Raw genomic sequence first — 57,452 nt, 5'->3', positions numbered from 1 at the left:
ATCAACGTCCTGCCGGAACTGCAAAAAGGTGGCCACGGGTCGAGGCTCTTCAGCCGGCAAATACAGGCGCTCACCACTTCTGGTGTCACTGGCGTCCATCTGGGGATCAATCCGCGCAACGAGGGGGTCGTGGCATTCTATCGGAGGTTCGGGCTTCTCGAGATTGGTCGGACGCCCTCGATCATAATGGCGATGCGCCTCAACCACACTCCCGCCTGTCGATAGCTCCAAACGCCAGGAGGACGCCCTGTAGATTGCGTCCTTTCTGGCCAGATGTTGTTTCCGATGTCCCGAGTTTGACCGCCGGCGCGCGGGATCGCTGGAATTACGGGCCAAAGACAGCCACCGCGTCGATCTCTACGAGATAGCCATAGTGCAGTTCAGGGACGGGAACGACCGTGCGGGCGGGGCGCGCCTCCCCGAGTCTTTGGGCATAGACCGCGTTGAAGCGCGGCCAGTTCCCGACGCCGACAATATAGGCCGTCACACGGACGAGATCGGCCGGTTGCCCGCGGACAGCCTTGAGGATCGCCAGCATGTTGTCGATGGCCTGGGCTGCCTGCGTCTCGAAACCGTCGTCGGGCAGGGGCGCCCCGTCCGCCCGGATCGGCAGCTGCCCGGAGATGTAAAGATGATTGCCCGCGCGCTTCGCCTGGACATAATGTCCGGCCGGGCGCGGCGCTTCGTCCGTGCTGATGTCCAGCAATGTCGTCATCACCAGCCTCCAAAACGCGGCCAAACGGCTTCCACATCAAGCGAAGCCCCGCGCACGACATGATAGGCGCCGTGCTGTGCTGCGGTCGCGCAGGCGTGGTTGGGAAGGATGCGGACCCGGTCGCCGACGGCCAGTTCGGGAAGCCGGCCGTTGGAGCCTGGCCGGACAGCAATAATGCCATGCTCCTGGCTCACATCGGCAACAATCACATTGTTGAAAACGTTGCCATTGACGTCGCAGACCAGACCGAAGCCCATGTCGACGGGCTGCTTGCTGGTGCCGCGGTCACGCGAGAGCGACATCCAGCCGCTATCGGTGATGATCCAGCCCTTCTCGCGCTGGTGGCCGATGACGGTGGCGAGAACGCTGAGCGCAATATCGTCGACCCGGCAGATGCCGATCCCGGCCATGACCAGATCGAAGAAGACGAAAACACCGGCGCGGACTTCGGTCACGCCCGTCAGATCCTTTGCGTGATGCGCTGTTGGAGTCGAGCCGACACTGACCACAGGGCATGGCAGGCCGGCGCCGCGCAGAACCTGCGCGGCGTCGACAACAGCCTTGCGCTCTGCCTCCGCAAAGCGTTCCTGAGCCTCCGGGCCGCCGCCACGATAGCTGTCGCCGGCATGGGTCAGCACGCCGCGCAATTCGGCGCCGGCGGCCAGTACTTGGCCGATCTGAAGAAGGCGGGCGTGGTCCTGCGGCGGAACGCCGGAGCGATGGCCGTCGCAATCGATTTCGATCAGGGCCGGAATGCGCGAACCCGCCACCTTCGACGCGGCCGCAATCGACTCAGCCTGCTCGACATTGTCCGCAACGACCATGAGATCGATGCCGCGGGCCCGCATTTCAGCGACACGGGCGAGCTTGTCGGGGGCGATGCCGACGGCGTAAATCATGTCGCGCACGCCCGCTGCGGCGAACTGCTCGGCCTCCTTCAAGGTCGATACGGTGGCGGGGCCTTGCTGCGTGGTCATGACCTTGCGGGCGGCCTCAACCGACTTGGCCGTCTTCAGATGCGGGCGCAGCGAAACGCCCAGAGCGTCAAGGCGCGTCCTGAGCCGCGTGATATTTCTCTCCATCCGCTCCGCATCCACCACAAGGCAGGGCGTTTCCAGTGTTTCGAGCGTGTTGGCAAAATTGGCATTCATCAGTCGGTCTCCGGTTTGAACCGAATTTGCCGACAATCCATAAAGGCCGCAATTAACGCCTGCTGAATGTTGGATTTAGTTTGCCATTAATGCCACTGCGCGCAAACCAGCTTTGAGCCGGCGTTTCTCCGAACTGTTGCCTGTTCTGCGCGTCCTGCTTAGCCGTGGTCGGGAGGCTGGATGGCCTTGTCGGAGACCCCGATCAACTTGCTCATGCCATCGATCTGGTCGGTCTGCCTGCGGAAATCATCGAGCGAGCTGCCGGACAGGACCGTACCCGCGGGCAACGGGTTGGCGGTCGGGTCGAGATAGCGGTCGTTCTTGCGCAGTTCGTAATAGAGATGCGGTCCGGTCGAAAGGCCGGTCGAGCCGACATAGGCGATGACCTGACCCTGCGTGACCCGCTGGCCGACCGCCAGACCCTTTGCCGCCTTGCCGATATGGGCATAGGTGGTCAAATAGCCCTGGTCGTGGCGCAGGCGCACATAACGTCCATAACCCGGCTGCCAGGAAATCAGCTCCACCGTTCCATCGCCCGCCGCAAGGATTGGCGAGCCCATGGGGCCGGCATAGTCCACGCCATCGTGATGCTTGCGCACGCGCAGGATAGGATGAATGCGCCATGCAAAACCGTCCCCGAGCCGGCCGCCCGGCACGGGATTGGCGAGCAGGAATTTCGATACCGAGCGGCCCTCCGCGTCGAAGAACTCCGCCGGCGTCGTCCTGTTGGGCTTGAAGCGGTAGAATTTCCGCGCGCCGTCCTTCGTGTTGAAGGCGACGGAAATCAGTTCGCGCTTGCCACGCCCTTCGCGGAAGACGAGGTTCACCTTCTTCGTCACATCGTCGCGGCCGGCGCTGATGCCATTCTTGCGGGCGAGGTCGATCACCTCGGCGACGATCTTTGGCGGGACATGGCAATCCAGCATCTTCCTGACGAGAAGGGGTGCGAAGGCCGTTTCTTCCTTCAGGTCCGGGGTCGCGTCAGCATCGACCGTTGCCGCATTCTCCTGCTCGCCAGCTGTCGCCTCGCGCTTCAGCCGCTCGTAGAGCGCAGGTTTTGTGATGCGCTCGAAACTCTGATCCTCGACACGGGCGAGAATGACATCCTCACCGGCGGCCTTCTGCAGGCGGGCCATGACGATGTGCTTGCCATCATCCTGCTGGGCAAGAATGACCTCGAACGCATCGCCGAAATGCAGGACCGTTGTCGCAAGCGCTGCGGTGAGGCGCTTCGCCTCGGAAAGCGGAACATCGAGGCCGGCGAGCGCTTCTTCCAGCACCTCATCACCTTTGGGCATCAGCGCCACCCGCGAAACCGGCTCGGCCTTTTGCTTGACCGAAAGGCTGACATTGAGCGGTTTGCCAAGCGGGGAGCCGGCGCTGAAATCGGCATAGGCCAGCGGCATGCCGACAATTCGGCTGGAGCGAACGGGCTTGACGTCGCGCAGAACCGCGGCGAAGGCATCATCCGGCCCTCCGCGTGTGACTTTTTCTCCATATGCCAGCTCGGGCGTTCTCTCCGGTTTCTTTTCCGGAACGGGCACGGCGGTCGACAGGTCGATATCGGTGCGGAAATAGGTGTATTCGGCGAACGATCCGTCCATTCGCGCTTCCAGCATGTCGACGCGGGCAAGATCCGATGTGGTCGCGGGAGGCAGCGGAAGCCGCGCCTGCTTCGGGCTTGCGGCGGGGCCGAGGCTTTCTGGTGCAAGGATCGTCGGCGTCGGCGGTGCAATCGCCGCGGCGACCCTCGGCACGTCCCTTGGGGCCGTCGTCTTCAGGCAGACCCAGCCCGAAACGCCACCCGCCATGCCCAGGAGGACGATGGCGCCCAGCAGCCGGCTATGGGTGTGCAGGGAAAAGGGAATCGTGCCCCGGCGGAAATGCAGTCTGCCCAAAATTCTGTCGTCCCCTGCGGAAAACACTCTTTTTTCAAAGAGATAGACGAGTTGAGGGCAATGGTGCCAGGACGCATTTGCCGTTGGCCGCTATACGCAGGCCGCTTCGGTGCGACAAGTTAAAACTCTGTTAGGTTATTTTGTGGCGGGGCGCGCGAAGGCCCGCCCTGTGGATATGTCGGACAAGGCGATGATCCGTTCACGACGACATAATTTCTCCGCATGGACGCGATCGGCCTTCTCGCCCCCGGGCGGCACTGCATCGAGTGCCACGCACGCGATCCATTGAACGATGGCGATATTCGATGTGCTGTCAGCAATTTTTGAGCAAATTATGCGGCCTTGAGGCTTTATCATCGGCTCGCTGTCCTGCACTGTTGCAGCAGACCGAATGAATGCTCTTCGAGGAATTGAGCGGTGGCTGAGAGCGCGATGCCGAGCGACAAACTCCAGATAGACGCCTTTGCCATGCAGATCGGCGACGTCGCCGATGCCGACCTGGAGCAGCTTCACGCGCTTTCCATTTCCGTCGGATGGCCGCATCGCGGACAGGACTGGCAATTCTTGCGCGAAGTTGGCAAGGGCGTCGTTGCAACCGACGAGATCGGCCGCATCATGAGTTCGGCGATGTGGTTTCGTCACTCGCCGGAGCTTGCGACGATCGGCATGGTGATCACGTCGCCACGTCTGCAGACGCAAGGGACGGGCCTGTGGCTGATGGAATATGCGCTGAAGGATCTCGGGGGCGTCAATCTGCGGCTCAATGCCACCCGCGCGGCTCAGCGGCTCTACCTGTCGATTGGCTTCAAGCCGGAAAAGACTGTCTATCAGTGTCAGGGTCTGGTGACGAATGCGCCGGCGGTTGAGACTGTGCCGGGCGAGTTGCGTCTGCTGACGGCAGACGATCTCGCAGCGGCGATTGCGCTCGACGCGGCAGCCTTCGGCGTGCCCCGCGCGGGTCTCATGGAAAAACTGTTCCGGCATTCGCGCGGCTACGGGCTGTTCCGTGATGGCGCTCTCGTCGCCTTCGCGCTTTGCCGCCGCTTCGGACGCGGACATGTGGTCGGACCGATCGTTGCCTGCGGCGATGAGGATGCGATTGCCGTTGCCTCACCCCATATCCGCGATCATGACGGCACGTTCCTGCGTCTCGACACCCATTTCGAGGCGGGGGATTTCGCCCTGTTCGTGGTGCGCAGCGGGCTCGCCATTTTTGACACGGTGCTGACGATGTCCCTCGGCAGGACGCTCCAGGATTTCGCAACCGGGGGCGAAAATCCGCCGGTCACCTATGCGCTTGTCAGCCAGACGCTGGGCTGACCCCAATCCTAAGTCAGGATACGCGCCGCCTTGCCGTTCTTGCGATCCCCGTCGTTGTAATAGCTGGCGGCTTGCGCCAGCGAACGGTGCTGCGACTGCTGCATGGCCTGTTGCAGCGGCACGCCCATATTGGCCGCTTCGGTCAGATATCCCGCACGCAGGCCGTGGGCGGAAAATTTAGCTGGGTCAAGACCCGCCTTTTCGCAACGCGATTTCAGGATCAGGTTGACAGCCTGGGGTGTGAGCGCCCTGCGGTCGACATTGCCCCACTGGTCGATACGGCGGAAGACCGGTCCCGTTTCGATGCGGCCCGCCGCAAGCCAGGATTTTAGCGCGGCGACCGGGCGGCCGACCATGACCGCGCGCGCATTGTCGTCCGCTGCGGTCGTCTTGGTGCGGCCGAGGCGAAGGATGAGGCAAGGCAACTGCCGCGAATTCGGGTCTGCCGGGTTTTCACGCACGGGTTCCTCATCAATGAGGTCCTCGACGCAGAGCCGCGCCAGCTCGGAACGACGGCGTCCGCCGGACGCAAAGGCCGTGAGCAGAAGAGCGCGGTCGCGAATGTCAGCCAGCCGATCCGTGGAACAGGTGGCGAGAAGCTGTGAGAGCACGTCGCCCGTGACGGCAGACTGGCTCTTGTGGGCGCGGGGCCGTGCATGCGCGCGGACGGCAAGCCGTAAGGCGGACCTGACCGAGGTTGCGGCAAAGTCTCCCTCCAGCCCACGCCATTTTGTCAGCACGGACCAGGATGTGAGCCGTCGCTTCACTGTGGCAGGGGCGTGCGGGCCGCTTGCGCGGAGCAAACCCACGCTCCGCAAACGCGCGTCGACATCGGCCGGCATGCCATGGGCGGGGTCCGTTTCTCGCCGTGCGGGATCCCACAGATGATGGGCGATGAACTTCAGGATGAGTCCCTGCGGTGCGGGCCACGGCAGCGGACCTTCGGTTGCCGCCTGGCACCATGCTTCGAGATAGCCCAGATCGGAGGCAAAGGCCCGCAGCGTGTTTTCGCCCATGCCCTCGCCGGCCAGATGCTTGAGCGTCGCCACATCCTCATCCGTCAGCAGCATGGCGAGCTGGTCGCGCCGGTCGAAAGGCAGGATCGCGTCCAGCGCATCCAGCTGTTCGGCGCGCGCCAGAACCGGGCCGGAAAGGGGAGTGCTCATGTCTGTGCCACCTTGTTGCTTGCCTGCTCGCCTCCGCTCACCGCCGGCGACGGGCCACGGTTGCTCCGGAGAATCACCCCGAAAGGTTATCCGAGTTGGGCCGCGAGCGGCAAGTTTCGGCAAGGTGTGCCACGACTGCTGGCGCTCGACATCTTCACGCATGATCGCAAGATCGAAAAGCAGGCGCTTCGAAATACGATATCGGGCAATGTCGTGAGCCGCCGAACAGCTCTGCCCATCAGGTTTCCGGGATGATCAGCTTCTCCAGGATGCCGTCGAACAGCAGGTCGACCTGCCGGAAAAGCATGTCGCGGGGGATGCGATCCTCCTCGATCACCAGTTCACCGACGATGTATGCGAATTCGACGATGATGCGGACGCGCATCCACTCGCCTCGTGGTCCGTGCCTGTTTCAGTGCTTTCTATAATGATGTCCCGCGTGCTGTACCACCTTATATCAAGGACCATTGATCAGCCTATGCTTTCGCCGTCAGGTTCGCCTGGCGGCGAGCGACATATTTGAGTGTTACCTTTTCCAGGTTTTCATCCAGCCACCGGGCCATGTCGATTTCCTCGTCGAGGCTCTTGCGCAGCGCCTCGACGGCGGATGAAAAGCCGCCATGGGCGGCGACCGCGATCAGCGACCGATAGGCTGCAATCTCGTAATTCTCGAAAGCGAAGTTGGCGAAGCTGTTCTTCAGGATCTCATCATCCGCGATCGCATGTCCAAGCGCCGCGAGACTGCCCGTGATCGACAGGGCAGCATCCTTCAGCGTTGAATTGCCTTCGCCGAAGCTGTCGAGAATGGTCGCGAGCCTGTCGCGCTGGCCTTCAGTCTCACGGATATGAATCTCGAGACGCTGGGCGACCTCCGGATAATTCTCGATCCGCGAATGCTGCGCTTTCATGATGGACAGCGCCTGGTTTTCCATCGCGTGGGCATTCTTCAGCCCGGCCACGAAGATATCGCGGATTTGCGAATTCTGAGCCATGGGATTGTTTCCTTCCGTTCGAGCCGGCGCATCTAACTCGAAGTGCGGGCGTCTGTTCCGGCGGGAAGGAGAAAGGGGTGCCCCACCCTCGGCAAAGGAAGAGGGTGGGGCGGGGCCGACCGGCTTTGGGGGGCTCCGGTCGGTTTCTGGTTACGGCGCGTCGGTCTGGTTCGCCGGCGGGGCCGAATGGTGGAGGGTGACGGTGTCGAGATCGGGCCGCTTCGTGCGGAAGACCCGGAGCACGAAGACGAAGAAGGCGGGCACGAAGACGACGGCCAGAAGCGTCGCCGAGATCATGCCGCCGAGAACCGTGATGCCGATGGCGTTCTGGCTGGCGGCGCTGGCACCGGTGGCAATCGCGAGCGGCACGACGCCAAGCGTGAAGGCCAGCGACGTCATGACGATCGGACGGAAGCGCAGACGGGCAGCCTCGATCGCGGAATCGAGCAGGGACATGCCTTCGGCATAGTGATCTCTGGCGAATTCGATGATCAGGATGGCGTTCTTGGACGACAGGCCGATGATCGCGATGAGGCCGACCTTGAAGTAGATGTCGTTCGGCATGTGCAGTCCGGTGACGGCCAGTACCGAGCCGATAAGGCCGAGCGGCACGACGAGCATCACCGACAACGGGATCGACCAGCTTTCATAGAGCCCCGCCAGCAACAGGAAGACAAAGAGAAGGCTGATGCCGAACAGGAAGGTAGCCTGCGAGCCGGACTTGATTTCTTCCAGCGTCTGACCGGTCCATTCATAGCCGATCCCGGTCGGCAGGCCTTGGGCAATCTTCTCCATCTCCGCAATGGCTGCACCCGACGAGACGCCCGCTGCCGGTTCGCCCGAAATGCGAACGGTCGGATAGCCGTTATAGCCGACGATCTGCGGCGAACCCTTCTGCCATTGCGCAATGGCAAAGGAGGAGAGCGGCACCATGCCGCCACTGGCGTTGCGCACGTTCAGCTTCAACAGGTCCTCGACCTGAAGACGGCTGTTGTCGCGCGCCTGCACGATCACGCGCTGCATGCGCCCGGCATTCGGGAAGTCGTTGATATAGGACGAACCGAGGTTTGCCGTGATCGTGTTGTTGATGTCGGAAAAGCTCACGCCGAATGTATTGGCTTTCTCGCGGTCGATGACCAGGAGAACCTGTGCTGCGTCTGACAGGCCCTCGATGCGCATGTTCTTCAGGAGCTTGCTGGTGCCCGCCTTCTGCATCAGTTCCGCGGAGGCTGCCGACAGCGCCGCCTGGCCAAGACCACTGCGGTCCTGCAGCCGGAACGAGAAGCCGCCGGTTGCGCCGAAGCCTTCGATGGCGGGCGGCGGCAATGCGAAGCTCGTGGCGTCCTTGAGACCGAAGAGCTTCATGTTGACCCGATTGGCGATGTCCTGTGCCCCGTTGTCGGCGCCACGCTCGCTCCAGTCCTTCAGCGTCACGAACATGAGCGCCGCATTGGGGCCGGTTCCCGAGAAGCTGAAGCCCTGGATGGCGATGACATCCCGCACGGCCGGTTCGGCCTTCAGGATCTTTTCGACCTGCTCAACCGTCACCTTGGTGCGGTTGGCGCTCGCTTCCGATGGCCCCTCAATGTTGACCAGCAGGCTGCCCTGGTCTTCCGCCGGAACGAAGCCGGAGGGGAGTTGGACATAGAGATAGCCAAGACCGGCAACGAGGGCGAGATAGATGATCATCATCCGGCCCGCGCGGCGTGTCAGGCTGTGGGTTCCACGGACGTAAGTTCGTGTCAGACCGCTAAAGCCGCGATTGAACCAGCCCGCGAGCCCCTTCTTCTCGTGATGACCCTTGGCGACGGGCTTCAGGAAGGTCGCGCAGAGAGCCGGCGTGAGAGAGAGGGCGAGGAAGGCCGAGAAAAGGATCGAGACGACCATGGTCAGCGAAAACTGACGGTAGATGATGCCGGTCGAACCCGGGAAGAAGGCCATGGGGACAAAGACGCAGGTGAGAACCAGCGTGATGCCGAGGATGGCGCCGGTGATCTGCGACATCGCCTTGCGCGTCGCCTCCTTGGGCGAAAGCCCTTCTTCGGCCATGATGCGCTCGACGTTCTCCACAACGACGATGGCGTCATCGACCAGGATGCCGATGGCCAGAACCATGGCGAACATGGTCAGCACGTTGATGGAGAACCCGGTCGCATACATGATCGACAAGGTTCCAAGGAGCGCGACAGGGACGACGATGGTCGGGATCAGCGTGTAGCGGAAATTCTGCAGGAAGATCAGCATCACCACGAAGACCAGCGCGACGGCTTCGATCAGCGTGTCGAGCACCTTCTCGATGGAAGCCTTCACGAAGGGGCTTGTGTCATAGGGTATGGAATAGGTGACCCCCTGGGGGAAGAACTTGGACAGCTGGTCCAGCTTCGCCTTGACGGCGGCCGAGGTTGCCACCGCATTGCCGGTGGAAGACAGCTGCACGGCAAGCGCAGCACTCGGCTGGCCGTTGACGCGGCTCGAGAAGTTGTAGGTCTCGGCGCCCAGTTCGATGCGCGCGACATCCTTCAGACGCACGGTGCTGCCGTCGGAATTGGCCCGCAGGATGATGTTGCCGAAGGCCGCCGGATCGGTGAGCTGGCCCGCGACGATCACGGAGGCCGTCAGGTCCTGCGTGACAGGGTTCGGCGCTGCGCCGATCTGGCCGGCGGCGACCTGGGCGTTCTGCGCCCGGATGGCGTTGCCGATATCGGCGGCCGTCAGGTTGAGACCCACCATCTTGTCCGGATCGATCCAGATACGCAGCGCCCTTTGCGATGCGAAAAGCTGAGCGCGGCCGACGCCCGGAATGCGCCGGATTTCGCCGAGAACGTTGCGGTTCAGGTAGTCGCCCAGCGCGACCTCATCCATGCTGCCGTCAGAGGAGGACAGCGTTGCCACCATCAGGAAGCCTGAAGAGGACTGTTCGACCGTGATGCCCTGTGAGACGACGGCTGCAGGCAGGCGGGATTCGACGCGGCGGATGGCGTTCTGCACATCGACCGCAGCCTGGTTGATATTCGTGCCGGCCTTGAACGTCGTCGTGATGGAAATCTGGCCCGCCGTGTCCGAGGTGGACTCGAAATACATGATCCCCTGAACACCGTTCAGTTCCTCCTCGATCTGGCGCGTCACGCCCTGATAGATTTCCTGCGGCGAGGCACCGGGATAGCTTGTCGAGATCGACAGCTGCGGCGGTGCGACGTCCGGATATTGCGCGATCGGCAGGAAGGGCAGGGAGATCAGGCCCGCAATCGAAATGAAAAGGGCGAAGACCCAGGCCAGAACCGGCCTGTTGATGAAGAGCTGTGCCATGATCCTCTGTCCTACTTTGCCGGGGCCGCTGCGGGCTTGTCGTCAGGCTTGGCGGCCGCCTTGTCAGGCGTCTTCGCACCATCGGCCCGCGGTTGCGCGTCCGGGCTCCACGGCTGCGGAACGACCTTGGTGTCGGGGCGCACCTTCTGCACGCCGTCGACGATGAGCTTCTCGCCTTCCTTCAGGCCGCTCTCAACGACCCAGTCCTGTTCGATGGACTGGCCAAGCTTGATGTCGCGCAGCCTGGCCGTGCCATCCGCTTCCACGACATAGACCTGGGGCCGGCCGGCCTGCGTTCTCAGCACTGCACGTTGCGGAACGGTAATCGCGCCCTGTTGCACCGCCTGCTCGATGCGGATGCGGACATACATGCCCGGCAGGAGTTCTGTGCGCGGATTGGGGAATTCGGCGCGCAGCGTCACCTGGCCGGTGGTCGGATCGACGCTGGCGCTGGAGAAGAGCAGCTTGCCCTTCTCGGGATATGCATCGCCACCGTCGAACAGAAGCGTGACGCTTGCCTGACCCGGCTTCGGGCTTTCGAGCTTGCCTTCGCTGACGGCGCGTCGCAGTGCGATCAGGTCCTGCGCTGACTCGGTGAAGTCGACATAGACGGGATCGATCTGCTGGATGAGCGCGAGATTGGTCCCACCGTCGGCGGTCACCAGCGCGCCTTCTGTCGCCAGTGCGCCGCCGATAATGCCGCTGATCGGAGCGCGGACTTCGGTGTAGTCGAGGTTGATCTTGGCCTCGTCGAGGGCCGCCTGTGCCAGTGCCACATCGGCCTCGGACTGCGCCAGCGCAACGGACGCGTTGTCGAAATCGATGCCGCTTGCCACATTGCGTTCGCGCAGCGTCTTCTGCCGCTCGAACTGGGCCTTGGCGTTGTCCCGCGTCGCCTCTGCGCGGCGAAGCGAAGCCTCGGCGCTTTCGACGCGGACGCGGAAGAGGCGCGGATCAATCCGGTAGAGCACATCGCCCTGCTTGACGAGCGTTCCCTGCTGGAACACGCGCTCCTGCAGGATGCCGGACACACGGGCGCGCACCTCCGAAGTCCGCGTTGCGGCGACGCGTCCGGGCAGTTCGCTGATGACTGGAACGGCATGCGCTTTCAGGTTCAGGACGCCTACGGCCGGCGGCGGCATTTGCGGCGCATCCTGCGCCTGCAGGCCCGTTGCCGAAATGGCGATGACGGCGGCGGCAAAAATGCACGCCTTCAGGCGCCGCAGGTTCTGACCGTGGTACATGACGGTATTCCTTCAAATTGCGGATCGGCCTTGCTCGGCCTCGATGCTATGTCTCGGGATAGGTGGCGTACATGGTCCGGATGTTCTCAAGAATCCGGGCCTGTTCTTCGGGTGCCCACTGATGAAATCCGAAGAAGAAATTGCATTGAAAGCCCATCAGGGCGAGATAGGCGAGCAGGGCGGCATCGGGTTTCGGACCGGCGGCCATGGCCGCCAGATCGGCTTTGGTCCAGTCCCGCATCTGCTGTTGCAAGGCTTCCTCGTGGGAGACGGATGCGCTGATCGCCATGGCGACTGCGCGATCGACGTCGTCGATTTCCCTTTCGGCGGCCTTGATCCGTCCGAAGAGTTCCGGATGCGGCGTGTCCTTCGATTCCAGGATGGACTGTTCCTGACGTTCCTGCTCGGCGGTGAGCCGGCGGTCGATCAGGGCGCAAAGAAGCGCACCTTTCGACTTGTGATCGTAAACCACCGTCGATTTGCTGACGCCTGCCTCCTGCGCCACGGCGTCGATGGAGAGCCCGGTCGCACCCAGTTTCATCACCACGCGTTCCGCGGCGTCCAGAATGTCGTCCTTTGTGATCCTGCGGTTCCGGCCCACGGCGCTCTCCAGCTTTCCTGGCTCGTATTTACGAACGGTCGTATTTTTTTGCAAGCATAAAAAAACGATCGTTCGAGAAAAAATTGTGCAATGCGAATTCCGCATGCCCGAGGTGCGGCGCTGTTTCGGCCTGTCCCTTGTCAATGCTCAGGGTGAATGCCACTTAGTTTGTCTTGTGAATCATTTTCTCTGGCGAAATCTTTTATGCCATGAAGATTTTGCGGTGGAGGGCTGGGGTTTGGCTGATAAGGCGACTGTGGGCCTGCGGCAGCGGCAAAAGCAGCAGCGGCGCGAAGCGATCATGCAAAGCGCCCGGTCGCTTTTCGAGCGCGTGGGCATCGAGGAATGTTCCATGGCGATGATTGCCGCGGATGCCGGCGTTTCAACACCCACGGTCTTCAACTATTTCGGCAGCCGCGATGAGTTGCTGCTCGCGCTCATCTTCGACGGGCACCAGGCCGCGGTCGACCATTATCGCGCGGAGATGCAGCACCGCACCGACAGTCTCGCCGACGACGTCTGCACGCTGCTGGCCGACTTGACCCGGCGTTCCGCCGAGATGTTCAGCAAGGCGGTCTGGCGCTATGCCGAATCCACCGCCATTCGCCACCCGCAATCCGAGTTCGTACAGCGGTTCGGCCAGATCGATCAGGTTCTGGCCAGGACGATCGGCGAGGTTCTGGCTGACCATGGCTGCAGAACGCGGCGACCCGGCGGTTACGATGTCGATGTGCTTGCCTCGATCATCTATAGCCACTGGTTCAGCCATTACCTCGCCTGCATCAAGGACGAAGAGATGTCGCTGGAGACGCAGCTGGCGCGCATGCTTCCGGAGATCAGGCATCTGCTGGACCTGATCTTCGAAGATGCGTGAGCGGACGCCGGGCGTCGCTTACCCGGCGTAGCCGATGACGCCCTTGATCTCGAGGAAGTCGTCGAGGCCGAACTCGCCATATTCGCGGCCGTTGCCGGACTGCTTCATGCCGCCGAAAGGCGCATAGGTATCCCAGTCGGGATAGTTGATATGGACATTGCCGGCGCGCAGGCGCCGGGCCACCCGGCGCGCCCGGTCCAGATCGGACGACGAGACATAGGCGGCAAGGCCATAGACCGTGTCGTTGGCAATGCGGATGGCATCCTCCTCATTCTCGTAGCCGACGATCGACAGGACGGGTCCGAAGATTTCCTCGCGCTCGATGCGCATGCCCGGCTTCACATCGGCAAAGACGGTCGGACGAACGAAGTAACCGCGATTGAGGCCTTCCGGTCGCCCGAGCCCGCCGGCCGCCAGTGTCGCGCCCTCGGATATGCCGGACCCGATGAGGTCCTGGATCTTGTCATATTGCATCTGGCTGACGACCGGACCGAGGCGGACACCATCGCGGTCGGCCGGACCGACTGTCACGGACCCGGCCGCTTCGGCGGCAACCGAGGCGGCGAGATCCATGCGCTCGTGCGGCACCAGCATGCGCGTCGCAGCGTTGCAGGACTGGCCCGTATTATCGAAGCATTCGAGCGTGCCCTGGCGCACCGCAGCCTTGAAGTCGGCCTCGGCGTCCTGAAGGATGATGTTGGCAGACTTGCCGCCGAGCTCCTGATGCACGCGCTTGACCGTCGCAGCCGCCGCCTTTGCCACGGCGACGCCGGCGCGGTTCGAGCCGGTGATCGAGATCATGTGCACGTCCGGATGCGAGGCCATGGCTTCGCCAACCGTCGGTCCGTCGCCATTTATCAGGTTGAAAACGCCTGCTGGAACACCCGCCTCATGCATGATTTCGGCAAAGACCAGGCCGCTGATCGGGGCGACTTCCGAAGGCTTAAGGATCATCGTGCAGCCGGCCGCGAGCGCCGGCGCGACCTTGCAGGTGATCTGGTTGAGCGGCCAGTTCCACGGCGTGATCATCGCCACTACGCCAACCGCTTCCTTGGCAACCAGCGTCTTGCCGATCATCCGCTCGAAGCGATAGTCCTTCATGACGTCGATCATGGTGCGGATATGCGCAGCCCCACTGCCGACCTGATTTTCCAGCGCCATTCTCTTCGGCGCGCCCATTTCATGCGAAATCGCCCAGGCGAGATCGGCCGCGCGCTTCTGGTAGACGGAAAGAACCGATTTCAGGAGTTCCAGCCGCTCGGCGGGAGTCGTCAGATAAAAGCTTTCGAAGGCTTTCGAGGCCGCAGCGACAGCGCGGTTCACATCGCCCCGGCCGCCCAGAGCGATCGTGGCGAAGGCCTCTTCAATTGACGGATCGATGACCTCGAGAACCCCTTGCCCATCCAAGGGATCGACCCAGGCGCCATCGATGTAGAACTGGCCATATTGCTTCATGAGGAACTCCTGCAAAGTCATGAACACGGGGATTGTCTTGACCGTATTCAAGATTTGATCATAATTCAACATGATTTGATCAAATTACAACGGTATGCGCCGGTCTCGTCGCGGCGGTCAGGCTGACAAGGGGACACATTTGCCTCATTGTGCCGTCTTTCGGCGACCGTCCCGTTCACCCGCAAAAGGAATATCGCAGATGTCAGAGAATGCCCTGGTCCTGATCGACTTCCAGAACGACTATTTCGATGGCGGGGCCTTTCCGCTTGTCAACACGGCTGCCGCCGCTGCCAATGCCGCGAAGCTGGTCGCTGCCTTCCGCAACGCGGGGCGCCCTGTCATCCACGTCCGCCATCATGCGACGGAAGAGGGTGCCGACTTCTTCGTGCCGGGAACACAGGGCGCCGAAATCCACGCCCTCGTTTCGCCGGCCGCCGGCGATCCGGTGGTGACGAAATCGAACATCAACGCCTTTCTGGACACGGATATGAAGGCGCTCCTCGACACGCGCGGCGTTCGTCACGTCACGGTCGTCGGCGCGATGAGCCATATGTGCGTCGATGCCTTCGTGCGCGCAGCATCCGATTTCGGTTTCGGCGTGACGGTTGTTCACGACGCGGTCGCGACCCGAGATCTCGATTTCGGCGGCCGCACGGTTCCTGCTTCAGATGTCCACGCCGCCTTCATGTCGGCGCTGGCCTTCGCCTATGCCGAGCTTGTTTCGACCGAGGACTATCTGCAACGTTGAGACATGAAGCCGCCGCCTGTACTGCGGCGCAATCAGCTTCAGCGCGTTGATGACCCACAAACACCGCTCCCGAACGCTCCTCTTTCTTCAAGATCGGGTGGCGCCTCCCCAACTCGTGAAAATTTTGAGAAAACGTTTTCTCATATTGACTCTGTCGTTGAGAAAAGGTTTTCTCGCCACAACAGGCGATGGGAGGCACCGCTGACAAAGGAACCGAAAAGCTCTCGGACGACGATTCACGATCTGGCCCGAGCGGCTGGCGTCAGTGTGTCGACTGTGTCCAAGGCTTTGAACGATACGGGGCGAATGGGTGAGGAGACGCGGACGCGGATCAAGCGGATCGCGGCGGAAATAGGCTTTCGGCCGAATGCGCTGGCGCGGGGGCTTTTGTCGCGGCGGTCCTTCACGATCGGGCTTTTGACGAACGACACCTACGGCCGTTTCACGCTGCCGCTGATGGCCGGTGTGTCGGAAGCGCTGGTGGACAGGGGCGTGTCCGTTTTCCTCTGCGCCATCGAGGACGATCCGGCCCTGGCGCGGGTGCATGTCGAGGCGATGCTGGATAAGCAGGTGGACGGCATCATCGCCACGGGCAAGCGCACGGACAGGGCGCTGCCGGTCGATCTGTCCGACCTGCCTGTGCCGGTGGTCTATGCCTTCACGGCCGGGCCGCCGAACAGCATCACCTATGCTTCGGACGACGCGCATGGGGCCGAACTGGCGGTGACGCATCTCATGGCGCTGGGGCGCAAGCGCCTCGCGCATATCACCGGGCCGGATGCCTTCATTGCCGCACTGGAGCGCGCCTCCGCCTTTCGGCGGCTGGCCGGCAGCGATGCGCCGGTGCTGCATGGTCAGTGGACGGAATCCTGGGGCCGGGAAGCCATTCTCGATCTCTGGAAATCCGGCGAGCGGCCGGACGGCATTTTCTGCGGCAATGACATGATTGCCCGCGGCGTCATCGATGGCTTGCGGGAGCTTGGCGTCTCGGTGCCGGGCGAGGTTTCGGTGGTCGGCTTCGACAACTGGGAAATCGTCGCCGCGCAGTCGCGCCCGCCGCTGACGACGGTGGACATGAACCTGAAGGAGCTGGGCCGGCAGGCCGGGCTCACGGTGCTCGCCCTGGGAGAGGGCGAGAAACTAGAACCGGGCTGGCGCAAGCTGCCCTGCACGCTGTTGGTGCGCGGCTCCTGCGGCGGCGCAGCAAACGATCGGTAAATAGAGTTTCAGGGCTGAGGAGAGCCCTCTTGGGAGGAAGTGTCATGAGAAAATTGCTTGCCACGACAACGCTTGCCGCGATGCTGATCGCACCGGCCGCCTGGGCGGATACGATCCAGATGTGGGTCCGCTCCGGCATCGGCGACAGTTTCAAGGAAACGGTCAAGGCCTTCAATGCCGGCCATAAGGACAAGGTGGAACTGACCGAGGTGCCGCAGGGCGAACTCGTGCAGAAATATGCCACAGCCATCGCTGGCGGTCAGGCACCCGACGCGCTGTCGATGGACCTGATCTACACGCCGTCCTTTGCGGCCTCCGGCCAGCTTGAAGATCTGACGAGCTGGGCGCAATCGCTGCCCTATTTCAAGTCGCTCTCGCCCTCGCATGTCCGGCTCGGCACCTACAAGGACCATATCTATGGCCTGCCGCTCTCGGTCGAGACCTCGATCTTCGCCTGGAACAAGGACCTCTACAAGAAGGCCGGTCTCGATCCCGACAAGGCGCCGAAGACCTGGGAAGAGATCACCGCCAATGCCGAAAAGATCCGCGCGCTCGGTAAGGATATTTACGGCTTCTATTTCTCCGGCGGCGGCTGCGGCGGCTGCATGATCTTCACCTTCACCCCACTCGTCTGGGGTGCCGGTGCCGATATTCTTTCGGCGGATGGGAAGAAGGCGACGCTCGATACGCCTGAGATGCACAAGGCGGTCGAATACTATCGCAACATGGTCAAGAAGGACCTCGTGCCGGCCGGCGCCGAAAGCGACAATGGCGCGAATTTCCTGTCGATCCAGAGCGGCAAGATCGGCCAGCAGACGCTCGGTGCCTTCGCCATCGGCACGTTGATCACACAGAATCCGGAACTCAATTTCGGCGTGACGCTCATCCCGAGCGTCGATGGCAAGGCCTCGTCCTTTGCCGGCGGCGACAATTTCGTCGTGACCAAGGGCACGAAGAAGATCGACGCGGTCAAGGGCTTCCTCGAATATGTCTATTCGCTGGAAGGCCAGAAGATCATGGCCAAGTATGGCAGCCTGCCGACGCGCGGCGATCTCGCCGACCAGGTTCTGGCTGGCCTCGATCCGCGCCTCAAGGTCGGCGTCGACGCCATCGCTGTCGCCAAGACGCCCTATACGCTGCAGTTCAACGACCTGATCAACAGCGCCAACGGCCCCTGGGCTGCCTTCACCCACGCTGCCATCTTCGGCGACGAGAAGAAGGCCTTCGCGGACGCCCAGGCGCAGATGCAGCAGATCATCGACGACGCTCAGTGATGTGATGATCCTCCCGGGGCGATCCCGCGTCCCATCGGGGGCCGGACCTCAAGTGTCCGGCTCCCGACAGCTATCCGATGACATGCCCAACTTCATGACGTGCGAGTTCAAGACATGACCGCCACAAGTCCATCCGGAAAGACGCGCCTAAACCGGCCGAACAGGCGCCGGAAGGAAGCCTTGAAGGGTCTTCTCTTCATCGCGCCGGCGATGATCCTGGTCTTGGTGCTCTTCGTCTTCCCCGTGCTGTTCACGGCCTGGATGAGCCTGCACAAATGGCCGCTTCTCGGCGAGCCGACCTGGATCGGCCTGCGCAACTACACGCGCATGTTCTCCGACCAGCGCTTCTACGATGCGCTCGGCTTCACCGCCTATTACACGGGGATCGTCACGGTCGTCATTTTCGCCTTCGCTTTCCCGATGGCCATGCTGGTCGAGCAAAAGCGCCGCGCCGTGCCGGTCTACCGCACCTTTTTCTTCCTACCTGTCGTGGTGGGCCTTGCCTCAGCCTCGCTGCTCTGGACCTGGCTTGCCAATATCGACAGCGGCTTCTTCTCGCCGCTCATGGAGCGGCTGGGGCTGTCAAGCGGGCGCGTCAACCTGCTTGCCTCCTTCGATCTCGCCTTCTGGACCATCATCGCCATGGTCGTCTGGAAGATCGCCGGCTTCACCATGATCATTCTGCTGACCGGCCTGCAATCGATCCCGGCGGAACTCGTGGAGGCGAGCCGCATCGACGGGGCGAAGCGTCTGCAGCGCTTCCGCTATCTGACGCTGCCGCTGATGCGCAAGCCGCTGGCGCTGGCGCTTGTCCTCTCGGTCACCGGCTCGATCCTCGCCTTCGACCAGTTCTACATCATGACCAGCGGCGGACCGCAGAACCGGATGATCACCATCGTCTATTACATCGTCAACCAGTCCTTCGTGTCGTTCAACCTCGGCTATGGCGCCGCACTTTCCATCGCGGTTCTCGTCATTCTGCTGGTGTTGAGCGTCGCACAGCTCTGGCTGCTTCGCGACAAGGGAGAGCAGGCATGATGAGCGCGCGCAAGAGCTTCGAACGCCGCCGCTTTCTCGGCAACTTTGCCTTTCACGGCAGCGCGTCCGTCCTGTCGCTGCTGTTCCTGACGCCCTTCATCGTCGCCTTCCTCGCCTCGTTCCGGCGCGGCGCGGAGGCGTCCAGCCCGCCCGTGCCGCCATGGCCGATGAACGGCGTCTCCTTCGACGCCTACCGCATGCTTGACACGTTCGGTTCGGGCATCTGGCAGCACATGCTGAACTCGCTGATCGTGTCGCTGGGCACCGTCGTGCTGACGGTCGTCATCAGCCTGCTCGCAGGCTATGGCTTCTCGCGCTACCGGTTTCCGTTGAAGAACGTGCTCTTCGTGCTCCTGATGGCAACTCTGATGATCCCGTTCCAGTCGATCCTGACGCCACTCTTCATCATGTTTGCGAAGCTCGGGCTCAACAATTCCCTGTTCGGGCTCACCCTGATCTATGTGACGCTGCAGCTGCCCTTCTCGGTCTTCATGATGCGCAACGCGTTCGATGCCGTGCCGAAGGAAATCGAGGAGGCGGCGCGGGTCGATGGCGTGCGGGATATCCGGCTGCTGACCCGTGTGCTCCTGCCGCTCGTCATGCCGGGCGTGGCAACCGTTGCCATCTTCGCCTTCCTCAATGCCTGGAACGAGTTTCTGGCAGCCCTCATCCTGCTCTCGAGCAACGACAAGTTCACCATCCCCATCCTGATGACGGCGGTGCGCGCCGGTCGGCTGGGGTCCATCAACTGGGGCGCTCTGCAGGCGGGCGTGGTCGTCATGATCATCCCCTGCATCATCGTCTTCCTCCTCCTGCAACGCTACTACATGCGCGGCCTGACGGCCGGCGCGGTGAAATAACCTCAAAGGATAACCCGATGACGTCTAGTGAAAAGCAATTCCGCCCTGTCGCCGTTCCGGCCGTCTCCGTCGGCGGGTTCTGGGGCAAATGGCAGGATGCCGTCTGCGACGAGACGGCCTCGATCCTGCTCGACCGCTGCATCGCGGCTGGCATGTTGAAGGCCATCGACCCGGACCAGCCGAGCCCCGGTGTCGTTATCCCCTTCCACAGCATGAGCCCATCCAAGCCGGAATCGGAACACAAGGCGCGCGTCTCGACCCAGATGTTCTGGGACAGCGATTTCGCCAAATCCATCGAGACGATTGCCTATGCGCTCTATCGCAAGCCGAATGCGGAGCTGGAACGGCGCGCCGACGAGATCATCGACCTCTATGAGAAGCTGCAGCAGCCGGACGGTTACGTGAACTCCTGGTTCCAGCGCGTGCAGACCGGCCGCCGCTGGACCAACCTGCGCGATCACCACGAACTCTATTGCGCCGGCCACATGATCGAGGCGGCGGTCGCCTACTTCCAGGCCACCGGCAAGCGCAAGTTCCTCGACATCATGTGCCGCTATGTCGATTACATGCTGACGGTCTTCGGCCACGGCCCGGGTCAGCTGCCGGGCTATTGCGGCCACCCGGAAATCGAGCTGGCGCTGGTCAAGCTCGCCCGCGTGACCGGCAATCGGAAATACATGGACCTGTCGAAATTCTTCGTCGACGAGCGCGGCACGCAGCCGCATTTCTTCGACAACGAGGCCATCCGCGATGGGCGCAGCCCGAAGGACTATCATTTCAACAATTACGAATATAGCCAGGCGCATCTGCCGGTGCGCGAGCAGAAGAAGGTCGTCGGTCACGCCGTGCGCGCCATGTATCTCTATTCGGGCATGGCGGATCTGGCGACCGAATATCATGATGACAGTCTAACCTCGGCGCTGGAAACGCTGTGGGACGATCTGACGACGAAACAGATGTATGTCACCGGCGGCATCGGCCCGGCGGCGAGCAACGAAGGCTTTACCGACTATTACGACCTGCCCAACGAAACCGCCTATGCCGAGACCTGCGCCTCGGTCGCGCTGGTCTTCTGGGCAAGCCGCATGCTGGGGCGCGGGCCGAACAGGCGCTTCGCCGACATCATGGAACAGGCGCTCTATAACGGCGCGCTGACCGGCCTTGCCATGGATGGCAAGACCTTCTTCTACGACAATCCGCTGGAATCGACCGGCAAGCATCATCGCTGGAAGTGGCATCATTGCCCCTGCTGCCCGCCGAATATCGCCCGCCTCGTCGCCTCCGTCGGCTCCTACATGTATGCGGCCTCGGACAGGGATATCGCCGTGCATCTCTATGGCGAGAGCACGGCCCGCTTCGAACTCGCTGGCGGCGCAAAGGTTCAACTCGCCCAGAAGACGGCCTATCCTTACGAGGGTGCCGTCTATCTGTCGCTGGGTCTCGCCGCGCCGTCGCGGTTTGCGCTGTCGCTGCGCATTCCGGAATGGGCCGAGGGCGCGACACTTGCGGTCAATGGCGAGGCGCTCGATCTCAAGGCGGTCGAGGTGGATGGCTATGCCCGCATCGAGCGGGACTGGAAGGATGGCGATGCGGTTGTGCTCGACCTGCCGCTGGCGCTTCGCCCGCTCCATGCGCATCCCAAGGTCCGGCAGGATGCCGGGCGCGTTTCGCTGATGCGGGGCCCGCTGGTCTACTGCGCCGAAGAGGTGGATAACGGCGCGGATCTCAGCACGCTCCACATCGGCGGGACGCCCAAGGTTGCCGGCACCACGGTTCTGGACGACATGAACGGGGCGGTCGCGCTCGACCTCGATGTCCGGCGCGACACGGTCAAGGACTGGGGCAATGCGCTTTATCGCAGCACGCCGCCGCAGGCTGAGCCCGCGAAGGTGCGGCTCGTGCCCTATCATCTCTGGGATAACCGCGAGCCCGGCGCGATGCTCGTCTGGTTCCAGGCGCAATGATGGAGGCAGTGATGAAGGCCATGGATCGCGCCGGCGCGGGCGTCCGGCTCGAAAATATCCGCAAGACATTCGGCGCGCTCGATGTCATCCACTGCATCGACCTCGAGATCAAGGGCGGCGAGTTCGTCGTCTTCGTCGGCCCCTCCGGCTGCGGAAAGTCGACGCTGTTGCGGATGATCGCCGGCCTTGAAGATGTCAGCGACGGCGAAATCTCGATCGGCGACCGGGACGTGACCTATCTCGATCCGTCCGAGCGCGGTATCGCCATGGTCTTCCAGTCCTATGCGCTTTACCCGCATATGACCGTGCGGGAAAATCTCGGCTTCGGGCTCAAGATGGCCGGCACGCCGGCAGACGAGATCGCGCGGCGGGTGGATGCGGCGGCGGAAATCTTGAAGATCACCCATCTGCAGGAGCGGCGGCCGGGCCAGCTTTCGGGCGGGCAGCGCCAGCGCGTGGCCATCGGCCGCGCCATTGTGCGCGAGCCGGATGTGTTTCTCTTCGACGAGCCGCTTTCCAACCTCGATGCGGAGCTGCGCGTCTCCATGCGCGTCGAGATTGCCAGGCTGCATCGCACGTTGGGCAACACGATGATCTATGTGACGCATGACCAGACGGAGGCGATGACGCTCGCCAGCCGCATCGTCATCCTGCGCGACGGGCGGATCGAGCAGGTGGGGACACCGCGCGAGGTCTATGAGGACCCGGATAACATTTTCGTCGCCGGTTTCATTGGGTCGCCGCGGATCAACCTGATCGAAGGAACGTGGCTCGCCGAGGGCAGGGCGCAATTTGGCGATACGATGATCTCGCCGCGGCTCGTCGGCACCGGCCACAAGGCGGGAGATAAGGTCGTCCTGGGCGTTCGCGCCGAGAATATCATCGTCTCCGAAACTCCCGGCGACGGATTGAAGGCGGTCATCGACTTCGCGGAATATCTGGGCGGCACGCGCTATCTCTATTGCGCATTGGAGGATGGCCAGGCGCTGGTGGTCGAGGAACGGAGCGGTCGCGATTTCTCGAACGGCCAGACGATCCATCTCGCCTTTTCAACGGAGAAAAGCTTCCTGTTTGATGGAAACGGGGCGCGGCTGCGTTAGGTAGCCATGCCGCGCTCCCCTTGATCGCGATTGCGAAGAATGACAAGACAACTCGGAGGCTCGTTATTCCGAGGGTAAATTCATGCTCACAGATCTGATCGACCACGGTCCCGGCATGCGCACCGTCTCGCTGCTGCGCTCGCGCGTCACGCTGCACACGATGCCGACCAGCGCCGGCTATGAAATCCGCGAGAATACAATCTATTCCTGGGACGGAAGGCTGCGCGGCAACACGCCCTTCACGGTGCTGCAGCACACGATTTCAGGGCGTGGCTCATTGCGCTATGAAAACCGCACGATGAAAATTCATGCTGGCGAAACGCTGCTCGTCATCATCCCGCACAATCACCGCTACTGGCTGGAGCAGGGCGACCGCTGGGAATATTTCTGGATCTCGATGAACGGCATCGATGCGCTGAGAATCCATGAAATGGTGCTCAATGCACAGGGGCCGGTTTTGAAACTCAAGGCGCAGACGATCGACCGGCTGGCCGATTGCACGCTGCGCCTGATGAAGGGGGAGGGCGAGACGCCCGGCTTCGCGTCAGCCATTGCTTACGAAGCGGCGATGCATCTGTATGACGACGTCTTCGGTCCATCAGACCGCATCCTGCGCGAACAGAATGCCATTACCCGGACGCTGCAATTCATCGCCGAAAACCTCAGCTCCGATCTTAACGTGGACCGGTTGGCCGAAGTGGCGGGCCTCAGCCGCGCGCATTTCTCCCGCAGTTTCGCCACCATGGCGGGCCTGCCGCCGGCGGAATATGTGCAGGAACAACGCATGCGCCGCGCCGCGCGCCTGCTGATCGCCAATCGCGACATGAGCGTGAAGGAAATCGCAGCCCGCTGCGGCATGTCGGAAAACAACTATTTCTCCAAGGTCTTCCGCAAGGCCTACGGTGTGAGCCCCACGGAGTTCCGGACGTCCGGCATGTATGCGTCCGTCGGCGGCTAGCAATTCCGAGCCAAAAGTGGGAGCCGGTTTCGCGTCCGGAATTGCGTCAAACAAGGAACTGGAGCGTTTCGTAGAAATGCTCCAGCCGTTGACGCGGTTTCGGACCGGTGCGACAAAGACGGCATGAATGCTGTCACCCCATCCCGCGCGAACAAGACCCTGCTCTGGCTTCAGGCCGGAAGCTGCGGCGGCTGCACCATGTCCGTGCTGGAAGTGGGCGCGAAGGGGTTCATGCGCGAACTGCAGGCATTCGGGATCGACCTCCTCTGGCATCCATCGCTGAGCGAGGAGTCCGGCAGCGAGGCGATAGAGATATTCGAGGACGTGGCCGAGGGCCGGCGGCCCCTCGACATTCTCTGCATCGAAGGTTCGATCATGATGGGGCCGGATGGCACGGGGCTTTATAGCCGCATGGCCGGCACGGGCAAGACAACGCTCGACTGGGTGCGCCGGCTGGCGCCGCGCGCCAACTACTGCGTCGCGGTTGGCACCTGCGCGGCATTCGGCGGCATTCCGGCAGCACAGCCCTTTTCGGAAGATGTCAGCGGCCTGCAATATGGCGACGGGCTGGAGGGCGGCGCGCTCGGGCGCGAGTTCCGGTCCCTGTCGGGCATGCCCGTGATCAACATTTCCGGCTGCGCGCCGCATCCCGGCTGGATCATGGAAACGCTGGGGGCGATTGCCTTCGACGAGTTCGCATACACCGACCTCGACAAGCTCGGCCGCCCGCGCTTCTACGCCAAGACGCTTGCGCATCACGGCTGCGACCGCAACGAATATTACGAGTTCAAGGCAAGCGCCGAAAAGCTCTCCGATCTGGGTTGCATGATGGAACATCTCGGCTGCAAGGCAACGCAGGCCGTGGGCGATTGCAACCAGCGCGCCTGGAATGGCGGCGGCTCGTGCACCCATGGCGGCTTTTCCTGTATTGCTTGTACTTCGCCCGGTTTCGAGGCGGCGAACGGCTTCCTCAAAACGCCCAAGGTCGCCGGCATCCCGGTCGGCCTGCCGCTCGACATGCCAAAGGCCTGGTTCGTGGCACTGGCAGCGCTTTCAAAATCCGCGACGCCCGACCGCGTGCGCAAGAATGCCACATCCGACCGGGTGACGACTGACCCGCAACGGGGCAAGGCGGGTCCGAAATGACGCGGGTCATTGCCGGGCCATTCAACCGCGTCGAGGGCGATCTGGAAGTTGCTCTTGACATCCAGGATGGCGTAATCGCCCGTGCCGAGGTGACGACGACACTCTATCGCGGCTTCGAGGCGATCCTTGCCGGTCGCCCGCCGTCCGATGCGCTCGTCATCGCGCCGCGCATCTGCGGCATCTGTTCCGTATCGCAATCGATTGCAGCGGCCACGGCGCTGCGCAATCTCGCCGGCGGACGGGCCGCTCCGAACGGCTATCTGGCGGCCAATCTCGCGCATGCGGCGGAGAACATCGCCGACCATCTGACGCATTTCTATCTCTTCTTCATGCCGGATTTCGCCCGCGTCGAATATGCGGGACGCGCATGGTTCGAGCCAACGGTGGAGCGTTTCAAGGCGGTGAGCGGCCATGCGTCCCCCGAATATCTTCCCGCCCGCCGCCGGCTTCTGGAGATCATGGGGCTGATTGCCGGCAAGTGGCCGCATTCGCTGGCCTTTCAGCCGGGCGGCGTGACCAAGGCCATCGATATCGGCGAGCGGGTGCGGCTTGCCGGCATCCTGGCCGACACGCAGGTCTTTCTGGAACAGACGCTTTTCGGCGTCTCGCTGGACGATATTCTCTCCATGCAAACGGAGGAGGATCTGGACGCTTTCCGCGCGAAAGCCAGCGGCGATTTCGGTGCGTTCCTCGACATCGCCGACGATCTGGCTTTGCGCAATCTCGGGCGCGGACCGTGTCTGCTTCTGTCGTATGGCGCTTACCATCAGGCGGAAGCCTCGCTGTTCCCGGCAGGCATTGCTGGCCTCGGCGGTGTAACGTCTTTTGACGGCAGCCGGATTTCGGAGGACGTGGCCTTCTCCTGGTTCAGCGACACGGCTGAAACGCCCTTTGAGGCGGAGACCACACCGGATGCCCATAAGAGCGGGGCTTATTCGTGGGCTAAGGCGCCGCGCATCGATGGTAAGCCGATGGAAACCGGAGCGGCCGCCCGCCTCACCGTCGCCGGCCACCCGCTCATTACAGCGCTGATCGCGCGCGACGGCGGAACTTCGGTGCGCACCCGCGTCATCGCCCGCCTCGTCGAGACCGCCATTCTGGTTCACGCGATGCAGGGCTGGCTGCGGGAGCTGCGCCTAAAGGAGGCCTTTTCCACCCATTTCGCCCTGCCAGACGATGCGCGCGCGGCCGGTCTGGTCGAGGCGGCGCGGGGCGCGCTCGGCCACTGGGTGACGCTGACCAACGGCAAGATCGAGCGCTACCAGATCATTGCGCCCACCACCTGGAATTTCTCGCCGCGCGACCGCACCGGCCTTGCCGGCCCGCTCGAACAGGCGCTGGAAGGCGTCGAGACGGGCGCGCTGGGTGCAAAGTCAGCTGCGCTCCAGCACGTCATCCGCTCCTTCGACCCGTGCATGGTCTGCACCGCGCATTGAGCGATGCCCCGCCCGGATTTGCCTCCCGTCAAACCTGGACCGTTCGCTGAAAACCGCCTTTCCATCCTGCGGTCATCCGCTTTCCAGCCGGGACCGGTTTCCTGTCCACGCGGATGACAGCGGTCTGCGATTGCCCGCGACGGGAACAAAATAAACCCTGCAAATTCAATCGGTTTCGACCTTTGCGCGGCGCTCTCTGCAAACTGGTCCGGTTCTTGCTGTCCTTCTGATCATGTCCGCCGGAGGGTCGGTGCGGACAGAACAAACTCGAAAATGCCGGAGGAGAGCATGGCTGCAACCGAAACCTTTTATGATGTCATTCGCCGTCAGGGGATCACCCGGCGAAGCTTCACCAAATTCTGCAGCCTGACGGCGGCGAGCCTTGGCTTCGGCCCGGCGGGCGCCAAGGCCATGGAACAGGCGCTGGAAACCAAGGAGCGCGTTCCGGTCATCTGGATGCATGGTCTGGAATGCACCTGCTGTTCGGAAAGCTTCATCCGCTCGGCCCATCCGCTGGTCAAGGATGTCGTGCTCTCCATGATCTCGCTCGACTATGACGACACGATCATGGCCGCAGCCGGCAAGCAGGCGGAAGCCATCCTCGAAGAGACCAAGGCGAAGTACAAGGGCAAGTACATTCTTGCCGTCGAAGGCAATCCGCCGCTTAACGAAGACGGCATGTTCTGCATCGACGGCGGCAAGCCCTTCGTCGAGAAGCTGAAATGGATGGCGGAAGACGCCATGGCGATCATCGCCTGGGGCGCCTGCGCCTCCTGGGGCTGCGTGCAGGCCGCCAAGCCGAACCCGACACAGGCCACCCCGATCGACAAGGTGATCAAGGACAAGCCGATCATCAAGGTTCCGGGTTGTCCGCCGATCGCCGAGGTCATGACCGGCGTCGTCACCTTCATCACCACCTTCGGCCGCCTGCCCGAGCTTGACCGCCAGGGCCGGCCGCAGATGTTCTATTCGCAGCGCATCCACGACAAATGCTATCGCCGCCCGCATTTCGACGCCGGCCAGTTCGTCGAGGAGTGGGACGACGAGGGCGCACGCAAGGGCTACTGCCTCTACAAGATGGGCTGTAAGGGCCCGACGACCTACAATGCCTGCTCCACCGTGCGCTGGAACGGTGGCGTTTCCTTCCCCATCCAGTCGGGCCATGGCTGCATCGGCTGTTCGGAAGACGGGTTCTGGGACAAGGGCTCGTTCTACGACCGCCTCACCACGATCAACCAGTTCGGCATCGAGGCCAATGCGGACCAGATCGGCCGCACGGCCGCAGGCGTCGTCGGCGCCGGCATCGTCGCGCATGCCGCCATCACGGCGGTGAAGCGCGTCACCACGAAACGCGAAAAGACCGACGCCTGAGACTTCCGGGGGAGATACTTATATGACAATTCAAACGCCGAACGGCTTCAATCTCGACAATTCCGGCAAGCGCATCGTCGTTGATCCGGTGACCCGCATCGAGGGTCACATGCGCGTCGAGGTCAATGTCGACGAGAACAATATCATCCGCAATGCGGTCTCCACCGGCACGATGTGGCGCGGGATCGAAGTGATCCTGAAGAACCGCGACCCGCGCGACGCCTGGGCCTTTACCGAGCGGATCTGCGGTGTCTGCACCGGCACGCATGCGCTGACCTCCGTGCGTGCGGTGGAAAATGCGCTCGGCATTCTCATTCCGGAAAACGCCAACTCGATCCGCAACCTGATGCAGCTGGCGCTACAGGTGCATGACCATGTCGTGCATTTCTACCATCTCCACGCGCTCGACTGGGTGGATGTCGTCTCGGCACTCTCGGCGGACCCCAAGGCGACCTCGGCGCTGGCGCAGTCGGTCTCCGACTGGCCGCTTTCCTCGCCCGGCTATTTCAAGGACATCCAGGGCCGGTTGAAGAAATTCGTCGAATCCGGCCAGCTCGGGCCGTTCAAGAACGGTTACTGGGGCTCCAAGGCCTACAAGCTGCCGCCGGAAGCCAACCTGATGGCGGTGGCGCATTATCTTGAAGCGCTCGACTTCCAGAAGGAAATCGTCAAGATCCACACGATCTTCGGCGGCAAGAACCCGCATCCGAACTGGCTGGTCGGCGGTGTGCCGTGCCCGATCAATGTCGATGGCGTGGGCGGCGTCGGCGCGATCAACATGGAGCGGCTGAACCATGTCACCTCGATCATCGACCAGCTGATCGAGTTCAACGACAAGGTCTATGTTCCCGACATCATGGCCATCGGCTCCTTCTACAAGGACTGGCTCTATGGCGGCGGCCTCTCGGGCAAGAACGTGCTCGCCTATGGCGACGTGCCGGAACATGCCAACGACTACTCCGAAGCCAGCCTCAAGCTGCCGCGCGGCGCGATCATCAACGGCAACCTCTCGGAAGTCTTCCCCGTAGACCATAAGGACCCGGAACAGATCCAGGAATATGTCACCCATTCCTGGTACAAGTATCCGGACGAGAGCAAGGGTCTGCATCCCTGGGACGGCGTCACCGAGCCGCATTACGAGCTCGGCCCCAAGGCCAAGGGCACGAAGACGAATATCGAGCAGCTTGACGAAGACGGCAAATATTCCTGGATCAAGGCCCCGCGCTGGCGCGGCCATGCCATGGAAGTCGGCCCGCTTGCCCGCTGGATCGTCGGCTATGCGCAGGGCAAGGCCGAGTTCAAGGAACCTGTCGACAAGGTGCTGAAGGATCTCGGCCTGCCGACCTCGGCGCTCTTCTCGACGCTCGGTCGCACGGCAGCCCGCGCGCTGGAATCGCAATGGGCCGGCTACCAGATGCGGCATTTCCAGAACAAGCTGATCGCCAATATCAAGAACGGCGACAGCGCGACTGCCTTCGTCGACAAGTGGAAGCCGGAAACCTGGCCGAAGGAAGTCAAGGGCGTGGGCTTCACGGAAGCCCCACGCGGCGCGCTCGCCCACTGGATCAAGATCAAGGACGGCAAGATCGACAACTATCAGTGCGTCGTGCCGACGACCTGGAACGGTTCGCCGCGTGACCCGAAGGGCAATATCGGCGCCTTCGAGGCCTCGCTCATGGATACGCCCATGGCCGACCCGACCCAGCCGCTCGAAATCCTCCGGACCATCCATTCCTTCGACCCGTGCCTGGCCTGCTCGACGCATGTCATGAGCCCGGATGGACAGGAAATGGCCAAGGTTCAGGTGCGCTGAGGGGAGGATGGGGGGATGTCATATTCCGAAACCAAGGCCGCCGACGCCCATGGCGAGAAGGCGATCGATCGCAAGAGCGTCTATGTCTACGAAGCCCCGGTGCGCATCTGGCATTGGGTCAATGCGCTCGCCATCGTCACGCTGGCGCTGACCGGCTATTTCATCGGTTCGCCTCTTCCGGCCCAGCCGGGGGAGGCCAGCGCCAACTTCCTCATGGGCTATATCCGCTTCACGCATTTCGCGGCGGGGCAGGTGCTGGCGATCTTTCTGATCCTGCGCGTCTACTGGGCGATTGTCGGCAACAAGCATGCGCGGCAGATCTTCTACGTGCCCTTCTGGAGCGGGCGCTTCTGGAGCGAATGGCTGCATGAGGTGAAGTGGTACACTTTCCTAACCCGCCAGCCGAAGAAATATGTAGGACACAATCCGCTTGCCCAGTTCACCATGTTCTTCATGGTGACGCTGCCGCTCTTCTTCATGGTGATCACGGGCTTTGCACTCTACAGTGAGGGCACCGGCCGCGACAGCTGGGAATACAAGCTCTTCGGCTGGGTCTTCTCGATCTTCCCGAACAGCCAGGATGTGCACACCCTGCATCATCTCGGCATGTGGGTGATCCTCACCTTCGTCATGGTCCATATCTATGTTGCCGTGCGCGAGGATATCATGAGCCGGCAGAGCATCATTTCGTCGATGATCTCCGGCGAACGCCTCTTCAAGGACGAGGAGGACGACTGATGGCGGAGTGGAAGCCAAAGGTTCTCGTTCTCGGTATCGGAAATATCCTCTGGGCTGACGAGGGCTTCGGCGTACGCGCCGTCGAGGCCTTCCATCAGGCCTATAAGGTGGCCGATAACGTCACCATTCTCGATGGCGGCACGCAGGGGCTCTATCTCGTCCATTATGTGACAGAGGCCGATTACCTGATCGTCTTCGACGCCATCGATTATGGGCTGGTGCCCGGGACGCTGAAACTGGTGCGTGACGACGAGGTGCCGAAATTCACCGGCGCGAAGAAGATGAGCCTGCATCAGACGGGGTTCCAGGAAGTCCTGAGCGCCGCCGATCTCATGGGCGGCTATCCGGAGCGGCTGGCGCTGATCGGTTGCCAGCCGGTCGATCTGGAAGATTGGGGTGGGCCGGTGACGGAGCCCGTGCGGGCGGTGATCCCGCAGGCGCTGGCGGTGGCCGTTGATCTCCTGCGCGAATGGGGCATTGGCGTCGAGGCGCGTGCGCCCGGCGAGATCGTGCCGCCGCTTCTCGAAAACGATATCGATTTCGAACGTTACGAGCGGCGTGCAGAAAGCGTCGCCCACCTCTCCTGACTTGACCTCCCAAGGTGAACGCCCGGCGGATGTTTCCGCCGGGCGTCCGGATTTCCAGAGACAAGGACTGAACCCATGTGCATCGGCATCCCCATGCAGGTCGTCATCTCCGGCCCCTTCGAGGCCATCTGCGAACGGCATGGCCAGAGCCACACGCTTTCGATGATGCTGGTCGGCGAACAGCCAGTCGGTACATGGGTTCTGACGCATCTCGGCTCCGCCATCCGCGTGCTCGACGAGGCGGAAGCCCGCACCATCGACGACGCGCTAACGGGGCTGTCCGAGGCCGTGGAAGGTCGAAATTTTGATGCGCTCTTTGCCGACCTGATCAATCGCGAGCCCGAACTGCCGGCGCATCTCCGCGACATGTGAAAAGCAAATTCTCAAGACTGGAAACCGTCTTTCCAGTCTTGATCGAAGGCAAATTTCATTCGCTGCAAATTCTCCTTACATTTCAGTGTAATCTTAGCTTCCTTCCAAACTGGCACGGCCTTTGCAAAGTCCTTTCCAAGGAAAAATACTGGCCTTCAGGGGAGGAAGCCCATGCCGTCTGCACTTGTCCGTGCGCTCAGCGAGCGCATGAATTTGCCGCTTCTCGACGAAACCAATATCGACGCCTTTCTGGCGCCCACGGCCGAAGAGGTGGATCACACGATCATCTTCTTCACCGGCGATCCCAAGCAGCGCAGCGAAACGAATGACGTTGCCGTCGTGCTCCCGGAAATTCTCCAGACATTCCAGGGTCGCCTGCGCGGTGGCGTGGTGCGGCGCGGGCATGAGGACAAGCTGAAGGCGCGCTTCCATGTCGTCATCATGCCGAGCCTCGTCGTCACCCGCCGCAGCGACATCATGGGCATCCTGCCCAAGGTCCGCGACTGGTCGGAATATATGGACAGTATCGGCGACTGGCTGGAGCCGGGCGCCGAGCCAATGAAGACGCCCGCGCCGCAGCGGGTCGAGATTACACATGGTGGCGTGAGGATCGACGCATGAAGGCCGGTTTCTGGGTTGCCCCCGAGGGTGAAGACACTGCAATGACCGTGATGCCGATCGGCACCGAGGTTCCGGTTGCCGCGCGCAAGCTGAGCTTCCTGGCCACGGCGACGGCGGAAGAAATGATCCAGCGCTGTCGCGACACGGCGGCTCTGCTGCCGAAGATCGCCGATGCGCTCGAGCGGCAGAAGGAGGGCGCGCCGGGCCAGCTCTACGACATCACCGACTATTCCGAAGATGACCGCATGCTCATCACCGAGACGCTGGGCGAAGGCGAGGTCTCGGGCGTCGCGGTGCTGTCGAACGGCATCACCGCGCAGATCCAGGAAGCGCTGATGGCCGGTGTCTGGCGCATCCGCTTCACCGATGCGGCCGACCGGCTGGTTGCCGACTATGTCGAGGTTGCCTCGATCCCTGCCGTTGTCGCCGAGGCCTGCAGCGTACTTCCGTCGGCGCTCGCTTACGGTCAGCCGCCCGCCGGCGCGATGAATGTCATGCCGGTCCTGCACGAAATCTCGGGCAAGATGGCGACGCACAAGCCGGGCGACGAGGCGCATACGATCACCTTTTCGCTTCTGCCCATGAGCCCGGAGGATATGGATTTCCTGCAGGAAACGCTGGGCGCGGGCCCGGTGCAGCTCACCTCGCGCGGCTATGGCACCTGCCGGGTGCTGGCGACGGGCGCGCGCAATGTCTGGTCCGTGCAGTTCTATAATGCCATGGACACGATCATTCTCGACACGCTGGAGATCTGCACCATCCCGGCAGTGGCGATTGCGGCGGAGGAAGACTTCCAGGACAGCGCCGTGCGCATCCGCGAGATCGAGGAGGCCTATTTCAAATGAGCGGCGGCTTCGAGAATTTCGGCAAGCGTGAAGAAGCCGGCGTCGACGGCAAGATGGAATGCGGCATCTGCTGGCATGTCTATGACCCGGCAGAAGGCGACCCCGTCTGGCAGATCGAGCCCGGCACGCCATTTGCCGATCTGCCGGAGGACTGGCGATGCCCGAATTGTGACGCGCTGCAGTCGAAATTCATGGCGCTGGGTGCGGAGAACGCGTGATGTTGGCCGCGCCCGATATGCAGGATGGCATGCAGGACGACAGGACGGCGACCATCGCTGCGGCGCTTGAAGCGCGCTATCGGTTCATCGCGGAAACCGCGATGGCCGACGTGCCGATCTGCAATCCGGCGCTGACCGTCGCCGCCACCGGCTTTCGCGCCTGGGGCGGGCGGGCCGTGGGGGTCGTCACGACGCCCTGGTTCATGAACCTCATCGCGATACCGCTGCCGGGAACGGAAATCGAGCCGGTCGCTGCGGGCAAGAGTGTCCGGCTCAACCTGCCGGCGGGCGAGGTGGAATTCATCGTCGGAGAGCTGGACGGCGTCGGCCGCGTCGATTCCTGCTCGCTCTTCTCGCCGGTCTTCGAATTCGCCAGCATGGAGGAGGCAACCGAGGTCGCCGCCGAAATCATCCGCACCTTCTTCGACATGAGCGCGCTCGAGCCGCCGCCACCGCCACCACCGCCGCCCGCGCGACCGAGCCGGCGCGATCTGCTGCGCGGCAAGCTTGCGGCGAGACCGGAGGCGGTGGAACCATGAACACGCCGCTTGCCGCAGGCTCCGTCGCCATTTCCGTCAGCCTCGCCCGCGATGCCATCTGCGCGGTCGAGGTCAAAAGTGTCCGCCCACCAGCGCTGGCGCGTCTCTTCGAAGGCCGCGCGCCATCAGAAGCGCCGCGTCTCGCCGGCCAGATCTTCTCGCTCTGCGGCTTTGCGCAGGCGACTGCGTCGCGTCTTGCGCTGGCCAAGGCAGTTGGGGAAGCCCTCAGCGAAGAGGCCCGCACCTTTGCCGCCGCCGGCCTGCTCGCGGAACGCATTTTCGAGACCCTGCGTCCGCTGGTCATGCAATGGCCGGGCAAGCTCACAGCCACGGTGCAGGCTTCTGCCGGTCAACATCTACGCGAAGCCCTGAAGGCCTCCCGCACCATCATCGGCATGGCCGAAAGCGGATGGGAAAGCCCGCGCGTGCTCGCCGATGCACGCGACGCCCTGCGCCAGTCCGCCAGCGCTATTGGCGTTCCGGCAGCGGGGGCGGAGCCGATGAAGGGGAGCCTTCTGGAGACGATCGCGCTTGATCTTACGCGCGACGATATCTTCCCGCGTCGCCCGGTGGAAGCGCTGGACGGCCGAGACGACGATGAGGTGGTCGGCCTTCTTGTGAAAGCCGAGACTTACGCGCAGCGTCCATCGCTTGCAGGCCGCGTTATCGAAACCGGGACCCATGGCCGGATGCGCCAGCGGCAGGCGAGCGATGCGGGCAGGGCGCTCTCTGCCCGTCTGAACGCCCGGATTGCGGACCTTTCGGCATCGCTCTCTCAACTGGACGCGATCACCGATGGCCGCGCCGTCGAACTCGATGCACTGATGTGCGACGGCGTGGCGAGCGGCCATGGCTATGGCGCGGTCGAATGCGCGCGGGGTCGGCTTTATCATGCCGCCCGGCTCGACGCCGAGGGCCGTATTGCGCAATATCGCATTCTCGCGCCGACCGAATGGAATTTTCACCCCGCCGGGCCTTTCGTCGAAACGCTGCTTTCGTCAAGAATAGGCGCGGGAGACATGGCCCGCCTGCGCATTGCCAAGCTTGCTGCTCTCTTTGACCCCTGCGTCGCATTCGACATCACGGTGAAGGAGATCGCCCATGCATGAAATGTCGCTCATGGAAAGCGTCGTCGAGATCGCCTGCGAAACCGCCGCGCAGCATGGCGCGACGGGGATTCGCGTGATCCGCCTTGATGTCGGCCGTTTGAGCCATGTCGATCCGGACGCGCTGATGTTCTGCTACGACGCCATCCGGCGCGGCAGTCTGGCGGAGGATGCCGCGCTGGAAATCAATCGCATCGCGGGCGAGGGCTGGTGCCTCGATTGCGAGAAGACAGTGCCTTTGGAAGAGCGTTTCGGGGCCTGTCCCGAATGCGGTCGTTCGCGCGTCCAGATGACTGCGGGCGATGAATTGAAGATCAGGGATTTGGAGGTAATCTGATGTGTACGGTTTGCGGATGCGGGACCGATCCCGTGATCGACGACGGAACGAAAAAGGGTGAGGCCGGCCACGCGCATGGCCATCACCACCATGATCATGACCACGGGCATGACCATGGACACGGCCATTCTCACAGTCATGGGCATAGCCATTCCCATTCGCACGGCGGTCATGATCACCCTCACCATCATGGGCACGATCATGACCACGACCACCATCATGAGAGCCATGACCATGTGCATCACGAGGATGGCGCGTCGCATTACGGCCAGGGCATTGCCGGCGTTCATGTTCCCGGCATGAGCCAGGAAAAGATCATCCAGGTCGAGCGCGACATTCTTTCCAAGAACGATCGGCTGGCGGCCGCCAATCGCGCCCATCTGGCAAAGCGCGGCATTTTCGCGCTGAATTTCGTTTCCAGCCCCGGTTCGGGCAAGACGACGCTGCTCGCCCGCATGATCCGCGAATTGAAGGAGCGGATGGACATTACCGTGATCGAGGGCGATCAGCAGACCTCGAACGACGCGCAGCGCATTCGCGAGGCCGGCGCGCGCGCCGTGCAGATCAATACCGGCAAGGGCTGTCATCTCGACGCCCATATGGTCGGCCATGCCATCGAAACGCTGGAGCCGGCGGAGAATTCGGTCCTGTTCATCGAGAATGTCGGCAATCTCGTCTGTCCCGCCGCCTTCGATCTGGGCGAGGCGCACAAGGTCGCGGTGCTGTCCGTCACCGAGGGCGAGGACAAGCCGCTGAAATATCCCGACATGTTCGCCGCCGCCGATATCATGGTGCTCAACAAGTCGGACCTGCTGCCGCATCTCGATTTCAATACGTCGCTCTGCATCGCCAATGCCATGCGGGTGAACCCGAAGCTGCAAACCTTCATCGTCTCGGCCCGCACCGGCGAGGGGATGGAAGCGCTTTACGCCTGGCTCGAAGCCTCCGCTGCCCGTCAGGCGACTGCGGCAAAGGTCGCGTGAAGCATGGCGAACCGGGTCACCATCGTTGACGCCATGGCCGGGGATCGGACGATCCGCCGCTTCCGGCTACGCGTCCGGGGCGTTGTGCAAGGCGTGGGCTTCCGGCCCTTCGCCTTCGCGCTGGCCCGGAAGATGGGGCTTTCCGGTTTCGTGCTGAACGACAATGCCGGCGTGCTGATCGAGGTCGAAGGTTTCGGCGCCGATGCGTTCGCCCGCGCGGTCAAGACCGATGCGCCGCCGCTCTCGCGGATCGATACGATCGAAGCGCACGAGATCGACACGAACGGTTTGACCGGTTTCGAAATCCGCGAAAGCGTTGGCGGCAAGAGCGCCACGCGCATCGGCGCGGATGCGGCGACCTGCCGGGACTGTCTCGACGAGCTTTTCGACCCGGAAAGCCGCTTCTTTCATTATCCCTTCGTCAATTGCACCCATTGCGGCCCGCGCCTGACGATCACGCGGCGTCTGCCCTATGATCGCGCGCAGACCTCCATGGCGGGCTTTGTGATGTGCCCGGCCTGCCGCGCCGATTATGAAAACCCGCTCAACCGCCGCTTCCATGCCGAGCCGGTCGCCTGTCCCGCCTGCGGGCCGAAGTTGAGCCATTCGGTGGCCGAAATCGCTCAGGCGATCCGTGCCGGCCAGATTATCGCGCTGAAGGGCATCGGCGGGTTTCATCTCCTCTGCGATGCGGAAAACGAGAACGCCATCGCGACGTTGCGTCGGCGCAAGGCGCGGGATGAAAAGCCGTTTGCCGTGATGCTCCGCGACGTGGCCGCCGCCCACCGCTTTGCCGAAATTACGGATGCGGAAACGGCGCTGCTGGAAAGCCCTGCCCACCCGGTCGTGCTGGCCGCGAGCCAGGGGAACCTGCCGCACGGCATCGCGCCCGGTCTTACACGGGTTGGCGTTATGCTGGCCTATGCGCCCGTGCATCATCTGCTGCTGGCAGCGCTGGAAGAGGGCAGCAACGTGCCTGTCCTCGTCGCCACCAGCGCCAATCCCGGCGGCGAGCCGCTGGTTGCCTCGAATGAAGATGCGCATCGCCGGCTGTCCGGCATTGCCGATCTCATCGTGACGCATGACCGCGACATCGTCGTGCGCGCCGATGACAGCGTAATGCAGATCGTGGCGCAAGCGCCTGCCTATCTGCGCCGCGCCCGTGGCTACGTGCCGGAGCCGGTCGATCTGGGCTCGGACGGCCCCTCCGTCATCGCGCTCGGCAGCGACCTGAAGAACACGATCTGCGTGACGCGTGGGCGGGAGGCGTATCTGTCGCAGCATATTGGCGGGCTCGACAATGCAGAGGCCATCCGTTTTCAGCGCGAGACGGTGGCGCATCTTTGTTCCATCCTCGATGTGACGCCGGACTACGCCGCCTGCGACCTCCACCCCGATTTCCGCTCCGTGCGGCTGGCCGAGGGGCTGGACCTGCCGCTGATCCGCGTTCAGCACCATGTCGCCCATATCGCCGCCGTCGTCGCCGAACATCATCTCGCCGGTCCCGTCACCGGGTTGGCGCTCGACGGTCATGGCTACGGTCCGGGCGGCACGATCTGGGGCGGCGAGCGGATCGATCTCGACGGTGCTGACTGGACCCACAAAGGTGGACTGCGCCCGCTGCCGCTCGCCGGTGGCGACAAGGCGGCGCGCGAGCCGTGGCGTATGGGCATAGGCGCGCTCTATCAGGCAGGTCGCGAAGACCTCGCCCGCGCGCTTTTTGCCAGCCATCCGATGGCCGAAAAACTCATTTCCCTCTTTGGCCTCGGCATGCGCGTGGGGCTCACCTCCAGCATGGGGCGCCTTTTCGATGCCGCTGCCGCGATTGCCGGCGTGCGTCTCGTCCAGCACTACGAGGGACAGGCGGCGATGGAATTCGAGGCGATGGTGACCGCGCCGGAGGTGCTGGCGGATGGCTATAGTCTTACAGGCGGCCAGCTCGATTTCATGCCGCTGCTGATTCATCTTGCGGAAAACCATGTGACGGTAGCGGAATCCGCGAACCTCTTTCACGGGACACTGATTGCCGGGCTTGCCGAATGGATCGCAGCGACGCGGAGCCCGCTGGATCAGGGGCGCGTTGTCCTTTCCGGCGGCTGCATCATGAACCGCGTGCTGGCCGAGGGGCTGGTGAACCGGCTTGAGGCTCAGGGCCTCACCGTTTTCCTGCCCCGCGCAGCACCTGCAAACGATGGCGGAATTGCGCTGGGACAAGTCGCCTTTGCCCGCCATGTCATAGAAAAACATAAACTGCATTCGGAGGAGATCGAGACATGTGCCTAGCCATTCCCGTCCAGGTGAAGGAAGTGCTGCCCGACAATATGGCGAAGGTGACGCTGGATGGCGTGTCCAAGATCGTCTCCACCGCGCTCGTCGATGACGTGCAGGTGGGGGACTATCTGGTGCTGCATGTCGGCTATGCGCTGGCCAAGATCGATCCGGAGGAGGCGGAGCGCACGCTGGAACTGATCCGTGAAGCCGCATTGGGAGAGGTGGCATGAAATATATCGACGAATATCGCGACGGCAGGCTGGCCAAGGACATTGCCCGCCAGATTTCGGAGGAGGTCCGCCCGGATGTGAATTACCATTTCATGGAATTCTGCGGCGGCCACACGCATGCCATTTCCCGCTATGGGCTGGAGGACCTGCTGCCGGACAATGTGCGGATGATCCACGGCCCCGGCTGTCCCGTCTGCGTGCTGCCCATCGGCCGGCTGGATGCCGCGATTGCGCTCGCGCAGCGCCCGGAAGTCACGCTCTGCACCTATGGCGACCTGATGCGCGTGCCCGGCTCCAATGGGTCGAGCCTGTTGAAGGCGAAGGCGGCGGGCGCCGATATCCGCATGGTCTATTCGACGCTGGATGCGCTGCGCATTGCCGAAGCAGAGCCCCACCGCGAAGTCGTCTTCTTCGCCATCGGCTTCGAGACGACGACGCCGCCGACGGCGCTTGCCTTGCGCGCGGCCATCGAAAAGGGGCTCGAAAATTTCTCCATCTATTGCAACCATGTGCTGACGCCGGCCGCGATCCAGACCATTCTGGCAAGCCCGGAAGTGGCCAAGCTTGGCACGGTCAAGGTCGATGGCTTCATCGGTCCGGCCCATGTCTCCACCGTCATCGGCACCGAACCCTATGACGAGTTCGCCGAGAACTTCCGCAAGCCTGTCGTCGTCGCCGGCTTTGAACCGCTCGATGTCATCCAGGCGATCCTCATGCTGGTGCGCCAGATCAACGAGGGCCGCTATGTGGTCGAAAACCAGTATATCCGCGCCGTCAAACCCGGCGGAAACCGCAAGGCGCAGGCCGAGGTCGCGGAATTCTTCGAGCAGCGCGAGAGTTTCGAATGGCGCGGGCTGGGTGACGTGCCGCAGGGCGCGCTGCGCCTGCGTGAGGAATATAGCCACTATGATGCCGAGAAGCGCTTCGGCCTCGTGACGCCGGCGTCGAAGGACAATCCGGCCTGCGATTGCGGCGCGATCCTGCGCGGCGTCAAGCGGCCGACCGATTGCAAGCTTTTCGGCACGGCCTGCACGCCGGATACGCCCATGGGCTCCTGCATGGTCTCGTCCGAAGGGGCCTGCGCTGCACACTGGACCTATGGCCGCTTCCGCGAACACGCGAAGACCAAGGAAATCGAGAGGAGCGTGGCATGAACATCGCCGTCGTGAAGCCGACAAGGCGCAAACTCGATCTCCGCAACGGCCGCGTCGATCTCTCGCATGGCGCGGGCGGGCGGGCCATGGGGCAATTGATCGAGGATATTTTCCACACTGCCTTCGACAATGACTGGCTGCGCGCCGGCAACGACCAGTCGGCCTTTACAGTGCCGGCGGGGCGCATGGTGATGACGACGGATGGCTATGTCGTCTCGCCGCTCTTCTTCCCCGGCGGCAATATCGGGTCGCTGGCCGTTCATGGCACGATCAACGATGTCGCGATGTCAGGGGCAAAGCCACTCTATCTTTCAGCCAGTTTCATCATCGAGGAAGGCTTTCCGCTCGCGGATCTTGCGAAGATCGCCGACACGATGGGCGCGGCCTCGCGCGAGGCGGGCGTGCCGATCATCACCGGCGACACGAAGGTCGTGGAGCGCGGCAAGGCCGATGGCGTCTTCATCTCGACGGCCGGCGTCGGCATCCTGCCGGAGGGCATCGACATGCGCTCGAATGCGGCGCGATCGGGCGATTGCGTCATCGTTTCGGGCTCCATCGGCGATCATGGCGTGGCCGTCATGTCGAAGCGAGAGAACCTGGAATTCGACACCGATATTCTCTCCGACTCCGCAGCCCTGCACACGCTGACGGCGGCGATGGTCGCCGTGGGCGGCACGTCGATCCGGCTGATGCGCGACCCGACGCGCGGCGGCATTGCCGCGACGCTCAACGAGATCGCGCACCAGTCTTCGGTTGGATTCCGAATTGACGAGGAAAAAATTCCTCTGAAACCGGAAGTCGCGGCGGCCTGCGAGTTTCTCGGCCTCGATCCACTGAATGTCGCCAACGAAGGCAAGCTGGTGGCCGTTGTCGCGCCGGAGGCGGCGGACGCGGTTCTCGCCGCCATGCTCGCGCATCCGTTGGGGCAGGAGGCGGCGCTGATCGGCCATGTGGTCGAGGACCCGCATTGCTTCGTGCAGATGGAAACCTCCTTCGGCGGCGGGCGCATTGTCGACTGGCTTTCGGGCGAGCAATTGCCGCGCATCTGCTGATGCGGAAAAAGCAGCTTAAGGAAGAGCTTGCCGGTGGGGGCAAGAGTTTCTACGGTTCTTCCTCGGGGATGAGGCCGGTCCTTTCGGGGACGGCAGGGGGCAGATTGACGTGAGCAATGCCAGCACGACCGTTCTGGTGGTCGACGACGAGCCGCGGTCGCTGGAAGCGATCCGGCGCGTGCTGTCGGATGAGTTCGAGGTCATATGCGCCAAGAATGCCGCCGAGGCCGAGGCCGTGCTGGAGGGCGAACTGGTGCAGATCCTCCTCTGCGACCAGCGCATGCCCGGCGAATCCGGTGTCACCTTCCTCAAGCGTGCCCGCGAGCGCTGGCCGGAAACGATCCGCCTGATCATTTCCGGCTATACAGACAGCGACGATATCATCGACGGCGTCAACAAGGCCGGCATCTATCGCTACATCACCAAGCCATGGAACCCGGACGAACTGGTTGCCTGCATGCGCGAATGCGCGGATCTCTGGCGGCTCCAGCATCAGGCGGGCGAGGTCAGCGTCGAGGCGAAGCCGCAGAGCGATCTGCTGCAGAAGGCCGTGTCCGACAAGCGGCGCGTGGAGCGCAGCAAATACGGCTTCGACCGTCTCATTCATGTCGATGGAAGCCCGGTCGCCGAGGCAATTTCGTTGGCGAAACGCGCCGCAGACTACGACGTCTCGGTGCTGATCACCGGGGCCTCGGGCACGGGCAAGGAGTTGCTGGCTCGAGCGATCCACCATCAGTCGGCCCGCGCCGACAAGCCCTTCGTCATCGAAAATTGCGGCGCGCTGCCGGACGATCTTCTCGAAAGCGAGCTTTTCGGCTGCAAGAAGGGTGCGTTCACCGGCGCCTACCAAGATAGAATTGGTCTGTTCGAACTCGCCGATAGCGGCACGATCTTTCTCGATGAAATCGGCGAGACCTCGCCGGCCTTTCAGGTGAAGCTGCTCCGCGTGCTTCAGGAGGGCGAAATCCGGCCGCTCGGCGCGCAGCGCACCCGCAAGGTCAATGTCCGGGTGATTGCTGCCACGAACCGGGATCTTCTGGCCGAGGTGGCCGCCGGTCGCTTCCGCCGCGACCTCTATTACCGTGTTGCCGCTTTCCCCATTCACATGCCGGCACTGAAGGATCGCGCCGGCGACATCATGGCGATTGCCGGTCATACGCTGACGCAGATCAACCAGGCGTTTGGGCGCGAAATCTCAGGGTTTCATCCGCGCACGCTGGAACTGATGTCGGCCTATGCCTGGCCCGGCAATGTGCGCGAGTTGCACAACGAAATCCAGCGGATGGTTGTTCTCTCGCCGGGCAACGAACCGCTGCCGGACCGGCTGCTGTCGCCGGAAATCCGCAATGGCGTGGCTGCCGGACCCTCGAACGAGATGGCGCAAGGCGCTCAGCAGTTGAAGGACATCGTTGCGGTGGTCGAGAAGGCCGCGATCGAGGCCAGCCTTGCCCGTCACGCCGGGAATATCAGCCGCACCGCGGACGAATTGGGCTTGTCTCGTGTCGGACTGAGGGCCAAGATGGACCGATACGATCTGCGGCGCGACACGGATGACGAGACTGATTGAAGGACATCCCGAGGATATGGCGCTGATCAGCAAGGTCAGCGTGCCCGCAATCCCGTCGCTGGATGATGCGGGGGAATCGCTCTGGGTGGATGTCATCCACCGCATGGACGAGGTCTATGCCGAACTCTTGCGTAACGAGGCCGATCTCGAGCGGAAGAATGCCGATCTCGAAGAGGCGCAATCCTTCATTTCCAGCGTCTTCGCCTCGGTGTCGGATATCCTCATCGTCTGCTCCAGCAGCGGTACCATCAAGAAGGTGAACCCGGCCTTTCTCAATCTGGTGGGCCGGACCGAAGGCGCGGTCATCGGCTCCAGCGTTTTCGATTATGTAAAACCCGACGACCAGCCGGAGGCGCGGCGGATCGTCGGCGCAGGGCAGGGCGGGCGTGTCGTCGAGGCCGATATCTGTTTCCTGCGCCCCGATGGCAGCGAGGAATGTCTGGCGCTGCGCTCAACCAAGCTCGCCGACGGGTCGTCCCGTCAATTCGGCGCGGTGCTGACCGGCCGCCCGATCAGCGAGCTGCGCCGCGCCTATCAGGCGCTGCACGAGGCGCATCGCGAATTGCAGACGGCGCAGCGGCGGCTGATCGAGCAGGAGAAGATGGCCAGCCTCGGCCGCCTCGTCGCCGGCGTCGCCCACGAACTCAACAACCCGATCAGCTTCGTCTATGCCAATATCTACACGCTCGACCGCTACCGGAAGAGCCTTGTGCGATATCTCGATGCGCTACATGGCGGCGCGGCGGAGGACGAGGCGGAGAAGCTCCGTCGGGAACTGAAGATCGACGCCATTCTCGCTGATATCGATCCGCTGCTGGACGGCACGATCGAAGGCGCGAGCCGAGTCAGCGATATCGTCAAGAACCTGCGCCGCCTGTCCTTCACCCGCGCCGGCGAGCGACAGCCTGTCGATCTCGAGCGGCTCTTGCGCAATTCGGTGCAGCTTGCGGCGAAAGCCAAGAATGCCTCGGCGCAGATCGTTTTCGATACGGTGCCGGTTACGCTGCCCAATGCCGACGAAGGGCAACTGCACCAGGTCTTCGTCAACCTGATCGACAATGCGCTGGATGCCGTGTCCGGTCGCACCAATCCGCTGGTCGAAATTGCGCTCCGGAAGGGAAAAGCCGGGGCGGAAGTTTCCATCCGCGATAATGGGCCCGGTATTGCGGTCGAAAATCTCGGCAAGATTTTCGAGCCCTTCTTCACAACGAAGCAGATCGGCGAAGGAACCGGATTAGGCCTCTGGATCAGCTTCACCATTGTTGAGGATCATGGTGGGCGGATCGAGGTCGCAAACCGCCCGGAGGGTGGTGCGGAGTTTACCGTCGTGGTGCCCGGTTGATTTGAGCCCGCTCCGGTCTCAGTTCGAGATGACGATATCTTCGCGGTTCCAGCCGTTGGGAAGCGGGACGGGGCGGGAGAAGGACACGTTTTCCAACGTCAACCCGGCAATGTTGCTGGCAAAAAGACCCGGCAGGCCGCCGGGATAGGGGATAAGGCCGACGACCTTGCCGTTGGCGTCCTTGACCCAGGCATTGGCCCTGCCTTCCGCTTCGGCGGCCGGCATGAGATCGGCAACGCCGGGGCGCAGGTCGAAGCATTCTGCAGTGCCAAGGGCGCCCTTGCGCTGCTTGATCGCGATATTGCTCAGCCTCACGTTTTTGATGGCTCCGGGCCGTTCGGCAAAGAGATTGATCGCTCCCTCCATCGTGCCGGTGACGTTCTCGACGACGAGATCCGTGACGCCGCCTGCCGGCTTCACGTCGGGCTTGCGATCGACAACATTGACAGTCAGCGCCTCGCCGGAGCCCCAGAAACCGTCGCGGGTTTCCGCGCAGTCCAGCACGATATTCGAGAAGCGTATGCTGGAGATGGCGCCGCCATCGCGCGAGAAGATGCCGAGCCCCCGATTGGACCTTTCGATCACGCAGCGATCCGCCGCCACGTCCGTCACATCGCCATGGCTTTCGGTGCCGATCTTGATGGCGCAGGACTGGCTTTCCACGGTGCAACCGAGAATGCGGATATTGCGGCAGACGCCGGCGGCGGTGCCGTCGGGCCTCGCGGTCGTCTTCAGCACGATCCCGTCGTCGGCGGTGCGGAAGCTGGAGTTTTCAACCAGCACGTTGCGGCATGCGTCGACAACGAAACCGTCCGTATTCGGCATGCGCCGATCGTTATCGACGGCGACCTCGCGCACGACGATGGCTTCGCAGTCGATGGCATGCAGCGTCCACATCGGTGAATTGATCACCGTGAAGCCCGACAGGACAATATCACGGCAACGGTCGAGGACGAGAACGCGGGGACGCAAACGGTTCGGCATCCATGTTCCCATCTCCGGCAGGTCGCCGGCGATGAAGGCGCTGCCGCCCGCATCGATCATTCCCGGACCCGTGATGCGGATTCCGGTTTCGTTGACCGCGACGATCATGGCGCGATCGCTCTCCTCGGCGACGCTCTCGACGCGCGTATGGGCATAGCGTTCGTAATCGGGGATCGGCTTCAGGATAGCACCTTCGCTCAAGTGAAGCTCCACGCCGGTTCGTAATCTGATGCCGCCGCAGACATGTTCGCCGCGCTGCAGTGCCAGTCGCCCACCCCCGGCTGCGGAAATGTCGTCGATCAGGCGCTGCAGCCTCTCCGTTGCATCCTCTGACGCCGCTTCAACAGACATATCCATGTCGACCACCCTAGACAGAAAATATTTTTATGAAAAAGACGCATCGCTCCCGTCGTCTTTGGCCGTCATCGTTAGCGCGAGCAACACATCTCGGCAACGCCAAAATTGCATGAAATCGCAATTCCATGCCGTCTTATTGAACTTGAAATTTTTTCACGATCATGCGAAATTATTTTCATAGAGGACCGGAAACATCGGCAAGACTGCGGGGACACATGGCGGGATCGGGAAAGATTGGAATCAAGGATGTGGCGCGCGAGGCAGGCGTGGCGCTCTCGACCGTGTCCCATGCGCTGAACGGGACTGCGCCGATCTCCAACGAGGTCCGCATGAAGGTTCTCGCGGTCGCGCAGCGGTTGGGTTATCTCGCGGAACGCAAGGCGAAGGCGACGATTGCGGCGCTGGGCACGGTGCTTCTCGCCGTTCACAAGGACCAGCTGCCGCACAACGAAATCAACCTGTTTTCCTGGACCATGCTGAGCGGATTGGCCCGTGAATGCGAGCGGCTGGGCGTCAAGCTGGTGCCCTATTCTCCCGAGGGGCCGCTGGAACACCGCCCGATCGTCAGCGCTGCGCAGGACGCCGGCGCGGACGGCATCATCATCGTCGCGCAGGATCGTTACGAACTGCTGAACGGCATCCGGCAGTCAGGGGTTCCGGCCGTTCTCATGAATGGCGAAGACCAGGATATGTGCATCGACAGCGTCGTGCCGAGCAATCGCTTTGCCGCAAGGGCCGCCACCAACTTCCTGATTTCTCAGGGGCATCGCAGGATCATGCATCTGACCTGGGGTGACCGGACGACCGTGCGCCGCCGGCAGGAGGGGTTTCTTGACGCGCTGGCAGGCAACGGCCTGCCAATCGATGACGCCTGCATTCTGCGCGCCGGAGGTTACGAGCCGTCCTATGGCGAAGAGGCCGTGACGAAATGGATCGCCGAGCATGGCGGCATGAACGGTGTCACCGCGCTTTTCTGTGCGGCCGACAATCTGGCAGTGGGCGCCCTGCGGGCGCTCTCCTCCGCTGGTCTTTCCGTACCCGGCGATGTTTCGGTCATGGGTTTCGACGGTGTGACGCTGGGAGAGCTGCTCAATCCGCCGCTCACCACGATGCGCGTGCCGATCCCGCAGATGGGGCCGGCAGCACTCGCTCTTCTCGAGCAGAACATCGTGGCAAGAGATTCCGAGCGTGCTGCGCAACGCCTGGAACTCGGATGCAGCCTGATCGTCCGCGCCAGTGTGGGTTCGCCTTCGGAGCGCGTTGCGAGAGGGTAAAGCGAGAAAAATATTTTCATGAAATCCGACTTTTGTGATCGGAAGATTTTTTGCATTCATCTCAGAAGTTGTCTTGCGCTCTGCCAAGTCAGGGCATATTCTCACCTCAGAACGCGAGCTTAATGAAAAAATTTCAATAACTTTGAGCGCGTTTGAAGGGTCATCTCGCGATGGCTTTGGGAGGATGAATGCGCCGTATCCAGAAATTCGATCGTCTGCTGGCAGAATTGCGTGAGCGCGTGTTCGTGCCGCTCGACGCAATGGTTCCGCTGGCGTTCCGCCGTGCGGAGGACCGCGAGCGGGCGCAGGTCGTTGCCGGCGTCGCTCATGGCGGCGATGGCTGGATCGACGCAGGTCCCGATCTCGTCTGGGGCGAGCCGGATGGCTATTTCTGGTTTTCGGGTACCGTGGATGTGCCGGCCGATGCTCATGACAAGCGCCTCTTCCTCAAGATGGAAGCACAGTTCGGCAGCGTCATGGGGCGTTCCGATCCGCAATTGCTGACCCGGATCGACGGCAGGATCGCGCAAGGGGGCGACGGCAACCACCGCGAAGTGCTGCTGATCGAAAAGGCGGTTGCCGGCGCGCGCCACCGGGTTCTGATTGAAGTCGGCACGATCGAGGATCGCCGACAGCTCGGCTTTGCGTGTCGCCTGATGATCCATGATCCACTGGCCGAGAAGGTCTATTATGACCTGCGCGCGCCGCTGGATGTCGCCCGGCTGCTCGCCGAAGACGATCCGCGCCGCACCTTCATCCTGAACCGCATCGACGAAGCGCTCGCGGTCATCGATTTCCGGCCGGGCGATGCGCAGCGCTTTGAGGCGTCGCTGCGCGAAGCCGAGGCCATCGCGGAAACGATCTACGGCGCGTCCGACTTTTCCGAAAAGCCGGTGATCACGCTGACCGGCTACACCCATATCGATGTTGCCTGGCTCTGGCGGGTGCGGGAGACGCGGCAGAAGACGGCGCGGTCGATCGCCACCGCACTCAATCTGATGGACCAGTATCCGGACTATCGCTTCATGTTCAATCAGGGCGTCCTGCTCGATTATCTGGAGCAGGACTATCCGGAACTGTTCGAGCGCGTGCGCGCCAAGGTGAGGGAAGGCGCCTTCGAGATCGAGGGCGCGCTGTGGCTGGAGCCGGATGCCAACATCACCAGCGGCGAGTCCTTCGTTCGCCACATCCTGCACGGCGTCGCCTATCACGAGGAAAAGTTCGGCGTTCGCCCGCGCATCCTGTGGCTGCCCGACACGTTCGGCTATTCGCCGGCACTCCCGCAGCTGATGAAGCTTTCCGGTCTCGACACGTTCGTCACCCACAAGATGAGCTGGAACGACACCAATCGCATGCCGTTCGAGACCTTCTGGTGGAAGGGCGTCGACGGCACGAAGGTGGGGACCTATTTCCTCACCACCCAGCCCTACACCTCGACCGGCATCAACACGACCTATTGCCCGGACCTCAAGCCGACGCATGTCATGGGCGCCTGGAAGCGCCACGGGCAGCAGGCGCTGAACAGGGAACTGCTCGTCGTCTATGGCCACGGCGATGGCGGCGGCGGGCCGACCCGCGAGATGCTGGAGAACATCCGCCGGATGGAAAAGGGCATCCCCGGCTGCCCGGCGGTCGTGCACGACCGGATGCGGCCCTTCTTCGAGCGGCTGCACCAGCGCATGACTGACAAACCGGATGCCTTCCCGACCTGGGACGGCGAACTTTATCTCGAGTTTCATCGCGGCACGCTGACCTCGGTCTCCAAGAACAAGCGCAACAACCGTTTCGCGGAACAGACGCTGCGGGAGCTTGAGGCGCTGGCGACGCTGGCCATGGTCGAGCACGGGAAGACCTATCCTTCGCAAATCTTGCACAGGCTCTGGCGCATCGTTCTGCTCAACCAGTTCCACGATATCCTGCCGGGCTCGTCCATTGGCGCGGTCTTCGAGGACAGCGATCGTGACTATGCGGAATTCGTCGCAATCGCCGATCAGCTGCGCGGCGAACTCGTATCTACCTTTGCCGGTGGCGGTGAATGTCTGGTGCCCAATCCGGCCGGACGCCCGCGCGCCGGCCTGGCGACCATCGAGAGCGAAGAGCCGCTGCAGCTCACCTTTGACGGAAAGGCTGTGCCGACGCAGACCGTCATCCGCGCCGATGGCAGCCGGCAGCAGGCCGGCCCTGTGCGCGATGTCCCGGCGCTTGGTATTCTGGTCGGCGAAGTTTCGGCGGGTCCGGTGGCGGAAGGAACCGGGGGTCTGAAGGTCTCCGTTACGACGCTCGAAAACGAGTGTCTCTCCGTCACCTTCGACGCGAAGGGCCGCATCCGCTCGATCCTCGACAAGAGGAACGGCCGCGAGGCCGTGACGCCCGGTCAGCTCGCAAACCGCCTCGTCGCCTTCCGCGACATGCCGGCGCAATACGATGCATGGGATATCGATGAGAGCTTCGAGGACCAGAGCTGGGAGATCGATGATCTGCAATCCGCCGAGGTTGTCGAAACAGGACCCTACCGGGCCGCCCTGCGGTTCGTCTGGCGCTACGAAACATCGACGCTCGTGCAGGTCATCTCCCTGGAAGCCGGTGCCGCAACCATCGAGATCGATACCTTCATCGACTGGCACGAGAGCCACACTCTGGTGAAAGCGGCCTTCCCCGTGAATGTCTTTACCAGCGAGACGACGGCGGAAATTCAGTTCGGTCATGTGCGCCGCCCGACGCATCGCAATACGTCATGGGATCAGGCCCGTTTCGAGACCGTCATGCATCGCTGGGTGGACATGTCGGAGCGGGACTTCGGCGTCGCGCTGATCAATGACTGCAAATATGGCTATGACGCAAAGGACGGTGTCTTGCGCCTGACACTGCTGCGTTCGCCAACCTATCCCTGGCCGCAGGCCGATCAGGGCGAACATCGGTTCCGCTATGCGATCCATGTGCATCACGGGCTCTTTGCCGGCGAAGGCGTGCCCGCGGTGGCCGAGAGGTTCAACGCACCCTTGCGTCTTCATAGGGGCAGCGGAGAAGGCTTGGTTCAAAAGGCGGCCTCGCTTTTGGGCCTGGAAGGCAGCGGCGTTGCAATTGAAAGCATCAAGAAGGCTGAGAGCAACGACGATCTGATCATCCGTCTTTGGGAGACCCATGGTCGCCGCACGAGCGTCAGGCTTGTTCTGCCGGCGCATGTGATCGAGGCCTCCGAGGTCGATCTTCTCGAGCGGGAGGCCCGGCCGGTCATGATGACCGGCGGCGAGATGCCGCTCGATTTCGCACCCTTCGAAATCCGCTCCCTGCGGCTTGCGAGAGGTGCCGGACAATGAGCGGGCGCTTCATCCGAACTCATCATCAAAGGCTTTGGCGGAATAGCCGGCGCGCGGGTACCGACCGCGTTACTCATCCCGTTGTCGCGAAACACATTGCCATCAGGTCGCTCACATGAAGTCTATCGAATCCGTCTCCCATCTTCTTTCCAGCGTTGCGACAGGTCTGGCGCGGCTCAAGGGCATGAACGAGACTGCGCCGCTTGTCGGCGACACGATCACGATCCAGTTCGATGAATGGGACTGGGAGGTCGGCGTCGGTCTCTATGGCCTGATGCGCCATGCCGAAGCCTCGGATAACAAGGCGCTCATCGGCTCGATCGCCGCCTGGTATGACTGGCAGATCGGCCGCGGTCTTCCGCCGCGTCAGGTGAATTCCAGCTCGCCCATGCTGCCCCTTGCCTTCCTCATCGATCACGTCGAACGGCCGGACTGGGATGCACTCGTTCAGGACTGGGCCGACTGGCTGATGACCGGGCTTGCCCGGACCGAGGATGGCGGCTTCCAACATGTCGTCAAGGAGCGGGCAAATGACGGGGAGCTGTGGGATGACACGCTCTTCATGACCTGCCTGTTCCTCGCAAAGGCCGGCAAGCGCTTTGGCCGCAAGGACTGGATCGACGAGGCCATTCACCAGTTCCTCGTTCACGCGCGCTATCTCGCAGATCCGGTGACGGGCCTCTGGTATCACGGCTGGAACTTCAATGGCCGGCATAATTTCGCCAAGGCTTTCTGGGCGCGGGGCAATAGCTGGGTCACGGTCGCGATCCCCGAACTGTTCGGCCTTGTCGGCGAAGACATTCCGCCTTTCGTGGCCCGCTATCTGACGTCGGTGCTAGCTGCGCAGGTGACGGCGCTGGCCAAGCTGCAAAAGGCCGATGGCATGTTCTGTACGCTGCTCAACGATCCGGATTCGCCGCAGGAAAGCTCCGCCACGGCGGGTTTTTCCTACGGGATTTGCCGCGCGGTTGAGCTTGGACTTCTGCCGCAGCATTTCCGCCGTGTGGCCGACAGGGCCTATGAGGCTGTGGTCAAGCGGATATCCGAGGACGGGATCGTGCTTGAGGTGTCCGATGGCACGCCGATGGGCCACGATCTCGATTTCTACCGAAAGATCCCGAACGTGCCGGCGCCTTACGGACAGGCGCTCGTCATGCTCATGCTCGTTCAGACCCTGTCGGAACTGGAAGGCGAGACCGCGCCGCAGATGTGCGCTGCAGGGTAACAGGGCGAGAAGAATACGGGGCGAAGCGGGTTTCGAGGAGCCGCTTGTCCGACAAATGAGGAGAAGGGGCGGGTCCGCTGGGGATAGTCCGCCTGTCATCATAAGGAGGAGTGCATCATGAAAATTACGAGAAGAACCCTTCTGGGCACAATCGGCGCCACGGCTGCCGCATCGGCCCTGTCGTCCGTTCCCGGTCTGGCCGCCGACCGGACGATCCGCCATTACTGGTGGGGCAATCCCGAGCGCGACAAGCGGACCTTTGCCGTCATCGACCTGTTCCAGAAGCACCATGCCGGCATCAAGGTTTCGGGCGAAACCATCGGCTGGAAGGACTACTGGACGAAGATGGCGACGCAGACCGCCGGCGGCAACATGGCCGATCTGATCCAGATGGATTATCGCTACCTGTTCGAATATGTCCGTCGCGGCGCGCTGAAGCCGCTCGACGAGTATGTCGGCAAGTCGCTCATGGTCGGCGATTTCGATCCCGGCCCACTCTCCGGCGGTGTGGTCGATGGCAAGCTCTACGGCCTGAACATCGGCTCCAACAGCCAGGTCCTTGTCTACAACACCAAGGTCTTCGCCGATGCCGGCATCAAGGCGGATGTGATCAACTGGACGCGCGAGGACTTCCCGGCGATCTGCGAAAAGATCACCTCTTTCACCGGCGGCAAGATGAAGGGTTCGGACGATCTCTCGACCTCCGTCGACATCATGCAGGTCTGGGTTCGCCAGAACGGCCGCGAATTCTATGATGCCGATGGCAAGGTCACCGCAACGGCGGAAGACATTGCCGGCTTCTGGGAATACTGGGCCGAAATGCGCAAGGCGGGCGTCGTGGCCGGCAAGGATAAGACGGTCGTTATCAACCCGCCACTCGGCGAAACCGGCATCGTAACGGGCGGCACGGCGATCTCGCAATTCTGGTCGAACCAGATGGTCGGCATCCAGGCGCTCATGAAGGACAAGGTGGGTGCTGCCATGTTCCCGCACAAGAAGGGCGGGGCCTACGGTCAGTTCATCAAGCCCTCGATGTTCATGTCGCTGACACGCGACGCCAAGGATGTCGATGCGGCAATCGCCTACATGAACGATTGGGTCAACGATCCGGAATCGACCAAGGTTCTCGGTCTCGAACGCGGCATTCCCTGCTCGCCCAAGGTCCGCGCGGCGCTGAAGCCCTCGCTCAGCGACACGGAAAAGGATGCCGTCGCCTTCTTCGATGCGATCCAGGATCGCGTCGGCAAGTTGCCGCTTCCCGAGCCCAAGGGTGCCGGCGAAGTCTACGAACTCTTCACGCGCAGCGCGTCCGAAGTCGTTCTCGGCAATATCAAGCCGGCAGAAGCGGCTGGCCGCTTCATCCAGGATGCGCAGGACATCGTCGACCGCGCACGCTGATTGGCATAGCGCCGGACCCCGAACCCTTTCCGGTTCGTGGTCCGGACGTTTGAGAAAGAGGCCGCATCATGAAACGCTTCATCACCCGCAATGCTCCGGGCTACACATTCCTGCTGCCGTGGCTGATCGGCTTCTTCCTGCTGACGCTGGGGCCTATTCTGGCCTCGCTCTACCTGTCCTTCACCAAATACGACATGGTCAGCGCGCCGCGCTGGGTGGGATGGGACAATTACGTTTACATGTTCACCCGCGACCGCCGCTTCTGGAAGGCGCTGGACGTGACCTTCAACTATGTCTTGCTGGCCGTCCCCGCCCGTTTGATCATGGCGCTCGGCGTTGCGATGCTGCTCGACAAGGGGCTGCGCACCATGGGCATCTACCGGGCGATCTTCTATCTGCCGTCGCTGCTCGGCTCGTCCATCGCCATCGCCATTCTCTGGCGGCAGCTCTTTGCGAAAGAGGGCGCGGTCAACGAGGTTCTATCCTTCTTCGGCATTGACGGCCCGTCGTGGATCACCGATCCGCATACTTCGCTTTACACGCTGGTCGTTCTCGCCATGTGGCAGTTCGGCTCGCCGATGCTGATCTTTCTGGCCGGCCTCAGATCCATTCCGAGGGATCTTTACGAGGCCGCGGAGATCGACGGGACGCCGCCCTGGCGGCAATTCACCCGCATCACGCTGCCATTGCTCGCCCCGGTGATTTTCTTCAACCTCGTCCTGCAGACGATCGATGCCTTCAAGACATTTTCCAGTGTCTTCATCATTTCGCATGGCAACGGGGCCCCGGCGGACAGCCTGCTGTTCTACACCGTCTATCTCTTCAACGAGGCCTTCAGCTTCTTCCGCATGGGTTATGCCTCGGCGCTGGCCTGGGTACTGCTGATCATCATCGCCGTCTTTACCGGCCTTGCCTTCCTCTCTTCGAAATACTGGGTGCATTATGAAAACGAACGCGACTGACCCGGCATTGGAGCTTGAACTGATCAAAGCCGCCGAACGCGCGGCGGCCATGCGGCAGAAGCGCGAGGCAAGCGCCCGGCGCGGAAGAATGCTTAAGCACGCCTTCCTGATCGCGGCATCGCTGGTCATGCTTTATCCGTTGTTCTGGCTGCTCTCGGCGTCGGTCAAGCCGGAGAACGAGATCTTCACCTCGCTCTCGCTCTGGCCCTCGACCTTCCAGTTCGACAATTACACCAAGGGCTGGAACGGCCTGCCGATCTCGTTTTCGGTGTTCTACATCAACTCGGCCATCGTGACGGTTCTGTCCGTCATCGGCAACCTCATCTCCTGTTCGTTTGCGGCCTATGCGTTCGCGCGGCTGAGGTTCACCGGCCGGAGCTTCTTCTTCTCTCTGATGATGCTGACCCTCATGATCCCCTATCATGTGGTCCTCATTCCCCAATATGTGGAATTCCTGAAGCTCGGCTGGGTGAACACCTATCTGCCGCTGATCGTGCCGAAATTTCTCGCCTCGGACGGCTTCTTCGTCTTCCTGATGATCCAGTTCTTCCGGCAATTGCCGCGCGAGCTGGACGAGGCGGCGGAAATCGATGGCTGCTCGCCCTTCAAGATCTACTGGCGGATCATCCTGCCGCTGTCCCTTCCGGCGATGGCAACGGCGGCCATCTTCTCCTTCATCTGGGTGTGGGAAGACTTCCTCGGACCGCTCATCTACCTCAACGACATCAAGACCTTCACCGTGCCGCTGGCGCTCCGGCTGTTCGTCGACAGCCAGGGCGAATCCGCCTTCGGCCAGATGTTCGCCATGTCGGTGACCTCGCTGGTGCCGGTCATCATCTTCTTCATTCTCTTTCAGAAGCTCATCATCCGTGGCATCGCGACCACGGGCATGAAGTAAGGAGCCCGGTCATGGTTGGATTGACCCTTCGCAACACGGGCAAGCGCTACGGCGCCCTGTCCATCATCCAGGGGATGAATCTCGACATTCACGATGGCGAGTTTCTGGTTCTGGTCGGCCCGTCGGGCTGCGGTAAATCGACCCTTCTGCGCATGATCGCGGGGCTCGAGGACATCACCGACGGCACGATCGCCATGGATGGCCGCGTGGTGAACGACCTGCCGGCCTCCAAGCGCGAACTCTCCATGGTGTTCCAGAGCTATGCGCTCTATCCGCATATGACGGTCGCAAAGAACCTCGCCTTCGGGCTGGAGAACATGAAGGTGCCGCGCGCCGAGGTCGAGCGCCGCGTTGCCGATGCGGCGCGCATCCTGCAGATCGAGAAGCTGCTGGACCGCAAGCCGCGCCAGCTTTCCGGTGGCCAGAAGCAGCGCGTCGCCATCGGGCGCTCCATCGTGCGCGAACCCAAGCTCTTCCTCTTCGACGAGCCGCTTTCCAATCTCGATGCCGAACTGCGCGTGCAGATGCGCGCCGAGCTTGCGGCCCTCTATGCGCGCCTCGGCACGACCATGATCTATGTGACCCACGATCAGGTCGAGGCCATGACGCTGGCGAGCCGTATCGTGGTCCTGCGCGCCGGCAAGATCGAGCAGGTCGGCACGCCGCAGGAACTTTATACGCGCCCGCAGAACCTCTTTGTCGCGGGCTTCATCGGCTCGCCGAAGATCAACATGATCGAGGCTCGAGTCAGCGAGGGGGCAAACGGGATGCAGGCGACGGCCGAGGGCTTTTCTCCGTTCCGCATCCCGCATCTCAGAACCAGGGACACATCCATTACGATCTGCGTGCGTCCCGGCTCGATCCATGTCGGAACCGGCGCGGTCGAGGCGCAGGGCACGGTGCGTCTGGTCGAATATCTCGGCAACGAAACGCTGCTCCATGTCGCGCTTGCCTCCGGGCAGGTCCTCCTCGTCAGCAGCAAGGACCAGGGCGCGCAGAAGGCGGGCGATAGCGTCACGCTCGGTTTCGATCACGCCGACATTCACTATTTCGACAGCAACGGCCAGCGCGTCGAACCGCTCCAGCAGGAAAGCCTCTCCGCATGAAGATCGCCATTGTAGGCTGCGGCTCGCGGCACAAGATGTTCCGCGATTCCGTTACGAAGGATTATTCCGACAAGCATGAGATCGTGGCGCTGTGCGACAGCAACACTCACCGGCTGGGTGAGGCGGCGCGCGCCATCGACAAGCCGGGAACGAACGGGGTTGCCACCTATCTGGCTGGCGATTTCGGCCGGCTTCTCGACGAGCAGAAGCCGGATACGATCGTCGTCACGACGCCGGACTTCCTGCATTCCGACTATATCGTCCGCGCCTTCGAGGCCGGATGCGATGTCATCTGCGAAAAGCCGCTGACCATCGATCTGTCGCGCCTGAAACATATCCTCGACGCGCAGGCGCGCACCGGCCGCAAGGTGAAGGTGACGTTCAACTACCGCTATTCGCCGGCCCGCACGCAGATCAAGGAAATCCTTGCTGCTGGCACGATTGGCACGATCACGGCGGTGGATTTTCGCTGGCATCTCGACCGGGTTCACGGTGCGGACTATTTCCGCCGCTGGCATCGGCAGAAGGAGAATTCGGGCGGCCTTCTGGTCCACAAGTCGACGCATCACTTCGACCTTCTCAACTGGTGGCTCGGCTCGGTGCCGACCGACGTTCTGGCCACCGGCCGGCGCGTCTTCTACCGGCCGGAAACTGCCGCCGAACTCGGTCTCTCGGACCACGGCCCGCGCTGTCATGGCTGTCCGGTCTTTGATCGCTGCGTCTTCCGGCTCGATCTCGAGGGCGACGAGAACCTGCGCAGCCTCTATCTCGAAGGGGAGAATGAGGACGGATATTTCCGCGACCGCTGCGTTTTCGATGAGGAGATCGGCATCGAGGATACGGTACAGGCCCATATCCGCTACGCCTCCGGCGCGACGGCCAATTACACGCTGACCGCCTATTCCCCGTGGGAAGGGCTGGAGATCAAATTCCAGGGCACAAAGGGCGAGCTGACGCATCGCCATGTCGAGGTTCACGGCGTCTTCGGCGGCGTGCGCGACCATGCGGGCCAGGAGGCGATCACCACCGAGCTTCATCTCGCCGGCGAGCCGCCGCGCATGCTCGACGTGCCGGCGGGCGAAGGCGATCATGGCGGGGCCGATCCGCTGATGCTCGGCTACATCTTCGATCCGGACAATCAGGAACCCGACCGCTACGGCCGCGCCTCGGACCACATTGCCGGCGCCTGGTCGATCCTCACCGGCATTGCCGCCAACGCGTCCATTGAAACCGGCGCGCTGGTCCACATTCCCACCATGCTGCGCGCGCGCGGCATCAAACTGGAACGGTGAAACGCATGGCAATGCCTCTCAAGATCGGCGTGATCGGGGTCGATCACGGCCATATCTACGGCATGCTCAAAGGCATGATCGACGCCGGGGCCGAGTTTGCGGCCTGGGCAACCGGCATGGAAACGCCGGACCACATTCGCGAGGAATTTCGCAGCGCCTATCCCGACATCGCGCAAAGGTCGGAGGCCGAAATCCTTGACGACGAGAGCATCGGGCTCATCCTGTGCTCCGCCATCAACGGCGATCGGGCCGCGGTGGCGATTGCCGCCATGCGGCATGGCAAGGATGTCATGGTCGACAAGCCGGGCTGTGTCAGTCTGGCTGAACTCTCTGAGATCAAGCGGACCGTTCAGGAGACCGGGCGCATCTGGAGTGTCTGCTTTTCCGAACGTTTCGGCGTGGAGAGCAACACGCTCGCTGATAGGCTCATTGCAGAGGGGCGGATTGGCAAGGTAGTGCAGACCGTCGGGCTCGGCCCCCATCGCGCCAATCCGCCCTCACGCCCAGCCTGGTTCTGGGAGCGGGCGAGAACCGGCGGCATTCTCACCGATATCTGCGCCCATCAGTTCGACCAGTTTCTGCATTTCACCGGCTCGACGGAGGCCCGCATCGTCAGCGCATTCGTCGGTAATGTCGCCAATGGTGACCGGCCCGGCTTTCAGGATTTCGGCGAGGTGGTGCTCGAAGGCAATGGCGGACGCGGCTACCATCGTGTGGACTGGCTGACCCCACAGGGCCTCCCGGTCTGGGGCGATGGCCGCATGACCATTCTCGGTACCGAAGGCTATATAGAGCTTCGCAAATATATCGATATCGCCGGGCAGCCCGGCGGGGATCATGTCTTTCTGGCAGATCACAAGGGTGTCGAGCGGTTCGACGCCACCGGCGCCGGCCTTCCCTATTTCTCCCGTCTCGCCAGCGACATCGAGGCGCGCACCGAAACGGCCATGACCCAGGTCCACGCCTTCCTGGCGACAGAACTTGCCCTGACCGCGCAGCAGATCGCAGAAAATGGAGTTGAGCAGTGAC

At 62.5% G+C, this 57,452-nt stretch carries 52 protein-coding genes (2 of these 52 only partly in view); 41 read left to right on the top strand and 11 right to left on the bottom strand.

Features of this window, described 5'->3' with window-relative positions:
• Window positions 1-225 carry the end of a GNAT family N-acetyltransferase gene (locus ABID16_RS12765; RefSeq protein ID WP_354556731.1) on the top strand. It extends 411 nt beyond the left edge of the window, so the window shows 225 of its 636 coding nt (coding positions 412-636); the start codon falls outside the window, past its left edge; its stop codon occupies window positions 223-225.
• Window positions 226-325: 100 nt separating this feature from the next.
• On the opposite strand, the gene ABID16_RS12760 is transcribed toward ABID16_RS12765, so the two are convergent.
• The 3 genes from ABID16_RS12760 to ABID16_RS12750 form a co-directional block, all read right to left on the bottom strand.
• Entirely contained in the window at window positions 326-715 is a 390-nt protein-coding gene (locus tag ABID16_RS12760) for a RidA family protein (RefSeq protein WP_354556730.1), read from the bottom strand.
• Entirely contained in the window at window positions 715-1,866 is a 1,152-nt protein-coding gene (locus tag ABID16_RS12755; RefSeq protein WP_354556729.1) for a DSD1 family PLP-dependent enzyme, read from the bottom strand. Before ABID16_RS12755 ends, ABID16_RS12760 begins: the two co-directional genes overlap by 1 nt.
• Before the next feature lie 158 nt (window positions 1,867-2,024).
• Window positions 2,025-3,764 (bottom strand): M23 family metallopeptidase, encoded by a 1,740-nt coding sequence (locus ABID16_RS12750; RefSeq protein WP_354556728.1) that lies wholly within the window; start codon window positions 3,762-3,764, stop codon window positions 2,025-2,027.
• 432 nt (window positions 3,765-4,196) lie between these two features.
• On the opposite strand from ABID16_RS12750, the gene ABID16_RS12745 reads away from it, so the two are divergent.
• Window positions 4,197-5,084: a GNAT family N-acetyltransferase gene (locus ABID16_RS12745; RefSeq protein WP_354556727.1), complete on the top strand. Its 888-nt coding sequence runs from the start codon at window positions 4,197-4,199 to the stop codon at window positions 5,082-5,084.
• An 8-nt stretch (window positions 5,085-5,092) separates the two neighbouring features.
• Here ABID16_RS12745 and ABID16_RS12740 read toward each other — a convergent pair whose 3' ends face one another.
• From ABID16_RS12740 to ABID16_RS12715, 6 genes are all read right to left on the bottom strand, one after another.
• Window positions 5,093-6,250 (bottom strand): site-specific integrase, encoded by a 1,158-nt coding sequence (locus tag ABID16_RS12740; RefSeq protein ID WP_354556726.1) that lies wholly within the window; start codon window positions 6,248-6,250, stop codon window positions 5,093-5,095.
• Window positions 6,251-6,488: 238 nt separating this feature from the next.
• Complete coding sequence (locus ABID16_RS12735) at window positions 6,489-6,635, bottom strand: hypothetical protein (protein ID WP_354556725.1); 147 nt, start codon at window positions 6,633-6,635, stop codon at window positions 6,489-6,491.
• 91 nt (window positions 6,636-6,726) lie between these two features.
• Entirely contained in the window at window positions 6,727-7,242 is a 516-nt protein-coding gene (locus ABID16_RS12730; protein ID WP_354556724.1) for a ferritin-like domain-containing protein, read from the bottom strand.
• 150 nt (window positions 7,243-7,392) lie between these two features.
• Window positions 7,393-10,548 carry a multidrug efflux RND transporter permease subunit gene (locus ABID16_RS12725; RefSeq protein ID WP_354556723.1) on the bottom strand — a complete coding sequence of 1,052 codons (3,156 nt, stop codon included), beginning with the start codon at window positions 10,546-10,548 and terminating at the stop codon, window positions 7,393-7,395.
• Window positions 10,549-10,559: 11 nt separating this feature from the next.
• Entirely contained in the window at window positions 10,560-11,792 is a 1,233-nt protein-coding gene (locus ABID16_RS12720) for an efflux RND transporter periplasmic adaptor subunit (protein WP_354556722.1), read from the bottom strand.
• 46 nt (window positions 11,793-11,838) lie between these two features.
• Entirely contained in the window at window positions 11,839-12,393 is a 555-nt protein-coding gene (locus tag ABID16_RS12715; protein WP_354556721.1) for a TetR/AcrR family transcriptional regulator, read from the bottom strand.
• Here ABID16_RS12715 and ABID16_RS12710 point away from each other — a divergent pair.
• Complete coding sequence (locus ABID16_RS12710; protein WP_354556720.1) at window positions 12,359-13,267, top strand: TetR/AcrR family transcriptional regulator; 909 nt, start codon at window positions 12,359-12,361, stop codon at window positions 13,265-13,267. The two genes, ABID16_RS12715 and ABID16_RS12710, sit on opposite strands and share 35 nt — an antisense overlap.
• A gap of 18 nt (window positions 13,268-13,285) precedes the next feature.
• Here ABID16_RS12710 and ABID16_RS12705 read toward each other — a convergent pair whose 3' ends face one another.
• Entirely contained in the window at window positions 13,286-14,722 is a 1,437-nt protein-coding gene (locus ABID16_RS12705) for an aldehyde dehydrogenase family protein (protein WP_354556719.1), read from the bottom strand.
• A 199-nt stretch (window positions 14,723-14,921) separates the two neighbouring features.
• Here ABID16_RS12705 and ABID16_RS12700 point away from each other — a divergent pair, with 199 nt between their 5' ends.
• The 28 genes from ABID16_RS12700 to ABID16_RS12565 all read left to right on the top strand — a co-directional run bounded on the left by ABID16_RS12700 (window position 14,922) and on the right by ABID16_RS12565 (window position 43,610).
• On the top strand, window positions 14,922-15,470 hold the full coding sequence (locus tag ABID16_RS12700; protein WP_354556718.1) for a cysteine hydrolase family protein: 549 nt from the start codon (window positions 14,922-14,924) through the stop codon (window positions 15,468-15,470).
• Between the two features lie 3 nt (window positions 15,471-15,473).
• Window positions 15,474-16,688, top strand: coding sequence for a LacI family DNA-binding transcriptional regulator (locus tag ABID16_RS12695; RefSeq protein ID WP_435532414.1), 1,215 nt, complete (start codon window positions 15,474-15,476; stop codon window positions 16,686-16,688).
• Between the two features lie 44 nt (window positions 16,689-16,732).
• On the top strand, window positions 16,733-17,962 hold the full coding sequence (locus tag ABID16_RS12690) for an ABC transporter substrate-binding protein (RefSeq protein ID WP_354556717.1): 1,230 nt from the start codon (window positions 16,733-16,735) through the stop codon (window positions 17,960-17,962).
• Window positions 17,963-18,076: 114 nt separating this feature from the next.
• On the top strand, window positions 18,077-19,000 hold the full coding sequence (locus tag ABID16_RS12685) for a carbohydrate ABC transporter permease (protein WP_354556716.1): 924 nt from the start codon (window positions 18,077-18,079) through the stop codon (window positions 18,998-19,000).
• Window positions 18,997-19,860, top strand: coding sequence for a carbohydrate ABC transporter permease (locus ABID16_RS12680; protein WP_354556715.1), 864 nt, complete (start codon window positions 18,997-18,999; stop codon window positions 19,858-19,860). Before ABID16_RS12685 ends, ABID16_RS12680 begins: the two co-directional genes overlap by 4 nt.
• 17 nt (window positions 19,861-19,877) lie before the next feature.
• Window positions 19,878-21,824 (top strand): glycoside hydrolase family 127 protein, encoded by a 1,947-nt coding sequence (locus tag ABID16_RS12675; RefSeq protein WP_354556714.1) that lies wholly within the window; start codon window positions 19,878-19,880, stop codon window positions 21,822-21,824.
• Window positions 21,825-21,844: 20 nt separating this feature from the next.
• Complete coding sequence (locus tag ABID16_RS12670; protein WP_354556880.1) at window positions 21,845-22,924, top strand: ABC transporter ATP-binding protein; 1,080 nt, start codon at window positions 21,845-21,847, stop codon at window positions 22,922-22,924.
• Between the two features lie 82 nt (window positions 22,925-23,006).
• A complete protein-coding gene (locus tag ABID16_RS12665; RefSeq protein ID WP_354556713.1) occupies window positions 23,007-23,882 on the top strand; it encodes a helix-turn-helix transcriptional regulator in 876 nt (291 codons plus the stop codon).
• Between the two features lie 123 nt (window positions 23,883-24,005).
• Window positions 24,006-25,028: an NADH-quinone oxidoreductase subunit B family protein gene (locus ABID16_RS12660; protein WP_354556712.1), complete on the top strand. Its 1,023-nt coding sequence runs from the start codon at window positions 24,006-24,008 to the stop codon at window positions 25,026-25,028.
• A complete protein-coding gene (locus ABID16_RS12655; protein ID WP_354556711.1) occupies window positions 25,025-26,464 on the top strand; it encodes a nickel-dependent hydrogenase large subunit in 1,440 nt (479 codons plus the stop codon). Before ABID16_RS12660 ends, ABID16_RS12655 begins: the two co-directional genes overlap by 4 nt.
• A gap of 288 nt (window positions 26,465-26,752) precedes the next feature.
• Window positions 26,753-27,835, top strand: coding sequence for a hydrogenase small subunit (locus ABID16_RS12650; RefSeq protein WP_354556710.1), 1,083 nt, complete (start codon window positions 26,753-26,755; stop codon window positions 27,833-27,835).
• A 22-nt stretch (window positions 27,836-27,857) separates the two neighbouring features.
• The gene (locus ABID16_RS12645; RefSeq protein ID WP_354556709.1) at window positions 27,858-29,648 is read left to right on the top strand and encodes a nickel-dependent hydrogenase large subunit; all 1,791 of its coding nucleotides are present in this window, start codon (window positions 27,858-27,860) and stop codon (window positions 29,646-29,648) included.
• A gap of 15 nt (window positions 29,649-29,663) precedes the next feature.
• Window positions 29,664-30,386, top strand: a complete 723-nt coding sequence (gene cybH, locus ABID16_RS12640; protein ID WP_354556708.1) for a Ni/Fe-hydrogenase, b-type cytochrome subunit — start codon at window positions 29,664-29,666, stop codon at window positions 30,384-30,386.
• The gene (locus tag ABID16_RS12635; RefSeq protein ID WP_354556707.1) at window positions 30,386-30,973 is read left to right on the top strand and encodes a HyaD/HybD family hydrogenase maturation endopeptidase; all 588 of its coding nucleotides are present in this window, start codon (window positions 30,386-30,388) and stop codon (window positions 30,971-30,973) included. Before cybH ends, ABID16_RS12635 begins: the two co-directional genes overlap by 1 nt.
• 75 nt (window positions 30,974-31,048) lie before the next feature.
• Window positions 31,049-31,345 (top strand): HypC/HybG/HupF family hydrogenase formation chaperone, encoded by a 297-nt coding sequence (locus ABID16_RS12630; protein WP_354556706.1) that lies wholly within the window; start codon window positions 31,049-31,051, stop codon window positions 31,343-31,345.
• Between the two features lie 171 nt (window positions 31,346-31,516).
• On the top strand, window positions 31,517-31,966 hold the full coding sequence (locus ABID16_RS12625) for a thioredoxin domain-containing protein (protein ID WP_112693880.1): 450 nt from the start codon (window positions 31,517-31,519) through the stop codon (window positions 31,964-31,966).
• Entirely contained in the window at window positions 31,963-32,811 is an 849-nt protein-coding gene (locus ABID16_RS12620; RefSeq protein WP_354556705.1) for a hydrogenase expression/formation protein, read from the top strand. The genes ABID16_RS12625 and ABID16_RS12620 overlap by 4 nt, the downstream gene beginning before the upstream one ends.
• Complete coding sequence (locus ABID16_RS12615) at window positions 32,808-33,029, top strand: rubredoxin (protein ID WP_354556704.1); 222 nt, start codon at window positions 32,808-32,810, stop codon at window positions 33,027-33,029. The genes ABID16_RS12620 and ABID16_RS12615 overlap by 4 nt, the downstream gene beginning before the upstream one ends.
• Complete coding sequence (gene hybE, locus ABID16_RS12610) at window positions 33,029-33,568, top strand: [NiFe]-hydrogenase assembly chaperone HybE (RefSeq protein ID WP_354556703.1); 540 nt, start codon at window positions 33,029-33,031, stop codon at window positions 33,566-33,568. The genes ABID16_RS12615 and hybE overlap by 1 nt, the downstream gene beginning before the upstream one ends.
• Window positions 33,565-34,677 carry a nickel-dependent hydrogenase large subunit gene (locus ABID16_RS12605; RefSeq protein ID WP_354556702.1) on the top strand — a complete coding sequence of 371 codons (1,113 nt, stop codon included), beginning with the start codon at window positions 33,565-33,567 and terminating at the stop codon, window positions 34,675-34,677. The genes hybE and ABID16_RS12605 overlap by 4 nt, the downstream gene beginning before the upstream one ends.
• Window positions 34,670-35,011: a hydrogenase maturation nickel metallochaperone HypA gene (gene hypA / locus ABID16_RS12600; RefSeq protein ID WP_354556701.1), complete on the top strand. Its 342-nt coding sequence runs from the start codon at window positions 34,670-34,672 to the stop codon at window positions 35,009-35,011. Before ABID16_RS12605 ends, hypA begins: the two co-directional genes overlap by 8 nt.
• Entirely contained in the window at window positions 35,011-35,994 is a 984-nt protein-coding gene (gene hypB / locus ABID16_RS12595) for a hydrogenase nickel incorporation protein HypB (RefSeq protein ID WP_354556700.1), read from the top strand. Before hypA ends, hypB begins: the two co-directional genes overlap by 1 nt.
• Window positions 35,995-35,997: 3 nt before the next feature.
• Complete coding sequence (gene hypF, locus ABID16_RS12590; RefSeq protein ID WP_354556699.1) at window positions 35,998-38,277, top strand: carbamoyltransferase HypF; 2,280 nt, start codon at window positions 35,998-36,000, stop codon at window positions 38,275-38,277.
• Window positions 38,268-38,495, top strand: a complete 228-nt coding sequence (locus ABID16_RS12585) for a HypC/HybG/HupF family hydrogenase formation chaperone (RefSeq protein ID WP_109854796.1) — start codon at window positions 38,268-38,270, stop codon at window positions 38,493-38,495. The genes hypF and ABID16_RS12585 overlap by 10 nt, the downstream gene beginning before the upstream one ends.
• Window positions 38,492-39,649: a hydrogenase formation protein HypD gene (gene hypD / locus ABID16_RS12580; RefSeq protein WP_354556698.1), complete on the top strand. Its 1,158-nt coding sequence runs from the start codon at window positions 38,492-38,494 to the stop codon at window positions 39,647-39,649. The genes ABID16_RS12585 and hypD overlap by 4 nt, the downstream gene beginning before the upstream one ends.
• Window positions 39,646-40,701 (top strand): hydrogenase expression/formation protein HypE, encoded by a 1,056-nt coding sequence (gene hypE, locus ABID16_RS12575; protein ID WP_354556697.1) that lies wholly within the window; start codon window positions 39,646-39,648, stop codon window positions 40,699-40,701. The genes hypD and hypE overlap by 4 nt, the downstream gene beginning before the upstream one ends.
• A 103-nt stretch (window positions 40,702-40,804) precedes the next feature.
• Window positions 40,805-42,268, top strand: a complete 1,464-nt coding sequence (locus ABID16_RS12570) for a sigma-54-dependent transcriptional regulator (protein ID WP_435532418.1) — start codon at window positions 40,805-40,807, stop codon at window positions 42,266-42,268.
• Entirely contained in the window at window positions 42,252-43,610 is a 1,359-nt protein-coding gene (locus ABID16_RS12565) for an ATP-binding protein (RefSeq protein ID WP_354556695.1), read from the top strand. The genes ABID16_RS12570 and ABID16_RS12565 overlap by 17 nt, the downstream gene beginning before the upstream one ends.
• An 18-nt stretch (window positions 43,611-43,628) precedes the next feature.
• Here ABID16_RS12565 and pglB read toward each other — a convergent pair whose 3' ends face one another.
• Window positions 43,629-44,951, bottom strand: coding sequence for a polygalacturonase PglB (gene pglB / locus ABID16_RS12560; RefSeq protein WP_354556694.1), 1,323 nt, complete (start codon window positions 44,949-44,951; stop codon window positions 43,629-43,631).
• 215 nt (window positions 44,952-45,166) lie between these two features.
• On the opposite strand from pglB, the gene ABID16_RS12555 reads away from it, so the two are divergent.
• The 10 genes from ABID16_RS12555 to ABID16_RS12510 all read left to right on the top strand — a co-directional run.
• A complete protein-coding gene (locus ABID16_RS12555) occupies window positions 45,167-46,225 on the top strand; it encodes a LacI family DNA-binding transcriptional regulator (protein ID WP_354556693.1) in 1,059 nt (352 codons plus the stop codon).
• 188 nt (window positions 46,226-46,413) lie between these two features.
• The gene (locus ABID16_RS12550; protein ID WP_354556692.1) at window positions 46,414-49,542 is read left to right on the top strand and encodes an alpha-mannosidase; all 3,129 of its coding nucleotides are present in this window, start codon (window positions 46,414-46,416) and stop codon (window positions 49,540-49,542) included.
• Between the two features lie 115 nt (window positions 49,543-49,657).
• Complete coding sequence (bglB, locus tag ABID16_RS12545) at window positions 49,658-50,767, top strand: beta-galactosidase BglB (protein WP_354556691.1); 1,110 nt, start codon at window positions 49,658-49,660, stop codon at window positions 50,765-50,767.
• Between the two features lie 117 nt (window positions 50,768-50,884).
• Complete coding sequence (locus tag ABID16_RS12540; protein WP_354556690.1) at window positions 50,885-52,165, top strand: ABC transporter substrate-binding protein; 1,281 nt, start codon at window positions 50,885-50,887, stop codon at window positions 52,163-52,165.
• Window positions 52,166-52,233: 68 nt separating this feature from the next.
• A complete protein-coding gene (locus tag ABID16_RS12535; RefSeq protein ID WP_354556689.1) occupies window positions 52,234-53,127 on the top strand; it encodes a carbohydrate ABC transporter permease in 894 nt (297 codons plus the stop codon).
• Window positions 53,128-53,176: 49 nt separating this feature from the next.
• Window positions 53,177-54,025: a carbohydrate ABC transporter permease gene (locus ABID16_RS12530; protein ID WP_354556879.1), complete on the top strand. Its 849-nt coding sequence runs from the start codon at window positions 53,177-53,179 to the stop codon at window positions 54,023-54,025.
• A gap of 11 nt (window positions 54,026-54,036) precedes the next feature.
• On the top strand, window positions 54,037-55,131 hold the full coding sequence (locus ABID16_RS12525; RefSeq protein ID WP_354556688.1) for an ABC transporter ATP-binding protein: 1,095 nt from the start codon (window positions 54,037-54,039) through the stop codon (window positions 55,129-55,131).
• On the top strand, window positions 55,128-56,423 hold the full coding sequence (locus tag ABID16_RS12520) for a Gfo/Idh/MocA family protein (RefSeq protein ID WP_354556687.1): 1,296 nt from the start codon (window positions 55,128-55,130) through the stop codon (window positions 56,421-56,423). The genes ABID16_RS12525 and ABID16_RS12520 overlap by 4 nt, the downstream gene beginning before the upstream one ends.
• A gap of 5 nt (window positions 56,424-56,428) precedes the next feature.
• Complete coding sequence (locus ABID16_RS12515) at window positions 56,429-57,451, top strand: Gfo/Idh/MocA family protein (protein ID WP_354556686.1); 1,023 nt, start codon at window positions 56,429-56,431, stop codon at window positions 57,449-57,451.
• Window positions 57,448-57,452: the 5' end (the start) of a Gfo/Idh/MocA family protein gene (locus tag ABID16_RS12510; RefSeq protein WP_354556685.1), read on the top strand. Its footprint extends 1,066 nt past the window's final position; the window shows 5 of its 1,071 coding nt (coding positions 1-5); the start codon lies at window positions 57,448-57,450; its stop codon lies beyond the right edge, outside the window. The genes ABID16_RS12515 and ABID16_RS12510 overlap by 4 nt, the downstream gene beginning before the upstream one ends.

It is taken from the genome of Limnomicrobium aquaticum (genome assembly GCF_040545545.1).
GTDB classification, from domain to species: Bacteria; Pseudomonadota; Alphaproteobacteria; order Rhizobiales; family Rhizobiaceae; genus Ensifer_A; species Ensifer_A aquaticum.
The sequence above is the reverse complement of the archived record's forward strand: the minus strand, read 5'-3'. Positions and strand labels throughout refer to the sequence as shown.

What these genes read in the sequence shown, in the direction of transcription:
- ABID16_RS12760 (WP_354556730.1), bottom strand. Translation starts at nt 715, where the DNA reads ATGACGACATTGCTGGACATCAGCACGGACGAAGCGCCGCGCCCGGCC.
- ABID16_RS12755 (WP_354556729.1), bottom strand. Translation starts at nt 1,866, where the DNA reads ATGAATGCCAATTTTGCCAACACGCTCGAAACACTGGAAACGCCCTGC.
- ABID16_RS12745 (WP_354556727.1), top strand. Translation starts at nt 4,197, where the DNA reads ATGCCGAGCGACAAACTCCAGATAGACGCCTTTGCCATGCAGATCGGC.
- ABID16_RS12740 (WP_354556726.1), bottom strand. Translation starts at nt 6,250, where the DNA reads ATGAGCACTCCCCTTTCCGGCCCGGTTCTGGCGCGCGCCGAACAGCTG.
- ABID16_RS12735 (WP_354556725.1), bottom strand. Translation starts at nt 6,635, where the DNA reads ATGCGCGTCCGCATCATCGTCGAATTCGCATACATCGTCGGTGAACTG.
- ABID16_RS12730 (WP_354556724.1), bottom strand. Translation starts at nt 7,242, where the DNA reads ATGGCTCAGAATTCGCAAATCCGCGATATCTTCGTGGCCGGGCTGAAG.
- ABID16_RS12725 (WP_354556723.1), bottom strand. Translation starts at nt 10,548, where the DNA reads ATGGCACAGCTCTTCATCAACAGGCCGGTTCTGGCCTGGGTCTTCGCC.
- ABID16_RS12720 (WP_354556722.1), bottom strand. Translation starts at nt 11,792, where the DNA reads ATGTACCACGGTCAGAACCTGCGGCGCCTGAAGGCGTGCATTTTTGCC.
- ABID16_RS12710 (WP_354556720.1), top strand. Translation starts at nt 12,359, where the DNA reads ATGTCGTCCTTTGTGATCCTGCGGTTCCGGCCCACGGCGCTCTCCAGC.
- ABID16_RS12705 (WP_354556719.1), bottom strand. Translation starts at nt 14,722, where the DNA reads ATGAAGCAATATGGCCAGTTCTACATCGATGGCGCCTGGGTCGATCCC.
- ABID16_RS12700 (WP_354556718.1), top strand. Translation starts at nt 14,922, where the DNA reads ATGTCAGAGAATGCCCTGGTCCTGATCGACTTCCAGAACGACTATTTC.
- ABID16_RS12695 (WP_435532414.1), top strand. Translation starts at nt 15,474, where the DNA reads ATGAAGCCGCCGCCTGTACTGCGGCGCAATCAGCTTCAGCGCGTTGAT.
- ABID16_RS12690 (WP_354556717.1), top strand. Translation starts at nt 16,733, where the DNA reads ATGAGAAAATTGCTTGCCACGACAACGCTTGCCGCGATGCTGATCGCA.
- ABID16_RS12685 (WP_354556716.1), top strand. Translation starts at nt 18,077, where the DNA reads ATGACCGCCACAAGTCCATCCGGAAAGACGCGCCTAAACCGGCCGAAC.
- ABID16_RS12680 (WP_354556715.1), top strand. Translation starts at nt 18,997, where the DNA reads ATGATGAGCGCGCGCAAGAGCTTCGAACGCCGCCGCTTTCTCGGCAAC.
- ABID16_RS12675 (WP_354556714.1), top strand. Translation starts at nt 19,878, where the DNA reads ATGACGTCTAGTGAAAAGCAATTCCGCCCTGTCGCCGTTCCGGCCGTC.
- ABID16_RS12670 (WP_354556880.1), top strand. Translation starts at nt 21,845, where the DNA reads ATGGATCGCGCCGGCGCGGGCGTCCGGCTCGAAAATATCCGCAAGACA.
- ABID16_RS12665 (WP_354556713.1), top strand. Translation starts at nt 23,007, where the DNA reads ATGCTCACAGATCTGATCGACCACGGTCCCGGCATGCGCACCGTCTCG.
- ABID16_RS12660 (WP_354556712.1), top strand. Translation starts at nt 24,006, where the DNA reads ATGAATGCTGTCACCCCATCCCGCGCGAACAAGACCCTGCTCTGGCTT.
- ABID16_RS12655 (WP_354556711.1), top strand. Translation starts at nt 25,025, where the DNA reads ATGACGCGGGTCATTGCCGGGCCATTCAACCGCGTCGAGGGCGATCTG.
- ABID16_RS12650 (WP_354556710.1), top strand. Translation starts at nt 26,753, where the DNA reads ATGGCTGCAACCGAAACCTTTTATGATGTCATTCGCCGTCAGGGGATC.
- ABID16_RS12645 (WP_354556709.1), top strand. Translation starts at nt 27,858, where the DNA reads ATGACAATTCAAACGCCGAACGGCTTCAATCTCGACAATTCCGGCAAG.
- cybH (WP_354556708.1), top strand. Translation starts at nt 29,664, where the DNA reads ATGTCATATTCCGAAACCAAGGCCGCCGACGCCCATGGCGAGAAGGCG.
- ABID16_RS12635 (WP_354556707.1), top strand. Translation starts at nt 30,386, where the DNA reads ATGGCGGAGTGGAAGCCAAAGGTTCTCGTTCTCGGTATCGGAAATATC.
- ABID16_RS12630 (WP_354556706.1), top strand. Translation starts at nt 31,049, where the DNA reads ATGTGCATCGGCATCCCCATGCAGGTCGTCATCTCCGGCCCCTTCGAG.
- ABID16_RS12625 (WP_112693880.1), top strand. Translation starts at nt 31,517, where the DNA reads ATGCCGTCTGCACTTGTCCGTGCGCTCAGCGAGCGCATGAATTTGCCG.
- ABID16_RS12620 (WP_354556705.1), top strand. Translation starts at nt 31,963, where the DNA reads ATGAAGGCCGGTTTCTGGGTTGCCCCCGAGGGTGAAGACACTGCAATG.
- ABID16_RS12615 (WP_354556704.1), top strand. Translation starts at nt 32,808, where the DNA reads ATGAGCGGCGGCTTCGAGAATTTCGGCAAGCGTGAAGAAGCCGGCGTC.
- hybE (WP_354556703.1), top strand. Translation starts at nt 33,029, where the DNA reads ATGTTGGCCGCGCCCGATATGCAGGATGGCATGCAGGACGACAGGACG.
- ABID16_RS12605 (WP_354556702.1), top strand. Translation starts at nt 33,565, where the DNA reads ATGAACACGCCGCTTGCCGCAGGCTCCGTCGCCATTTCCGTCAGCCTC.
- hypA (WP_354556701.1), top strand. Translation starts at nt 34,670, where the DNA reads ATGCATGAAATGTCGCTCATGGAAAGCGTCGTCGAGATCGCCTGCGAA.
- hypB (WP_354556700.1), top strand. Translation starts at nt 35,011, where the DNA reads ATGTGTACGGTTTGCGGATGCGGGACCGATCCCGTGATCGACGACGGA.
- hypF (WP_354556699.1), top strand. Translation starts at nt 35,998, where the DNA reads ATGGCGAACCGGGTCACCATCGTTGACGCCATGGCCGGGGATCGGACG.
- ABID16_RS12585 (WP_109854796.1), top strand. Translation starts at nt 38,268, where the DNA reads ATGTGCCTAGCCATTCCCGTCCAGGTGAAGGAAGTGCTGCCCGACAAT.
- hypD (WP_354556698.1), top strand. Translation starts at nt 38,492, where the DNA reads ATGAAATATATCGACGAATATCGCGACGGCAGGCTGGCCAAGGACATT.
- hypE (WP_354556697.1), top strand. Translation starts at nt 39,646, where the DNA reads ATGAACATCGCCGTCGTGAAGCCGACAAGGCGCAAACTCGATCTCCGC.
- ABID16_RS12565 (WP_354556695.1), top strand. Translation starts at nt 42,252, where the DNA reads ATGACGAGACTGATTGAAGGACATCCCGAGGATATGGCGCTGATCAGC.
- pglB (WP_354556694.1), bottom strand. Translation starts at nt 44,951, where the DNA reads ATGGATATGTCTGTTGAAGCGGCGTCAGAGGATGCAACGGAGAGGCTG.
- ABID16_RS12555 (WP_354556693.1), top strand. Translation starts at nt 45,167, where the DNA reads ATGGCGGGATCGGGAAAGATTGGAATCAAGGATGTGGCGCGCGAGGCA.
- ABID16_RS12550 (WP_354556692.1), top strand. Translation starts at nt 46,414, where the DNA reads ATGCGCCGTATCCAGAAATTCGATCGTCTGCTGGCAGAATTGCGTGAG.
- bglB (WP_354556691.1), top strand. Translation starts at nt 49,658, where the DNA reads ATGAAGTCTATCGAATCCGTCTCCCATCTTCTTTCCAGCGTTGCGACA.
- ABID16_RS12540 (WP_354556690.1), top strand. Translation starts at nt 50,885, where the DNA reads ATGAAAATTACGAGAAGAACCCTTCTGGGCACAATCGGCGCCACGGCT.
- ABID16_RS12535 (WP_354556689.1), top strand. Translation starts at nt 52,234, where the DNA reads ATGAAACGCTTCATCACCCGCAATGCTCCGGGCTACACATTCCTGCTG.
- ABID16_RS12530 (WP_354556879.1), top strand. Translation starts at nt 53,177, where the DNA reads ATGCGGCAGAAGCGCGAGGCAAGCGCCCGGCGCGGAAGAATGCTTAAG.
- ABID16_RS12525 (WP_354556688.1), top strand. Translation starts at nt 54,037, where the DNA reads ATGGTTGGATTGACCCTTCGCAACACGGGCAAGCGCTACGGCGCCCTG.
- ABID16_RS12520 (WP_354556687.1), top strand. Translation starts at nt 55,128, where the DNA reads ATGAAGATCGCCATTGTAGGCTGCGGCTCGCGGCACAAGATGTTCCGC.
- ABID16_RS12515 (WP_354556686.1), top strand. Translation starts at nt 56,429, where the DNA reads ATGGCAATGCCTCTCAAGATCGGCGTGATCGGGGTCGATCACGGCCAT.